Annotated in this window: 48 protein-coding genes and 2 pseudogenes (2 of these 50 running past the window's edge); 25 read left to right on the forward strand and 25 right to left on the reverse strand. The window is 70.8% G+C overall.

The genetic code is table 11. The features are described 5' to 3' along the window. Positions 1–740, forward strand: partial view of a TPM domain-containing protein gene (locus tag ACFVTC_RS14660; protein WP_390126932.1) — the final stretch only. The gene continues 1,222 nt to the left of window position 1, outside the view; the window shows 740 of its 1,962 coding nt (coding positions 1,223–1,962); its start codon lies beyond the left edge, outside the window; it ends in the stop codon at positions 738–740. Here the strand turns inward: ACFVTC_RS14660 and ACFVTC_RS14665 are convergent. The 6 genes from ACFVTC_RS14665 to ACFVTC_RS14690 form a co-directional block, all read right to left on the reverse strand. Beyond that, the gene (locus tag ACFVTC_RS14665; protein WP_390126933.1) at positions 703–3,483 is read right to left on the reverse strand and encodes a SpoIIE family protein phosphatase; all 2,781 of its coding nucleotides are present in this window, start codon (positions 3,481–3,483) and stop codon (positions 703–705) included. The genes ACFVTC_RS14660 and ACFVTC_RS14665 overlap by 38 nt on opposite strands. 490 nt (positions 3,484–3,973) lie before the next feature. Beyond that, complete coding sequence (locus tag ACFVTC_RS14670; RefSeq protein ID WP_390126934.1) at positions 3,974–4,405, reverse strand: ATP-binding protein; 432 nt, start codon at positions 4,403–4,405, stop codon at positions 3,974–3,976. A gap of 186 nt (positions 4,406–4,591) precedes the next feature. Beyond that, a complete protein-coding gene (locus tag ACFVTC_RS14675) occupies positions 4,592–5,116 on the reverse strand; it encodes a (deoxy)nucleoside triphosphate pyrophosphohydrolase (protein ID WP_390126935.1) in 525 nt (174 codons plus the stop codon). Positions 5,117–5,180: 64 nt separating this feature from the next. Beyond that, entirely contained in the window at positions 5,181–5,363 is a 183-nt protein-coding gene (locus tag ACFVTC_RS14680) for an SPOR domain-containing protein (RefSeq protein ID WP_028804678.1), read from the reverse strand. Between the two features lie 371 nt (positions 5,364–5,734). Further along, positions 5,735–6,487: a GntR family transcriptional regulator gene (locus ACFVTC_RS14685; protein WP_168530035.1), complete on the reverse strand. Its 753-nt coding sequence runs from the start codon at positions 6,485–6,487 to the stop codon at positions 5,735–5,737. Between the two features lie 147 nt (positions 6,488–6,634). After that, on the reverse strand, positions 6,635–7,822 hold the full coding sequence (locus ACFVTC_RS14690; RefSeq protein WP_390126936.1) for a DUF4190 domain-containing protein: 1,188 nt from the start codon (positions 7,820–7,822) through the stop codon (positions 6,635–6,637). 412 nt (positions 7,823–8,234) lie between these two features. On the opposite strand from ACFVTC_RS14690, the gene ACFVTC_RS14695 reads away from it, so the two are divergent. Beyond that, the gene (locus ACFVTC_RS14695; protein ID WP_390126937.1) at positions 8,235–9,347 is read left to right on the forward strand and encodes a pyridoxal-phosphate dependent enzyme; all 1,113 of its coding nucleotides are present in this window, start codon (positions 8,235–8,237) and stop codon (positions 9,345–9,347) included. 157 nt (positions 9,348–9,504) lie between these two features. On the opposite strand, the gene ACFVTC_RS14700 is transcribed toward ACFVTC_RS14695, so the two are convergent. Then, positions 9,505–12,981 carry an NACHT domain-containing protein gene (locus ACFVTC_RS14700; RefSeq protein WP_390126938.1) on the reverse strand — a complete coding sequence of 1,159 codons (3,477 nt, stop codon included), beginning with the start codon at positions 12,979–12,981 and terminating at the stop codon, positions 9,505–9,507. Between the two features lie 142 nt (positions 12,982–13,123). Here ACFVTC_RS14700 and ACFVTC_RS14705 point away from each other — a divergent pair, with 142 nt between their 5' ends. Then, the gene (locus tag ACFVTC_RS14705; protein WP_390126939.1) at positions 13,124–13,348 is read left to right on the forward strand and encodes a hypothetical protein; all 225 of its coding nucleotides are present in this window, start codon (positions 13,124–13,126) and stop codon (positions 13,346–13,348) included. Positions 13,349–13,489: 141 nt separating this feature from the next. Here ACFVTC_RS14705 and ychF read toward each other — a convergent pair whose 3' ends face one another. Then, a complete protein-coding gene (ychF, locus tag ACFVTC_RS14710; protein ID WP_168530030.1) occupies positions 13,490–14,578 on the reverse strand; it encodes a redox-regulated ATPase YchF in 1,089 nt (362 codons plus the stop codon). A 382-nt stretch (positions 14,579–14,960) separates the two neighbouring features. Here ychF and ACFVTC_RS14715 point away from each other — a divergent pair, with 382 nt between their 5' ends. After that, positions 14,961–15,365 carry a DUF6542 domain-containing protein gene (locus ACFVTC_RS14715; protein ID WP_390126940.1) on the forward strand — a complete coding sequence of 135 codons (405 nt, stop codon included), beginning with the start codon at positions 14,961–14,963 and terminating at the stop codon, positions 15,363–15,365. Between the two features lie 201 nt (positions 15,366–15,566). Here the strand turns inward: ACFVTC_RS14715 and ppgK are convergent, their stop codons facing one another. Both ppgK and ACFVTC_RS14725 read right to left on the reverse strand, forming a co-directional pair. Next, positions 15,567–16,316, reverse strand: a complete 750-nt coding sequence (ppgK, locus tag ACFVTC_RS14720) for a polyphosphate--glucose phosphotransferase (protein ID WP_168530029.1) — start codon at positions 16,314–16,316, stop codon at positions 15,567–15,569. A gap of 29 nt (positions 16,317–16,345) precedes the next feature. Continuing rightward, entirely contained in the window at positions 16,346–17,395 is a 1,050-nt protein-coding gene (locus ACFVTC_RS14725; RefSeq protein WP_390126941.1) for a 4-hydroxy-3-methylbut-2-enyl diphosphate reductase, read from the reverse strand. Between the two features lie 141 nt (positions 17,396–17,536). Here ACFVTC_RS14725 and xseA point away from each other — a divergent pair, with 141 nt between their 5' ends. The 3 genes from xseA (at position 17,537) to ACFVTC_RS14740 (ending at position 20,197) form a co-directional block, all read left to right on the forward strand. After that, on the forward strand, positions 17,537–18,745 hold the full coding sequence (xseA, locus tag ACFVTC_RS14730) for an exodeoxyribonuclease VII large subunit (protein WP_390126943.1): 1,209 nt from the start codon (positions 17,537–17,539) through the stop codon (positions 18,743–18,745). A gap of 9 nt (positions 18,746–18,754) precedes the next feature. Then, a complete protein-coding gene (locus tag ACFVTC_RS14735) occupies positions 18,755–18,988 on the forward strand; it encodes an exodeoxyribonuclease VII small subunit (protein ID WP_168530026.1) in 234 nt (77 codons plus the stop codon). Positions 18,989–19,606: 618 nt separating this feature from the next. Further along, positions 19,607–20,197: a malonic semialdehyde reductase gene (locus ACFVTC_RS14740; protein WP_153288830.1), complete on the forward strand. Its 591-nt coding sequence runs from the start codon at positions 19,607–19,609 to the stop codon at positions 20,195–20,197. A gap of 133 nt (positions 20,198–20,330) precedes the next feature. Here ACFVTC_RS14740 and ACFVTC_RS14745 read toward each other — a convergent pair whose 3' ends face one another. Beyond that, a complete protein-coding gene (locus ACFVTC_RS14745; protein ID WP_390126944.1) occupies positions 20,331–20,849 on the reverse strand; it encodes a DUF4245 domain-containing protein in 519 nt (172 codons plus the stop codon). Positions 20,850–20,974: 125 nt separating this feature from the next. Between ACFVTC_RS14745 and glpX the strand changes: the two genes are divergently transcribed. After that, on the forward strand, positions 20,975–22,006 hold the full coding sequence (gene glpX / locus ACFVTC_RS14750; protein WP_153288832.1) for a class II fructose-bisphosphatase: 1,032 nt from the start codon (positions 20,975–20,977) through the stop codon (positions 22,004–22,006). 222 nt (positions 22,007–22,228) lie between these two features. Here glpX and ACFVTC_RS14755 read toward each other — a convergent pair whose 3' ends face one another. Together ACFVTC_RS14755 and ACFVTC_RS14760 are read right to left on the reverse strand one after the other, a co-directional pair. Then, a complete protein-coding gene (locus ACFVTC_RS14755) occupies positions 22,229–22,600 on the reverse strand; it encodes a WhiB family transcriptional regulator (protein ID WP_148010269.1) in 372 nt (123 codons plus the stop codon). Between the two features lie 200 nt (positions 22,601–22,800). Beyond that, positions 22,801–23,493: a DUF1707 domain-containing protein gene (locus ACFVTC_RS14760; RefSeq protein WP_390126945.1), complete on the reverse strand. Its 693-nt coding sequence runs from the start codon at positions 23,491–23,493 to the stop codon at positions 22,801–22,803. A gap of 232 nt (positions 23,494–23,725) precedes the next feature. On the opposite strand from ACFVTC_RS14760, the gene ACFVTC_RS14765 reads away from it, so the two are divergent. The 7 genes from ACFVTC_RS14765 (at position 23,726) to ACFVTC_RS14795 (ending at position 33,485) form a co-directional block, all read left to right on the forward strand. Next, positions 23,726–25,393, forward strand: coding sequence for a fumarate hydratase (locus tag ACFVTC_RS14765; RefSeq protein ID WP_390126946.1), 1,668 nt, complete (start codon positions 23,726–23,728; stop codon positions 25,391–25,393). Positions 25,394–25,635: 242 nt separating this feature from the next. Continuing rightward, positions 25,636–25,992, forward strand: coding sequence for an SH3 domain-containing protein (locus tag ACFVTC_RS14770; protein ID WP_390126947.1), 357 nt, complete (start codon positions 25,636–25,638; stop codon positions 25,990–25,992). 245 nt (positions 25,993–26,237) lie between these two features. Next, the gene (locus ACFVTC_RS14775; RefSeq protein WP_390126948.1) at positions 26,238–27,077 is read left to right on the forward strand and encodes a DUF2690 domain-containing protein; all 840 of its coding nucleotides are present in this window, start codon (positions 26,238–26,240) and stop codon (positions 27,075–27,077) included. Between the two features lie 97 nt (positions 27,078–27,174). Next, positions 27,175–28,578: a class II fumarate hydratase gene (locus ACFVTC_RS14780; protein ID WP_390126949.1), complete on the forward strand. Its 1,404-nt coding sequence runs from the start codon at positions 27,175–27,177 to the stop codon at positions 28,576–28,578. A 115-nt stretch (positions 28,579–28,693) separates the two neighbouring features. Then, positions 28,694–29,386: a DUF402 domain-containing protein gene (locus ACFVTC_RS14785; protein WP_390126950.1), complete on the forward strand. Its 693-nt coding sequence runs from the start codon at positions 28,694–28,696 to the stop codon at positions 29,384–29,386. 316 nt (positions 29,387–29,702) lie between these two features. Beyond that, positions 29,703–31,853, forward strand: coding sequence for a SpoIIE family protein phosphatase (locus tag ACFVTC_RS14790; RefSeq protein WP_390126951.1), 2,151 nt, complete (start codon positions 29,703–29,705; stop codon positions 31,851–31,853). Positions 31,854–32,021: 168 nt separating this feature from the next. Continuing rightward, entirely contained in the window at positions 32,022–33,485 is a 1,464-nt protein-coding gene (locus tag ACFVTC_RS14795) for a catalase (RefSeq protein ID WP_390126952.1), read from the forward strand. 112 nt (positions 33,486–33,597) lie between these two features. Here ACFVTC_RS14795 and ACFVTC_RS14800 read toward each other — a convergent pair whose 3' ends face one another. Then, the gene (locus ACFVTC_RS14800) at positions 33,598–35,898 is read right to left on the reverse strand and encodes a transglycosylase domain-containing protein (RefSeq protein WP_390126953.1); all 2,301 of its coding nucleotides are present in this window, start codon (positions 35,896–35,898) and stop codon (positions 33,598–33,600) included. A gap of 315 nt (positions 35,899–36,213) precedes the next feature. Between ACFVTC_RS14800 and ACFVTC_RS14805 the strand changes: the two genes are divergently transcribed. The 5 genes from ACFVTC_RS14805 to ACFVTC_RS14825 all read left to right on the forward strand — a co-directional run bounded on the left by ACFVTC_RS14805 (position 36,214) and on the right by ACFVTC_RS14825 (position 41,364). Beyond that, positions 36,214–37,173, forward strand: a complete 960-nt coding sequence (locus tag ACFVTC_RS14805; protein WP_390126954.1) for an SPFH domain-containing protein — start codon at positions 36,214–36,216, stop codon at positions 37,171–37,173. Continuing rightward, on the forward strand, positions 37,170–37,421 hold the full coding sequence (locus ACFVTC_RS14810) for a hypothetical protein (protein WP_390126955.1): 252 nt from the start codon (positions 37,170–37,172) through the stop codon (positions 37,419–37,421). The genes ACFVTC_RS14805 and ACFVTC_RS14810 overlap by 4 nt, the downstream gene beginning before the upstream one ends. Before the next feature lie 396 nt (positions 37,422–37,817). Further along, a complete protein-coding gene (locus tag ACFVTC_RS14815; RefSeq protein WP_168530013.1) occupies positions 37,818–38,345 on the forward strand; it encodes a PadR family transcriptional regulator in 528 nt (175 codons plus the stop codon). After that, positions 38,342–39,031 carry an ABC transporter ATP-binding protein gene (locus ACFVTC_RS14820; RefSeq protein WP_390126956.1) on the forward strand — a complete coding sequence of 230 codons (690 nt, stop codon included), beginning with the start codon at positions 38,342–38,344 and terminating at the stop codon, positions 39,029–39,031. Before ACFVTC_RS14815 ends, ACFVTC_RS14820 begins: the two co-directional genes overlap by 4 nt. Then, entirely contained in the window at positions 39,028–41,364 is a 2,337-nt protein-coding gene (locus tag ACFVTC_RS14825) for an ABC transporter permease (protein ID WP_390126957.1), read from the forward strand. The genes ACFVTC_RS14820 and ACFVTC_RS14825 overlap by 4 nt, the downstream gene beginning before the upstream one ends. Positions 41,365–41,439: 75 nt before the next feature. Here the strand turns inward: ACFVTC_RS14825 and ACFVTC_RS14830 are convergent, their stop codons facing one another. After that, on the reverse strand, positions 41,440–42,435 hold the full coding sequence (locus tag ACFVTC_RS14830; protein ID WP_390126958.1) for a LysR substrate-binding domain-containing protein: 996 nt from the start codon (positions 42,433–42,435) through the stop codon (positions 41,440–41,442). Between the two features lie 159 nt (positions 42,436–42,594). Here ACFVTC_RS14830 and ACFVTC_RS14835 point away from each other — a divergent pair, with 159 nt between their 5' ends. Together ACFVTC_RS14835 and ACFVTC_RS14840 are read left to right on the forward strand one after the other, a co-directional pair. Continuing rightward, positions 42,595–43,149, forward strand: a complete 555-nt coding sequence (locus tag ACFVTC_RS14835) for a peroxiredoxin (RefSeq protein ID WP_266701126.1) — start codon at positions 42,595–42,597, stop codon at positions 43,147–43,149. 6 nt (positions 43,150–43,155) lie between these two features. Beyond that, positions 43,156–43,689 (forward strand): alkyl hydroperoxide reductase, encoded by a 534-nt coding sequence (locus ACFVTC_RS14840; RefSeq protein WP_168530009.1) that lies wholly within the window; start codon positions 43,156–43,158, stop codon positions 43,687–43,689. Positions 43,690–44,042: 353 nt separating this feature from the next. Here the strand turns inward: ACFVTC_RS14840 and ACFVTC_RS14845 are convergent, their stop codons facing one another. The 4 genes from ACFVTC_RS14845 to ACFVTC_RS14860 all read right to left on the reverse strand — a co-directional run bounded on the left by ACFVTC_RS14845 (position 44,043) and on the right by ACFVTC_RS14860 (position 49,211). Then, entirely contained in the window at positions 44,043–45,518 is a 1,476-nt protein-coding gene (locus ACFVTC_RS14845) for an AI-2E family transporter (protein ID WP_390126959.1), read from the reverse strand. Between the two features lie 136 nt (positions 45,519–45,654). Further along, entirely contained in the window at positions 45,655–46,371 is a 717-nt protein-coding gene (locus ACFVTC_RS14850) for a transglycosylase SLT domain-containing protein (protein WP_390126960.1), read from the reverse strand. A gap of 428 nt (positions 46,372–46,799) precedes the next feature. Continuing rightward, the gene (locus ACFVTC_RS14855) at positions 46,800–48,125 is read right to left on the reverse strand and encodes a PhoH family protein (RefSeq protein WP_168530006.1); all 1,326 of its coding nucleotides are present in this window, start codon (positions 48,123–48,125) and stop codon (positions 46,800–46,802) included. Positions 48,126–48,437: 312 nt separating this feature from the next. Next, entirely contained in the window at positions 48,438–49,211 is a 774-nt protein-coding gene (locus ACFVTC_RS14860; protein WP_168530005.1) for an isoprenyl transferase, read from the reverse strand. 198 nt (positions 49,212–49,409) lie between these two features. Here ACFVTC_RS14860 and mgrA point away from each other — a divergent pair, with 198 nt between their 5' ends. Together mgrA and ACFVTC_RS14870 are read left to right on the forward strand one after the other, a co-directional pair. Continuing rightward, positions 49,410–50,447 (forward strand): L-glyceraldehyde 3-phosphate reductase, encoded by a 1,038-nt coding sequence (gene mgrA, locus ACFVTC_RS14865; protein ID WP_390126961.1) that lies wholly within the window; start codon positions 49,410–49,412, stop codon positions 50,445–50,447. A gap of 426 nt (positions 50,448–50,873) precedes the next feature. Then, complete coding sequence (locus tag ACFVTC_RS14870) at positions 50,874–51,209, forward strand: DUF192 domain-containing protein (RefSeq protein WP_390126962.1); 336 nt, start codon at positions 50,874–50,876, stop codon at positions 51,207–51,209. Between the two features lie 324 nt (positions 51,210–51,533). Here the strand turns inward: ACFVTC_RS14870 and ACFVTC_RS14875 are convergent. Next, a pseudogene (locus ACFVTC_RS14875) lies at positions 51,534–52,305 on the reverse strand (class I SAM-dependent methyltransferase). Here ACFVTC_RS14875 and ACFVTC_RS14880 point away from each other — a divergent pair. Next, positions 52,204–52,581 (forward strand): annotated as a pseudogene (locus tag ACFVTC_RS14880) (DUF664 domain-containing protein); the annotation flags it as partial. The pseudogenes ACFVTC_RS14875 and ACFVTC_RS14880 overlap by 102 nt on opposite strands. A 76-nt stretch (positions 52,582–52,657) precedes the next feature. On the opposite strand, the gene ACFVTC_RS14885 reads toward ACFVTC_RS14880, so the two are convergent. The 5 genes from ACFVTC_RS14885 to ACFVTC_RS14905 all read right to left on the reverse strand — a co-directional run. After that, positions 52,658–53,155, reverse strand: coding sequence for a GNAT family N-acetyltransferase (locus ACFVTC_RS14885; protein ID WP_390126963.1), 498 nt, complete (start codon positions 53,153–53,155; stop codon positions 52,658–52,660). A 93-nt stretch (positions 53,156–53,248) separates the two neighbouring features. Then, the gene (locus ACFVTC_RS14890) at positions 53,249–54,121 is read right to left on the reverse strand and encodes an LLM class flavin-dependent oxidoreductase (RefSeq protein ID WP_390126964.1); all 873 of its coding nucleotides are present in this window, start codon (positions 54,119–54,121) and stop codon (positions 53,249–53,251) included. 42 nt (positions 54,122–54,163) lie between these two features. After that, complete coding sequence (locus ACFVTC_RS14895; RefSeq protein WP_390126966.1) at positions 54,164–54,685, reverse strand: hypothetical protein; 522 nt, start codon at positions 54,683–54,685, stop codon at positions 54,164–54,166. Then, positions 54,682–56,976, reverse strand: a complete 2,295-nt coding sequence (locus ACFVTC_RS14900; RefSeq protein ID WP_390126967.1) for a hypothetical protein — start codon at positions 56,974–56,976, stop codon at positions 54,682–54,684. Before ACFVTC_RS14900 ends, ACFVTC_RS14895 begins: the two co-directional genes overlap by 4 nt. A 10-nt stretch (positions 56,977–56,986) precedes the next feature. After that, positions 56,987–57,293 carry the 3' portion of a hypothetical protein gene (locus ACFVTC_RS14905; RefSeq protein ID WP_390126968.1) on the reverse strand. It continues 167 nt past the right edge of the window, so only the last 307 of its 474 coding nucleotides appear in the window; the start codon falls outside the window, past its right edge — the gene reads right to left on this strand; it ends in the stop codon at positions 56,987–56,989.

Genomic DNA, 57,293 nt, shown 5'->3' on the forward strand with positions numbered 1-57,293 from the left:
GCCTGGCACTGCTCGACGAGGCGTGTCCGGTGGCCCGCGGCGCCGTCATGGCGGCGGACGACTTCGTCACGACGCACCGGGCGGTGGTGGGCTCCGAGGCCCGGACCCGGCTGGCGGAGGCGGAACGCCGTCTCACGCTCTCGTCCCTCACCCTCGCCGACGTCCAGCGGGCCGACGCGCTCGCCGGGGAGGCGCGGCTGCTCGCGGAGCGGGACGTACGGACGTACGGCAATCCGTACGGCGGGCCCTGGGGCGGCGGAGTCCGCGGCGCCGTGCTCGGCGGGATCCTGCGCGGGGACGCGGACCCCGACGGGAACACGGACCCGAATGGCGGCTCGGAACTGGACGGGGGCTTGGACCTGGGCGGGGGCTTGGACCTGGGCGGGGTCTCGAACCCGGACGGGAGGTCGAACCCGGTGGGGAGCTCGGACCCGGACAGCGGCTCGTATCCGGACGGGAGCTCGGACCCGGACAGCGACTCGTATCCGGACGGGAGCTCGGACCCGGACAGCGGCTCGTATCCGGACGTGAGGTCGAACCCGGACGGGAGCTCGGACCCGGGCGGCGACATCCCCGGTGACTTCGATTCCGGTGACTTCGCCGTCGCCGGCGACGCTGCCGCCGGCGACGCCGCCCTCGGTGTCGCGAGCTTCGGTGGCCCGCGTACGCGCTACCGCCGGGCGGTGTCCGCCCCCGCCCCGGTCAGAACAGGCTCAGCAACGCCTCCGCCGGGTCCGTGAGCGTCGTTCCGGCGTCCGGGAGGGGCAGTTCGAACCAGACCGTCTTGCCCCGTGGCGTGCGCCGTGAGCCCCACGCGGCTGAGAGCAGGCCGACGAGCTGCAGACCCCGGCCGCCCTCGTCCGTGTCCCGGGCGCGGCGGCGGCGCGGCTGTACGAGGCCCGCGTCCCAGACCTCGCACACGAGTGTCCGGTCGAGCAGCAGCCGCAGCCGGATCTCGCCCTCGCCGTACCGCAGGGCGTTCGTCACCAGCTCGCTGACCAGCAACTCGGCGGTGTCGACAAGCGGTTCCAGGTCCCAGGCGGTGAGCTGGGTACGGGCGTACTCGCGGGCCCGGCCCACGCTGCGCGGCTCACGCGGCAGGGTCCAGTCGCCGACGGAATCGGCGGGCAGTCCCTGGACGCGCGCCATCAGCAGCGCGATGTCGTCCTCACCGTGGTGGGTGTCGAGGGTGTTGAGGACATGGTCGCAGACGTCCTCCAGGGGGCGGGAGGGGTCCGTCAGCGCCCCGACGAAAGCCTGCAGGCCCTCGTCGAGGGGATGGTCGCGCGATTCGACCAGTCCATCCGTGTAGAGCGCGAGAAGGGCACCTTCGGGTAGTTCGACCTCGACCTCCTCGAAGGGCTCGCCACCCACGCCCAGCGGCATGCCCGGCGGCACGTCGAGCATCAGCGCGCTCTCGCCCGGCTCCACCAGGACGGGCGGCAGATGGCCCGCGTTGGCGAAGGTGATCCTGCGGGTCACGGAGTCGTAGACCGCGTACACGCAGGTCGCGAGATACACCTCGGAGAGGTCCGCGTCGCGGGGCTGCCGGGCCGCGCGGGTCGCCTGCTGGACACCACCGGGGGTGCCCAGGCCGCGGGCGATCTCGTCCAACGCCGACAGCACTTCCGCGGGTTCGAGGTCGAGGAGGGCCAAGGTCCTGACCGCCGTGCGGAGTTCACCCATCGCGACCGCGGCGCGCAGTCCGCGGCCCATGACGTCGCCGACCACCAGCGCCGTGCGGTGACCGGGGAGTTCGATGACGTCGAACCAGTCGCCGCCGACCTCGGTGGCCGCGTTGCCGGGCAGATAGCGGCAGGCGATGTCGAGTCCGGATGCCTCCGGGTCGCCCGGCGGCAGCAGGGAGCGCTGCAGGATCAGAGCGCGTTCGTGCTCGCGGCGGTACAGGCGGGCGTTGTCGATACAGACCGCGGCGCGCGCCGCGAGCTCCACCGCGAGGGAGCGGTCGCGGTCGCCGAACGGCTCGCTGCCCTTCGTGCGGGAGAACTGCGCGAGTCCCACGACGGTGTCGTGCGCGACCATCGGCACGGCGAGCGTGGACTGGATGAGCCCGCCCTCCTCGGCGGGGACGTGCTGGGGGCGGGCGGCACGCAGAGCGTCCGCGCAGGGCGAGTTGAACGGGAAGTGGTGGACGGCGCCGACGGCGACCGGGGCGGGTCCGCCGACGAACGGCGCGTCGGAGACGGCGCTGGCGAAGGCGACCCGGCGCAGCTCCGCACTGCCGTCGGCGAACCCGGGCGGGGTCTCGTCGCCGGCCAGCAGCCCCTGGTACAGGTCTACGGTCGCGAGGTCGCAGAATCCGGGCACCACGACGTCCAGCAGCTCGCGGGCGGTGGTCTCCAGGTCGAGGGAGTTGCCGATGCGGGCGCCCGCCTCGTTCAGCAGGGCGAGGTTGCGGCGCGCGGCGGCCGCTTCACGCGCCGCGGCACGGCGGCTGGTGATGTCGGTTCCGAGCCAGGCGATGCCGATGGGGCGGCCGCTGCCGCTGTGGACGCGGTAGAGGTTGACCGACCAGTGACGACGTTCCTCGGAGCCGGGCACGAATCCGGCGACGTGCATGTCCGTGATGGAGTCGCCGGTCTCCAGGACCCGCCGCAGGGTCGCGGCGACGCGCTCGGCCTCGGAGCGCGGCAGGTAGTCGTGGACCGTACGGCCACGGTGGGCGTCGACGTCGCCGCCGAACACCGAGGCGAAACGCTGGTTGGCACGGCGGACCCGCAGATCCGTGTCGATCAGGAGGAAGCCGAACGGAGATTGACCGAAAATCGCCTGCGAGGCGGCAAGGTCCGTCTCGATCCGGCGCAGGGTCCGGACGTCCACGACGATGCAGACGGCGGCCCGCTCGCCGTCCTCCGTCGTGGTGGGCATCACATAGACCTCGGCGAGGCCCTCAGTGCCCTCGTCACCGCTCTCGGAGGGCGGCATCCGGAAGGGGACGACGCCGGTCCACTCGCGGCCGTCCAGGATCTCCGCCATCTTGCGCTGCCCGAACTCGCGCCGGTCGGCTGCGACGAACGCCTCGATGGGGTCCATGCCCACGGCGCGCTCCGCGGATATGCCGAGGAGCTGCTCGGCGCGCAGACTCCACTGGTCGACGAGTCCGTCGGCGCCGATGGAGAACGAGGCGACCTTGATGTAGTCGTACATGGAACCGGGTGGACTGCTCTGCCACACCACGTCGCCGGCCGCCCCGGCCGGGGGCTCGACGGGTGCCTCGACGGGCACCTCGACGGATGTCCCGGGCGTCACCCGGACCGGTGTCCCGGCCGGGGCGTCGCCCATGGGTCCGCCGGCGGTGCCGTCCGTCGCACCGTTCGTCGCGTCGTCCGCCACGCCGTCGCTCGGGCCGCCGTCGCCCGCGTCGCCCGGCGCCGCGGCCATGGCGGAATCGCCCGTGGCCTCAACCCTCGCGCCGTCCGACGGGTCCTCGGACTCCGTGGCCTTCGCTGGTATCTCGCTCACGCGAACCGTCCCCTCCAGCTCACCGCGCCCGGTACCGGTCACCGGGGGCGGCTGCCCGCAGTATCCAGCACTACGGCGCCGCACAACACGGTGTTCACGATCACAGCACGGTCCCGATGGTTTTTGGACCGGCCGCGACATACTCCCAGTCTTCTAACCAGGTGGCGCCCCATCGAATCAAAGACCCCGGACAACACGTGTGGCCCGAAACGATCGACCACCGCGTCCCCCGTCCGACGGACCCTCAGACGGACGACCGACAGGCCCTCGGACGGACGGCGCACGAGCTCTCGGACGGATGCCCGACAGACTCTCCGACGGCCCCTCGGTCGGGCACGTTCGGTCCGGCACGTTCAGGCGGGCACGTTCGGTCCGGCACGTTCAGGCGGGCACGTTCGGTCCGGCACGTTCAGGCGGGCACGTTCGGTCCGGTACGTTCGGGCAGGTTCAACTCGGCACGTTCGGCCGGGCGCGGATCAGCGGGGCACGTTCACCCGGGGACCGCGAGCTCGAACCAGACCGTCTTACCGGTGTCCCCCGGGCGGGTGCCCCAGCGACGGGAGGAACCGGCCACCAGTTGCAGACCCCGCCCGCTCTCGTCGTCGGCGCCCGCGGCCCGCTCACGGGGCGGGTCGGGCAGCGGGTCGGACACCTCCACCAGAAGGGCGTCCGGCACACCCGCGGGTCTGACGAGGCGAACACCGATGGGGCCGGTGGCATACCGCAGGGAGTTGGTCACCAGCTCGCTGACCAGGAGCGCGGTCACGTCGCCGAGGACGTCCAGCTCCCATGTGCGCAGCTGGCCGCGGACGACCGCGCGGGCCGTGCGGACGGCACCCGGCTCCGCGGGAAAGGTCCACTCGGCGCAGTCGCCTACGGTGTCGATCACGCCGATCACTTCCCAGACAGGAAACCCACGCATGTCCGGTTTCGTGGGGTTAATGGGCACATACCCGATATCCACGGTGGCTTACCGTGCGGGCAGGAGCACTGTGGCACAAACGGCGTACGGAACCCCAACTGATCAAGGTGGCTCGCACACCCCGCCTCCCCACGCCCCCTCACTCACGCCGTGCGGCGGCGGACGCGGGGTACCGGGGGCGAGGGGCTACGGCCGGCGCCCGGCGCGGTGACCGTCGCCGGTGGCGGTGGCGGTCCCGCCGGCGGTCTCGGCTTCGGCCTCGACCTCGGCTTCGGCTTCGGTTTCGGCTTCGGCTTCGGCTTCGTTGGGGGCGGTGGTCCAGTGGGGCAGCGTGGCCCGCACCGCGGGGACGTCCTGGTCCAGCCAGTCCACGTCCCAGATCTCGTCCGGGGTCAGCCAGCGCAGTTCGTCGTGGTCCTCCAGGGGCTCGGGGTCGTCCGAGCCGGGAAGCAGCCGCGCGGTCCACACGCGAAGCACGTACGGCGCCCGAAGTGGCCACTCCCCCGGGACGCGTTCCACGGCCTCCGTCACGACACCGAGTTCCTCGCGCAGTTCACGCACGAGCGCTGCCTCGGGAGCCTCTCCCGCTTCGACTTTGCCGCCGGGCAGTTCCCAGCGTCCCGCCAGCTCGGGCGGCGCGCTGCGGCGCGCCGCGAGGAGGCGTCCGTCGCACAGCAAGGCACCGCCCACGACCACGATCGTCTCGTCCATGCGCCGGAGCCTACGACAGGGCACACCGGTCCCGGTCAGTACGGATCACCGCCGGAACGGGCCGTCACCTGCTCCCGTTCTGCCCGATCCGCTCGACCCAGTAGAGCTGCTTGTGCCCGCGGTCGTCGAGGCTGTCCGCGATCTTCTGGGCCTCGGCCCGGGTCGCGTACCTGCCGACGCGATAGCGGTTGCCGTTGTCGTCCTGCCGTATGACGAGCCAGGGAAGAGTGATCGTGCCGTCGTTCATCGAACCCCTCCACTCCCCGCCCCCGGCCGGCGCCGTAACCCGCACTCCAACGAAACCGCACTCCGCATATGCCCGAGCCTACGCCTAACCTTCACGCAGCGAATACGGCTTTTCACAAAGAGGTACGCAACCGGCCAGTACAGAGGGGGCGCGTGCCTGCGCGTGCGCCGTCGACCGCCGTCCGTGCGCCTGTCAGGCAGCGCGAACGCCGCCCTCGGCACGGCATTTGAGAAAGGCCAGATTCCAACCGGCGGCGCAGGAGGGCCACTTGGCGACGGACGTGACCACGCAGTGGGCGGTGGCGGTGGCGGCGCAGGCCGCAGCCGCGGCTACGGCTACGGCTACGGCTACGGCTACGGCTACGGCTACGGCTACTTCACAGGCAGGTGGTACGCGACGCGATAACGGTCCGCGGGCACGACGATGTCGGCCGTCTCGACCGGACGCCCGGAGGCGAAGTACGTCCGCTGGATGACCACGACCACGTGCCCGGGCACTCCGCCCAGCGCGAGGAGCTCCTCGGCGAGACCAGGGCGGGCGCCCACTTCCTCCGTGACGTTGTCCACGATCACGTCGATGGCGGCCATCCGCTCCACGACGCCCATGCCACCGAGCGGGCCCTCCTCGGGAAGCATCACCGGCGTACGGCCCGTGACGGCGAGGGGCTCCCAGGACGTGGAGAGCATCATGACCTCGCCCGCGTCCCGGAACACGTACTTCGTGCACATCACGCGGTCGCCGGGCCGAACCGAGAGCCGCTCGGCGATCGCCCCGCTCGCCTCGGCCTGCTCGCTGCGCGACTCCCAGGTGCCGCGCACGGTCAGGTCGGCCTGCTCCTGCCGGAACGGGGTGGCGCCGCTGTCCGGCCGGTACCCGGACCGGGAGACCCGCCGCGGCACCGGCCGCTCCCGCACGTACGTCCCCGAACCCGAGCGCCCCTCGACCAGGCCCTCCGCCATCAGCACCTTGCGCGCCTCCAGCGCGACCGTGTCCGAGACCCCGTACTCCTCGCGGATCCTGGCCTGTGACGGGAGGCGGGTGTGTGGTGGCAGTGAACCGTCGACGATCTTCTTGCGGAGATCACCCGCGACGCGCAGGTACGCCGGCTGCTCACCGAAAGTCACTGGCCGCTCCCATCAGATTGTACAGACAGCAACAGCCTGGCAACCGTGGGTTGTGCCATGCAAGCGAAGGCCAGAGAATCACTCGATGTGATTACTTATGACTGCCGAGGGCTTTGCCCAGGCACTTTCTCCCCGCTGTAGCCCGTGTCACACCTCGGCGCCGCTGTCGCCCGGCTCGTCGCCCTGTCCGCCCCCGTCCGTGCCGTCCGGGGGCGGAGTGGTGGCCAGACCCAGAACCTTGCGTGCCGTGACCGTCCTGCTCGGGTCGATGAGCTTCAGGCCCTTCTCGTAGTGGGCGTAGAAGGTGTCCGCGTCGGAGGCGGCGGCCGCCTTCGTCCACTCCTTGCGCGACGCCTCGATGTCCTCGACGAGGGCCGCGACCGGCTTCCCGGCTGCGGGCGGCCAGCCATGGCCGCGCAGCAGGCGCGCCTGCTCGTCGAGCGCGCCGGAGATCCTGACCGCCCATGCCTTGTGACCCGGCAGGTCGTCCTCGACGTACGCCTTGTCCGGTGCCGTGTCCATCGCCTGGTTGAGCACGTCCGCGGCCCGCAGATACGCCGTCTGATCGGCGTTCAGTGTCAGGGAGTCCCTGCGCAGCGATCCCGTCAGCCCGCTCTTGCCGTCCGTGTTCCCGAACATGCAGGTGACCGCGCGGTCGCCACCGCTCCAGCTCTCCCGGGTGGGCGTGAAGTAGTACACGTCGACGTCGTCCGGCACGGCCCAGGCGTCCATCGCGTACGAAGCCCGAAGCGCGTAGCACCTGGTGTCGGCGGCGTCGACGACACCGCTGTCGCCGGGGTAGTCGCCGCCGCTCATCCTGAAGTCCGCGAACACCTCGGCGTCGTGCCGTCCGGCGCACGGCACCTTGTCGACGTCGTACGCCGTTCCTTCCAGGGAGCCGCCCGGCGCGTCGAAGCAGTCGCCCTTCCTGAGCGAGAAGGCGCTGCCCGTCGAGTTGCCCGCGCCTTCCTTGAAGCCGTCCCAGAACTCGCGCGGGCCGCCGGTGGCGAGGGCGAGCACGAACACCGCGATGCCGAGCGTGGACATCACCATCCCGGTCACCGCCATCGCCGTGCCCCGCTCGCCCCGCTTCCTGATCTGCACGAGCGCGACGATCCCGAGCACGAGACCGACGGCCGGAAGGAAGCAGAGGAAGCCGAGCACGAGGGCGGAGATCGCGAGCCCGTTGAAGGGCGCGGGGCGGTTGTACGGGGAGTAGCCCTGGCCCCAGGTCTGGTACGGGCCCTGGGGGTAGGGAGGCGGGTACGGCCCCTGGCCCGGCGGTGGATACGGGCCCTCGGGCTGATGGGGGCCGGGCGGCGGGGGTATGGCCACGGGTTGCGTTGCTCCTTGTCCGGAAGAGGTCGTGCGCTGCCGACGCGGGAAGTCGTGCCGAGCCGACGCGGGAAACGGCGTGAAATACCGCCGACCGCGAAAAACCGAGCCGCTGTAGCACTGGTGTCCGAGGAACAGGTGACTGACGTACGGCTGGGCGCATCGTAAGCGGGGCGGGGGCGATGGCGGAATGCCGGTCACTGACACGACGATCCGGGCGGTCGACGGGCTGACGGCCCGCGGGGCTGGGACGGTGTCCGGCGGAACGGGTTCTCGGGGGCCGGGTCCAGGGGACCGCGACGAGACTTCCGGCATTCCCGTCTCTGACCGTTCCCGCCCGTCCCCGCCTCTTCCCGGGAACGGTGCGAGAGCCCTGCCACGACCGGCCGTCGTGCGCGCATAACCTGCGCTCATGACAGCTTTGCGGGATTGCTTCTGCCCGGCGGACGGTACGCGCGTCCCCGGCGGCTCGCTCGACTGGTGCTGCCCCGTCTGCCGCGGACCGCTCGACCTGGACTTCGCGCCGACCCCCGCGTCGCTCAAGTCCCTGACCGGGCGCGTGAACTCGCTGTGGCGGTACGCGGAGTGCCTGCCGCTGTCCACGCCCACGGTCAGTCTGGGCGAGGGCCGCACCCCCCTGGTGACGCTGCGCGAGGGCGCCGTCTCGGCCAAGCTGGACTTCCTGATGCCGACGCTGTCGTTCAAGGACCGCGGCGCCGTCCTGCTCGCCGAACTGGCACTGCGCCTGGGGCCCCGGCGGGTGCTCGCGGACAGCAGCGGCAACGCGGGGACGGCGATCGCGGCCTACTGCGCGCGGGCCGCGCTGCCCTGCACGGTGTACGTCCCCGAAGGAACGTCGCCGAAGAAGCTGGAGCAGATCGGGGCACACGGCGCACAGGTGCGTCTCGTGGACGGGGACCGGGAGACGGCGGCCCGAGCGGCGCGCGAGGCGGCGGACGAGCCCGGCACCTTCTACGCCTCCCACGTCTTCAACCCGTACTTCCTGCACGGCACGAAGACATACGTGCACGAGCTCTGGGAGGACCTCGGCGGACGCCTCCCCGACGTCCTCGTCGTCCCGGTCGGCAACGGGACGCTGCTCCTCGGCGCCGCCCTCGCCGTCGCCGAGCTGCACGGGGCGGGTCTCATCGACCGGCGGCCCGCGCTGTACGCGGTCCAGGCCGCCGCCGTGGCTCCGCTGGCGCGCGCCTGGCAGGAGGGCGCGGACGACCTCGTGGACGACACCCCCACGGCCCCCACCATCGCCGAGGGCATCGCCGTACCCCGGCCGCCGCGGGCCCGCCAGATCCTGCGTGCGGTCCGTGACTCCGGCGGCGCCTTCCTGACGGTGACGGAGGACCAGATCCGGCACGCCCAGCGCGACCTGGCGTCGCAGGGCCTCTACGTCGAGTCGACGGGCGTGGCGTGCTGGGCGGCCGTACGGGAGGGCGTCCTCGGGACACGGACGGCGGTGGTACCGCTGTGCGGGGCGGGGGCGAAGACGGGACTGGCCGCCGGGGAATAGGGCCGCCTCCGGCGTCGGCGTTCTCGGCCTCCCTCGACCTCCCTTGGCCTCCCTCAGCCTCCCTCGACCTCCCTTGGCCTCCCTCGGGCTCCGCCGGCCGGCCCCTACGCGGGCCGTTCAGCCACACCACGGTCCTCGCGCACCCCGCGGTGCCGGCTCAGGCCCGGTCGACCGGCGGGCGCACCCAGGCCAGCAGGCGACGAAGCAGCAGCGCCTCGTCCGCGTCGCGCGGGGCCACCAGCGCGGTGCGCAGGGCTCGTTCGGCCTGCGCGGCGGCGCCGGAGGCGAGCAGTTCCTGAACGGCCCGCCAGCGGGTCTCGGCACCGGCCTCGGGAGCCGTGGCCACCTGGCACCAGAGAGCGGCCGTCGCGTCCGGCCGCCCCTCGGCGGTCAACAGCGTGGCCAGGGAGACACTCTGGCCGGCCGTCAGGCGCACGGCCGCCCGCACCCGGCCGACGACATCGGCCGCCGCCTCACGGCCTTCCACGGCCAGCCACGCCGTGACCACGGCCTCCAGTTCGCGGCCGACCAGACCGGGGTCCGCCAGAAGCTCCTGGCCCAGCGCCCGTACGGCCCCCGCCTCACCGTATTCGGCCATCAGCGGCAGCAGCGCGGCCCGCAGGGCGGGCCCCCCGTACGGACGCTCGCGCAGGGCGCCGAGCACCTCGGTGCAGGCGCCCTCGGGGGCGAACCGGAACAGGACACGGGCGGCCGAGGTGAACTCGCCGTGCCCACTGCCCGGATGACGGAGCAGGCGTCGCGCCAGCGGCAGCAGGCCCCCCGCTCCGGCGCCGGCATCCGCCAGGTCCCGCAGCGCGGAGGCGTAGGAGTCCGGTGTCGCCCTGTGCCGGTCCAGCCAGCTGAGAACCTCCTCCGCGCTCTCCGGGCCGCCGGCCCGGATAAGCGCCATGGTCTCCAGCCCGAGGCTGTGCCGAGTGTCGGGGTCGAGATCGTGGAGGCTGAGCCGGACCACTTCCGCCGCCTGTCGCCGGAATCCGGCCCCGGAGAGGTCCATGGCGATGCTCGGACGCTCGTCCGAGTTCCACACTCGGTATCCGCGCAACAGCTCGACCAAACCGTCGGCCGCCCTCTCCCCCTCCTGGTCGAGCCAGCCGTGCACCGCCTCGTCGATCGAGTCGCTGTCCGTGCTGTTCTCGATGGTGTGCGCCAGCAGCGGGAGTGCCTCGTCGACCAGACCGAAGAGGAACAGCACCTGCGCCAGGGTGGCCTTGGCCCAGTCCCGGGTACTGGCGCGTCCGGCCACGGCCGCCTTGACGCGTGGCGCGGCCGATGGCCCCTCCAGTTCGTACCAGAGCTGCCCGGCCCGCTTGAGGGTTCCGCCGTTCTCCTCGTCGCCGGCCAGGACGGAGCACGTGAACTCGGCCAGACCTTCGGTATGCCCCAGCGCGGCGAGCTCCTCCGCGGCCGCCAGGCGGCTCCAGGAGGACGCCGTCGGCGAGGCGAGCGCGTCCGACAGCAGCCGCACCCGGAAGTCCGTGTCGGCCGGGGCGAGCGCGGCCAGTTCCCGGCAGCACCCCAGGGCGCTTTCCGCCGGGAGCAGCCGGCCGAGTTCCTGAAGCAGCGTGACCCCGTCGGAAAGCGACGCGACCTCCGCGTACGCCGCGGCCCCACCGATGCGCAAGGAGGGGTCGAGGCCGTCGGTCTCCGCGATCCTCCGCAGCGTGGCCGCGAGGCGACGGTTTCCCCGGAGCTGGGACAACTCCCGCAGCACCTGGCGGCCACGTCCGCGGTACCGGTGGACGTGGTCCGAGTCATGACCGAGGTCCACCACCCGCTCGATCACCGCCTGCTCCAGCGCCTCCCCCAGCCGCACTCCGGAGGTGATCAGCCGCAGTGCCATGATCCGGTGATCGAGGTCGCCGGCCAGTAGGTGCCGTACGACCAGGGTCACGTCGTGACCCGGGCGCCGGGCCCACAGGGCGAAGGTGAACAACACCCGGTTCCGGGAGGACGGGCTGCGGATGTCAGCGGCCCAGTCGTCGAGGCCCGGGAAGTCCGCGGGGATGCGGGCGGCCTCGTCCCTCGCGGCCAGGAACTCCGCGAACGACAGATGCAGGAAGGACAGCTCACCGTGGTCGTGGACGAGGGCGCCGCTCTGCGTGAGGAACTGGCCCAGTTCGTCGCGGGCCCCGTCCGGCCAGGCCAGGTCAGCGGGCAGGGTCGTGGCCAGCCACCGCACGGCGGCCTCCAGCAGCGGGGCGGAGGCGCTCGTGGTGCGGATCCGCGCCAGATGGGTGACCAGGCGATCCCGGTGGTCGAGGAGCCACTCGGCGAGCCGCTCCTGCCCGCGCCGCTGCCAGCGGGCCCGGAACCCCTTGTCCACCTCCTCCGCGCTTTCGCGGGCGGTGGCGATGTCGGCGAGGAACTGCTCGTACAGCGCGACCCGCCCCCGCGGGAGCGGCGCGTCGGGGTTCCGGCTGCGGTGGGCGGCGGCGATGGTCGTGAGCAGGGGCACCTGGAGCACCTCGCCGAGACCGGCGTGCCCGACCTCCTCCAGGAACGCGCGGGCCTCAGCGGCCGGGTCACCGGCTTCCTGGGCGGCGAACCAGCCCTCGGCGAAGGCCAGTTGCTGCGCGGAGTCGAAACCCGCGAGTGTGTAGAAACCCATGGTCGACAGGTCACGGAAGGGCGTCAGTTCGTCCTGGGGAAGTGGCCTGGAGGTGATCAGGAGCCGGAACGCGCCGTGCGGCCGGACCTCCCGGGCCAGGTTCTGGAGGATCAGCTGCCGGTCGTCCGGCGAAGCGACCTCGTCGAGACCGTCGACCACCACCAACCAGCGCACTCCGTGCGGCCGCACGGCGAACCGGTCGGCGAGCACGGCACTGCGCAGGGTGCCGGTGCGGCCGGCGGCGTCGCTGAGCTGTTGGTGGAAGGGACGGCGGGTCTGCAGGTCCGTCGCCGCGACCCGTAACGGGACGACCGCCTCCCGGCACCAGGGGTCCTCCGCCCCCTCCTCGCGCAGCCAGTACCGGGCGATCTGCCGGACCAGATGGCGGCCGAGCGTGGTCTTGCCCGCGCCGGGACCACCGGTGACGAACAGATGGTCGTGGGAGGACAGCGCGACGGCCAGGGTCGGTACCGGCCCCGTGGTGCGTGGCGTGTGCCCTGCCGCGTTGTCGGAGAGCGGCTGGAGATCCTGGTCGATGTGGATGTGGGAGAGCGGGGGCTTGCGCACACCCAGCAGGTCGTACGGGAACTGCTCAGCGGCCTCCGCCTGGCTGGCCAGCAAATCCTCGAGCCAGGTATCGGGCCACGGAATGCCGGGCCAGGCCGCGGAAGCGGTGCCGGGCTCCGCCCGCCGGGCGGCCCGTTCACGGCGCTCCAGCGCGAACCGCGCCCGACCCCAGACTTCGGCGACCGCCTCCCGGGGCAGCCCCAGTGCCTCGGCGAACTGCTCGGTGGTGGACAGCTCGTGAAGCCGGCGGGCACCGAGGATGTCGTAGACCGGGTTCTTGTGCGGCGGCGGCACCCGGCGAGCTGGACGGCGGGCGGAGAGAAAGGCGTTGGGGGTCCCGTGCCCCGCGGCCCGCAGCGCCGCACGGAACCACTCCGCCAGTTCCCGGAGTTCGGGATCCGGCTGGCCGCCGGTCGTGACGGGCCTTCCGCCGCCCATGTACTCCCCCTCGCCCGGTGATCGGTTTCCCCAGAGTTTCCCCACGCTAGAGGGAAACCCCGGCCGACGCGAAGAGTTGGCGGCACCGGCTCACCTGCCGGGAACGACTCGACGACTCGACGGCAGAAGGAGAACGGACGCGATGATCAGTGCGGTGAATGCGGCTGCGGGCTCGGCGGGCGAGTACGCGTGGCTGGTCGTGGTACTGCCCGGGGTGGTGCGGTGGTGGGTGCGCCATCGGACGGAAGAACGCCGCGACTGGGAGCGTGAGCGCGAGTACACCCGGCGGGTCGAAGCGGCCGTGGCCGGTACGGAGTCCCGCCACCGTGCGGAGGTCGTGGCCGCCTGTGCCCGCCTGACGCGCTAGCTGTACTGATCAGGATCGATCACGAGCGTTGTCACGACTCCTCCAAGCTGAAGTCCTGCAGACTGCGGACTGCGGACTGCTGCGGACAGCACGACGGCCTGACCCGCATCACCACAGGTCAGGCCGCCTCTTGGTACCCGGTCACACGTTGAAGCGGAACTCCACCACGTCGCCGTCCTGCATCACATAGTCCTTGCCCTCCATGCGGGCCTTGCCCTTCGCGCGGGCCTCGGCGACCGAGCCGGTCTCGACGAGGTCGGCGAAGGAGATCACCTCGGCCTTGATGAAGCCCTTCTGGAAGTCGGTGTGGATGACTCCGGCGGCCTCGGGGGCGGTGGCGCCCTTCTTGATGGTCCAGGCGCGGGATTCCTTGGGGCCTGCCGTCAGGTAGGTCTGCAGGCCGAGGGTGTCGAAGCCGACGCGGGCCAGGGTGGCGAGGCCGGGCTCCTCGGCGCCGACCGACTCCAGGAGCTCCATCGCGTCCTCCTCGTCGAGCTCGGCGAGGTCCTGCTCCAGCTTGGCGTTGAGGAAGATCGCCTCGGCGGGGGCGACCAGGGCGCGCTGCTCGGTCTTGAAGTCCTCGTCGACGAGCTCGTCCTCGTCGACGTTGAAGACGTAGAGGAACGGCTTGGTGGTGAGCAGGTGCAGGTCGTGCAGCAGTTCCTCGTTGCCGGAGCCCTGGACGATGCCCTGGGAGAAGAGGGTGTCGCCCTTCTCCAGGATCTCCTTCGCCGACTCGACCGCCGCGACCTTGGGAGCGATGTCCTTCTTGATGCGCGACTCCTTCTGGAGGCGCGGCAGGACCTTCTCGATCGTCTGGAGGTCAGCGAGGATCAGCTCGGTGTTGATCGTCTCGATGTCGTCCTTGGGCGAGACCTTGCCGTCGACGTGCACGACGTTCTCGTCCTTGAAGGCACGGATGACCTGGCAGATGGCGTCCGACTCGCGGATGTTCGCGAGGAACTTGTTGCCCAGGCCCTCACCCTCGGAGGCGCCCTTAACGATGCCCGCGATGTCGACGAAGTCCACCGTGGCGGGGAGGACGCGCTGCGAGGCGAAGATCTCCGCCAGTTTGCTCAGCCGGGCGTCGGGGACGCCGACCACGCCGACGTTGGGCTCGATCGTGGCGAACGGGTAGTTGGCCGCGAGCACGTCGTTCTTGGTCAGGGCGTTGAACAGGGTCGACTTGCCGACATTGGGCAGACCGACGATTCCGATCGTGAGCGACACGTTGCGACTTCCCGTACGTGAGGATGGGCGAAGGGCCCTTGGACTGCTCGGGCCGATCCACCAGTCTACGGCGTGCGCGCTCCCGTACCGGCGACCTGTCGAACGCATGGCCAAGGTCCGCTCATCGGCGTGTCTGAGGAGCTGTTCCGCACATAAACCGACCTAAGTTGGTCCAGTGGAGCAACACAGGACGCGCCCCCCTCAGTACCGGCAGCGACGCGACGCGCCTCTTCCCGCCCAGGCCGGGCGGAGCGCGTCCGTCGGCCCGCAGAAGGGCGCGCCCCCCGCACGGCGGCCCGCGCCGCTGCCCGCACGGAGCGGACCGCGGCTGCCGAACCCTCGACTGACCGGGCTAGGCAGTGGGCTGTTCTGCGGTGCGGCGATGTTCGTCCTCGGCTGTCTCGACGAGTTGCTGTTCGGGGCGTCGCCCGTTCTGTACGGCGTGCTGTTCCTGCCCGTGTGCGCGCTGACCGCGCTCTGGGTGCGTCGCGGGGACCTGGTCAGCGCGCCCGTGGTCGTGCCGATCGCCTTCGCGTTCGGGCTGCTGCCCCTGGCCGGCGGGGGCGGCGGCCTCAGCGGCCGTCTGATGGGGCTCGTCACCGCGCTGGCCACGCAGGCGGGCTGGCTGTACGGGGGGACGCTGGTGGCCGGGGTCATCTCGACCGTGCGGAAGGCACGGCAGATGACCCGCCGGGCCGCGTGGCGACGAGGCCGGGCCGCCGCCTCCCGCAGGGGCGCCGCACCCGCCACCACCCCCGCGTCGCGGTCGGCCGGACAGCTCGGCTAGGGCGTGTGGCGAAAGTCCCGTCGTCCGCCCGGAGGGCGTGCCAGGCGTCGCGAGGCGGACGGGACTTCCAGAACACGCCCTGGACCGTTCGTCGGATCATCCGGCGGGACGCGGGGGGCGGGCGGTCGGTCCGAAGACCCGCGCCCCCACATCCCGCAGGCCGGGCCTAAGACCCGCGCCCCCGCGTCCCGCAGGCCGGGCCTAAGACGCCGTCTTCGCGGCTCTCATCGCCGCGCCCACGATCCCCGCGTTGTTCTGCAGCTGGGCCGGGACGATCTCCGCCTTGATGCCCTCGATCAGCGGCAGGAACCTGTCCGCCTTGCGGCTGACTCCACCGCCGATGATGAACAGCTCGGGGGAGAAGAGCATCTCCACGTGGGCGAGGTACTTCGTGACCCGGCGCGCCCAGTGCTCCCAGGTCAGCTCGTTGTCCTCCTTGGCCTTCGTGGAGGCACGCTTCTCCGCGTCGTGGCCGCCGAGCTCCAGGTGGCCCAGCTCCGTGTTCGGGACCAGCTCACCGTCGACGAAGAGCGCGCTGCCGATGCCCGTGCCGAAGGTGAGCAGAAGGACCGTGCCCCGGCGGTCGCGGCCGGCACCGAACTGCATCTCGGCGACGCCCGCCGCGTCCGCGTCGTTCAGCACCGTCACCGGGAGGCCGCCGAGCCGGTCGCCCAGCAGGGCGCGCGCGTCCGTGTCGATCCAGGCCTTGTCGACATTCGCGGCCGTACGAATGGTCGCGCCGTCGGCGACCACTCCGGGGAAGGTGATGCCGACGGGCCCTGTCCAGCCGAAGTGACCGACGACCTCCTTCACGCCGTCCGCCACCGCGTCAGGCGTCGCCGGATGAGGAGTGAGCACTTTGTGGCGCTCCTCCGTCAAATCGCCGCGGTCCAGGTCCACAGGGGCGCCCTTGATCCCGGATCCGCCGATGTCCACACCGAAGATCTGCATGGCCCTACGTTACGTCGTACGACTGACAGTCACTTCTCGGAGATACCGGGAATAGCGGACGCCGCGGAGGAACCGGACACCGCGTCCGTCCGCTGCTCCACCAGCGCCGCCGCCTCCGCGCGCAGGTCGCGGCGCAGCTCCTTGGGCAGCGAGAAGGTGATCGACTCCTCGGCCGCCTTGACGATCTCCACGTCCTCGAAGCCGCGGGCCGAGAGCCACTCCAGGACCTGCTCGACCAGGACCTCGGGGACGGAGGCTCCGGAGGTGACGCCGACGGTCGTCACTCCGTCCAGCCAGCTCTCGTCGATCTCGTCGGCGAAGTCCACGAGGTGCGCGTCGCGGGCGCCCGCGAGTTTGGCCACCTCGACGAGGCGTACGGAGTTGGAGGAGTTCTTCGAGCCGACCACGATGACGAGGTCCGCCTCCTCGCCCATCTGCTTCACGGCGAGCTGACGGTTCTGCGTGGCGTAGCAGATGTCGTCGCTGGGAGGGGAGATGAGCTGCGGGAACTTCTCCTTGAGGGCGTCGACCGTCTCCATCGTCTCGTCGACGGACAGCGTGGTCTGGGAGAGCCACACGACCCTGGACGGGTCGCGGACCTCGACCTTGGCGACGTCACCGGGGCCGTCCACGAGCGTGATGTGGTCGGGCGCCTCGCCGGAGGTGCCGATGACCTCCTCGTGGCCCTCGTGCCCGATCAGCAGGATGTCGAAGTCCTCGTTCGCGAAGCGGACCGCTTCCTTGTGGACCTTGGTGACCAGCGGGCAGGTCGCGTCGATGGTGGCGAGCTTGCCGGCCGCGGCCTCGTCGTGGACGGCCGGGGCGACGCCGTGCGCCGAGAACATGACGATGGCCCCCTCGGGGACCTCCGCCGTCCGCTCGACGAAAATCGCGCCCTTCTTCTCCAGGGTCCGCACGACGTACTTGTTGTGGACGATCTCGTGGCGGACATAGATCGGGGCCCCGTACTGCTCGAGGGCCTTCTCGACGGCGATCACGGCGCGGTCCACACCCGCGCAGTAGCCACGGGGGGCGGCGAGCAGGACACGGCGGCCAGGCGAAGCAGTCATGCACCCCATCGTAAGGCCGCGCCCGGCAGGTCGAAGATCGCCTCCTCGGACGGACCGGTGGAGGAACGGGGAGGAGGACGCGCCGCCCGGCGGGCCCGCCTCCCGGTGCGCGCGGCCGGGTTGTCCGACCCTGCCACTACGCTCGGGCGCATGGCTCTGAACACGTCCGCGGACGCTCCCCTGCCGGTCGGTGAGGTGTCGCGGCTCATCGGGGGATGGATCGACCGGCTCGGCGCGGTGTGGGTCGAGGGTCAGATCACCCAGTTGTCGCGGCGCCCCGGCGCGGGTGTCGTCTTCCTGACACTGCGCGACCCGTCGTACGACATCTCGGTGAGCGTCACCTGTTACCGACAGGTGTTCGACGCGGTGTCGGACGTGGTGAGCGAGGGTGCCCGCGTCGTCGTACTCGCGAAGCCGGAGTGGTACGCGCCGCGCGGGCAGCTGTCGTTGCGCGCCACCGAGATCAAGCCGGTGGGGGTCGGTGAACTGCTGGCCCGTCTGGAGCAGTTGAAGAAGTCCCTGGCGGCCGAGGGGCTGTTCGCGGCCGAGCGCAAGAAGGCGCTGCCGTTCCTGCCGCAGCTGATCGGCCTGGTGTGCGGTCGGGCCTCGGCGGCCGAGCGGGACGTGCTGGAGAACGCGCGGCACCGCTGGCCCGCCGTCCGCTTCGAGGTGCGCAACGTCCCCGTGCAGGGGGTGCACGCGGTGCCGCAGGTCGTGCAGGCCGTGAAGGAGCTCGACGCGCTCGACGGCGTGGACGTGATCGTCGTGGCGCGGGGCGGCGGCAGCGTGGAGGATCTGCTGCCCTTCTCGGACGAGCAGCTGGTCCGGGCGGTCGCGGCCTGCCGTACGCCGGTCGTCTCGGCGATCGGGCACGAGCCGGACACCCCGCTGCTGGACCTCGTCGCCGACCTGCGCGCGTCCACGCCGACGGACGCGGCCAAGAAGGTCGTACCGGACGTCGGCGAGGAGTACGAGCGGGTGCGGCTCCTGCGCGACCGCGCGCGGCGCAGCGTCCGGTCCCTCGTCGAGCGCGAGGAGCGCGGACTGGCGCACACACTGGCCCGGCCCTCGATAGAGGATCCGCACCGAATGGTCGACGAGCGGACGGAGCAGGTCACGTCGCTCCTGGACCGCGGCCGGCGCACGCTCGGGCACCTTCTGGACCGCGCGGACTCGGAGCTGACGCACACCCACGCGCGCGTGGTGGCCCTCTCCCCCGCCGCGACCCTCCGCCGGGGGTACGCGGTGCTGCAGCAGGCCGACGGACAGGTGGTCCGGGACCCGGACGAGGTGACGGCGGGCGAGGCGCTTCGGGCGCGGGTCGCCGAGGGTGAATTCTCCGTACGAGTGGATGCATAGGGTGGGCGTATGACCGGCAAGGTGGACGAGGCGCTCGGGTACGAGCAGGCGCGGGACGAGCTGATCGAGGTCGTGCGCCGCCTGGAGGCGGGCGGTACGACCCTGGAGGAGTCCCTCGCCCTCTGGGAGCGCGGCGAGGAACTGGCGAAGGTGTGCCGCCGCTGGCTCGAGGGCGCACGGGCGCGGTTGGACGCGGCCCTGGCGGAGGAGGAGTCGCAGGACGGGGACGCGGGCGCCGAGTGACGTCGGACCACCACGCGGGACGCCCGCGAGGAACGCCCGCGAGGTGCGGACGGCCCCGGCGCCGGACGCCGCGGGTGACGCGGGGCCCTGGCGCATGACGCGGGGCCCGCACGCAGGACATCGCCCGCACGACGTCACACGCGTGACCTCGCACGCATGACATCGCGCACCTGGGAGTGACGCCGGGGCCGCGGCGTCCGGGCCGGCCGCCGGTCGGCACCTCGCTAGGTGCCGCCCCCCGCAGTCGCCCCTGCGGGTGCCGCCCCGCTGGGTGCCGCCCCGCTGGGTGCCACCCCACCAGTGGCCCCCAGTGGCCCCCGGTGAGCCCCCTCCGGGCCGGTGGCCCCCGCCGCGGTCGGAGCCCCCCCCCGGCCCCCGCGTCGCCACCACGTCGCGGCGTCCGACGCCGCACTCCGCACTGGTCTGGCCAAACTCCCTGGTGGGGAGCGCCGCGGCACCCTTTTTCCCGCTCACCGCCGTGGCGTTCCGCGGGGGCTCCCGACCTTGTGAAGCGGATCACCCGGCCCCTTTTTTGGTTGAAGCTTAAATATTCTCGGGTACTGTCGTACTTGCCAGCCGATCCCCACGGATCCACCGCACGTCCCGAGAAGGTTCCCCATGTCTCTTGTTCTTGACCCCGCCGCCCAGGACCTGCTGTTCCGCGAGGCCCGCACCGCGAACACGTTCACCGACGAGCCGGTGACCGACGAGCAGGTCCAGGCGATCTACGACCTGGTCAAGTTCGGCCCGACCTCGATGAACCAGTCGCCCCTGCGCATCACCCTGGTCCGCTCCCCCGAGGCCCGCGAGCGCCTCGTGCAGCACATGGCCGAGGGCAACCAGCCCAAGACCGCCACGGCCCCGCTGGTCGCGATCCTCTCCGCGGACAACGAGTTCCACGAGGAGCTGCCGACCCTGTTCCCGCACTTCCCGCAGGCCAAGGACGCCTTCTTCGCCGACCGCGGGGTCCGCGAGGGCAACGCCGCGCTGAACGCCGCCCTCCAGGCCGCCTACTTCATCATCGGCGTCCGCGCCGCCGGCCTCGCCGCCGGCCCGATGACCGGTCTCGACTTCGCGGGCGTCCAGAAGGAGTTCCTGGACGACGACCACACCCCGCTGATGGTCGTCAACATCGGCAAGCCGGGCGAGGACGCCTGGTTCCCGCGCTCCCCGCGCCTGGGCTTCGACGAGGTCGTCACGACCGTCTGATCCCCCCGGACACACGAGAAGGGCCCCCGGCAATGGCGCCGGGGGCCCTTTGTCGTCTGCCGCCGTCCGTCCTCACCCGCTGTCGCCCGCGGTCGTCCACCGCCGTCGACGGCCAGGAGGCGGCCGACACTGACTACGACATCTTCAGCGACCCGGCCATCTTCGCGAGCTGCGCGAACGACGCCGTCCCGGTCACCACCGTCGTCGACCCCTTGCCCCGCAGCACGAGTGCGTCGTACTTGTCGCCCTCGTACCGCTGCCACGTCCGGTCGCCGATCCGCTCGGTGCCCTTCGTGGCCGCGGCGCCCTGACTGGCCGAGTCGATGAAGACGGGCGCCCGCTGAGTGGACTGCTCGATCGCCACGTACTGACCTTCGGGGTCGTGGAAGCCCAGGTGCCAGGCGTCGAACTCGGCGCCGTCGTAGCGCACCGACGTCGCCTTCCACGTCCCGGGCAGCCCCTCGGGGGCCGCCACCGGATACGACGCCGCGCGACGCGCCGTGAGCAGCTCGACACGGTAGTCGACGCGCTTGAGGGGAGGCTCGGAGTCGTCGTGCGGGATGAAGATGTAGATGACGCCCGCCATGATCCCGATCAGGCCCAGGGAGAGAAGCATGTCCCGGACCGTCTGCTTGCCTTTCGTACCTGCCACCCCCCTATCGTCGCAGGTGCCCTGGCCTGCTCATCCGTGGGGCCCCCTGCTCATTTTGTCGGCCTGGCGATAGAGTCGGGGCACACCCTCATCCGGCCGTCGTCGTATCAGAAAGGTGCGCACCGATGACCGAGCATCACCTGCCGTCCGAACTCGAAGTGCCCTCCGAGGCCCCCGACCGAAATCTCGCCCTGGAACTCGTCCGGGTCACCGAGGCCGCCGCGATGGCCGCGGGCCGCTGGGTCGGCCGCGGCGACAAGATCGGCGCCGACGGCGCCGCCGTACGTGCCATGCGCACCCTCGTCTCCACCGTCTCGATGAACGGCGTCGTCGTCATCGGTGAAGGCGAGAAGGACGAGGCCCCGATGCTCTTCAACGGGGAGCGTGTCGGCGACGGCACCGGCCCCGAGTGCGACATCGCCGTCGACCCCATCGACGGAACCACGCTGACCGCCAAGGGCATGACCAACGCGATCGCCGTACTGGCCGCCGCCGACCGCGGCACCATGTTCGACCCGTCCGCGGTCTTCTACATGGACAAGCTGGTCACCGGCCCGGAGGCCGCCGACTTCGTCGACATCAACGCGCCCGTGTCGGTGAACATCCGCCGGGTCGCCAAGGCCAAGAAGTCCACCCCCGAGGACGTCACGGTCGTCATCCTCGACCGGCCGCGCCACGAGGGGATCATCAAGGAGATCCGCGAGACCGGCGCCCGGATCAAGCTGATCTCCGACGGTGACGTCGCGGGCTCGATCCTCGCGCTGCGCGAGGGAACGGGCATCGACCTGCTGCTCGGCATCGGCGGTACGCCCGAGGGCATCATCTCGGCCTGCGCCGTGAAGTGCCTGGGCGGCACCATCCAGGGCAAGCTGTGGCCCAAGGACGACGAGGAGCGGCAGCGCGCGCTCGACGCGGGCCACGACCTCGACCGTGTGCTGTTCACCGACGACCTGGTCTCCGGCGAGAACGTGTTCTTCGTCGCGACCGGCATCACCGACGGCGAACTGCTGCGCGGGGTGCGCTACCGCGCCGAGGTGGCGACGACCGAGTCGATCGTCATGCGCTCCAAGTCCGGCACCGTCCGGCAGATCACGTCCGAGCACCGGCTGAGCAAGCTGCGGGCGTACAGCGCGATCGACTTCGACCGCGCGAAGTAGCTCCGCGGACCGCGGGACCACCCCGTCGACCGTGCCCGGGAGCCACCGAGCACGACCACATCGGGCGAGGTACGCGCGGAGAACGTCCGGAGCGGTGCGTACGGGCTCCGGAGCGGTGCGTACGGGCACCGGAGCCGTACATACGTTCGGAGACCGGAGTCGTACATACGGAGAAGGGGCGCCCCCTGTGCGGAGGGGGCGCCCCTTTCCCGTGCGTCGCGGCTAACCGGCCGCTGCTATCGGGCCGCGCGCGGCCTTCTTGAGCTCCAGGTCACGGCGGCGGCGCCGGGCCAGCACCACCCGGCGCTCGGCGGCGGTGAGGCCGCCCCACACTCCGTACGGCTCGGGTTGCAGCAGCGCGTGCTCACGGCACTCGACCATCACGGGACAGCGGGCGCAGACGCGCTTGGCGGCCTCCTCGCGGGACAGCCGGGACGCCGTGGGCTCCTTGGACGGCGCGAAGAACAGGCCGGCCTCGTCCCGCCGGCACACCGCCTCCGTGTGCCATGGGGCTTCCTGATCCCTGTCCCGCACTGGCGCCCGCTGGGCCGGAACGGCAGCTACCTGCAGGGACTGATGCGGCGGTTGCAGCACGGTCTACTCCTGACGACGGCTTCGCGAGCGTGCCGGGCACCGCGGGAAATCCCGCCGCGCCCTCCAAGAGACGATGCAGCAAGGCCTACCCGCTGTGCGCGCGCCTATGCACTGAGTTCCAAGAGCGGAGCCGGTCGTTCACGACGGAGCGCACACGACACCGGCCCGGTGCGCCCCGGACGCCGTCGGGTCCACAGGCGTCAACGATCCAGGTGCTTGCGCAAACTCCGGTCCACCCGGTCCATCGCACGGTCGAGGATGTCCGCGACCAGCTTGCCGCGCTTGGGCCGCGCCTCGACGTTGCCCAGGATCGCCAGGCCCTCGACGTAGATCACGGGTGCGTCGGGGTCGCCCGAATCCAGCGTGTCCGCCTCGAAGTTGCCGAGGACCCCGCCTCCGCTGCTGCGCAGCGACACGTTCTCCGGGACGCGGATCTCCACGTTGCCGAAGACCGATATCGCCTTGATCGCGACCTGCTGGTACTCGAAGATCGCCTCGCTGAGGTCTATCTCGACGCTGCCGAAGACGGCGTACGCGTGAATGCGGCGGCCCGCGTGCCAGCGGCCCTTGCGCATCGCGGTGCTGAACACCGCCACCACGTTCTCGTCGGCCTCCGCCGGGATCGCGCCCAGCCGGGGGCGGTTGGGCGCGGTCGTGTACGCGGGCGTCGCGCCGCCCGCGTGGGCGGCCGGCAGGTCCCGGACGAACTGGTCGAGCTCACCGACCGTCTTGGTGGCCAGCACCCCTTCAACCCGCTCGGCGTGCTCGTCGGCCGTGAGGCGCCCCTCGGCGAGGGCCTCGCGCAGGATGTCGGCGATCCGGTCGCGGTCGGCGTCCGACGCACGCAGTTCGGCGTCGGCGGCACGGGTTTCGGTGCGCTTCTGAAGGTCCACGGCAGCAGCGTACCCAAACGCGATAGATCGCGACTAGGGGTGTGGATGAAGATGTGGACGGCGAACTGAGCCCTACCTCACAAGCCCACTGTCCGCGCCAGGTTCTAGGCTGGTGGACGCCCGCCGACGGAGGCCGGCCTCCGCCGAGTGAGCGTGGTCGGGCTCCCGGCAAGGGTCTCGGCGCCCCGGAGGCGAACCGAGCCCCAAGAAATCAAGTGAGGAATGGGCGAAGATGCCTGAGTTCGCGTACACCGATCTGCTCCCCCAGGGAGAGGACACCACCCCGTACCGGCTGGTGACCTCCGAGGGTGTCTCCACCTTCGAGGCCGACGGGCGGACGTTCCTCAAGGTCGAGCCGGAGGCGCTGCGCAAGCTCGCCACGGAGGCCATCCACGACATCCAGCACTACCTGCGGCCCGCCCACCTGTCCCAGCTGCGCCGGATCATCGACGACCCCGAGGCGTCGGCCAACGACAGGTTCGTCGCCCTGGACCTCCTGAAGAACGCGAACATCGCGGCCGCGGGTGTCCTGCCCATGTGCCAGGACACCGGTACGGCGATCGTCATGGGTAAGCGCGGGCAGAACGTCCTCACCGAGGGCGGTGACGAGTCGGCCCTGAGCCGCGGCATCTACGACGCCTACAAGAACCTGAACCTGCGCTACTCGCAGATGGCTCCGCTCACCATGTGGGAGGAGAAGAACACGGGCTCGAACCTGCCGGCGCAGATCGAGCTGTACGCGACCGACGGCGGCGCCTACAAGTTCCTCTTCATGGCCAAGGGCGGCGGCTCCGCGAACAAGAGTTTCCTGTACCAGGAGACGAAGGCCGTTCTCAACGAGTCCTCCATGATGAAGTTCCTGGAGGAGAAGATCCGTTCGCTCGGCACGGCCGCGTGCCCGCCTTACCACCTGGCGATCGTCGTCGGCGGGACGAGCGCCGAGTACGCCCTGAAGACCGCGAAGTACGCCTCCGCGCACTACCTGGACGAGATCCCGGCCGAGGGCTCCGAGCTGGGCCACGGCTTCCGGGACAAGGACCTGGAGCAGAAGGTCTTCGAGCTGACGCAGCGGATCGGTATCGGAGCGCAGTTCGGCGGCAAGTACTTCTGCCACGACGTGCGTGTGGTCCGCCTCCCCCGGCACGGCGCGTCCTGCCCCGTGGCGATCGCGGTGTCGTGCTCCGCCGACCGCCAGGCCGTCGCGAAGATCACCGCCGAGGGCGTCTTCCTCGAACAGCTGGAGACGGACCCGGCGCGCTTCCTGCCCGAGACGACCGACGAGCACCTCGACGAGTCGGGCGACGTCGTCCGGATCGACCTCAACCAGCCGATGGACGACATCCTCGCCGAGCTGACCAAGTACCCGGTGAAGACCCGCCTCTCGCTCTCCGGCCCGCTGGTCGTGGCCCGGGACATCGCGCACGCCAAGATCAAGGAGCGGCTCGACGCGGGCGAGGAGATGCCGCAGTACCTGAAGGACCACCCGGTGTACTACGCCGGTCCCGCCAAGACGCCCGAGGGCTACGCGTCCGGCTCCTTCGGCCCGACGACGGCCGGCCGCATGGACTCCTACGTGGAGCAGTTCCAGGCGGCGGGCGGCTCCAAGGTCATGCTCGCGAAGGGCAACCGCTCCGCGCAGGTCACCCAGGCGTGCGACGCGCACGGCGGCTTCTACCTCGGCTCGATCGGCGGCCCCGCCGCCCGTCTCGCCCAGGACTGCATCAAGAAGGTCGAGGTCGTCGAGTACGAGGAACTCGGCATGGAGGCCGTCTGGAGGATCGAGGTCGAGGACTTCCCGGCGTTCGTCGTGGTCGACGACAAGGGCAACGACTTCTTCCAGGATCCGGCTCCCGAGCCGACGTTCACCCACATCCCGGTGCGGGGTCCCGGGATGGCGTAGCTCCCCAGGGGCGGCGGGGACGGACATCGCCCCCGCCGCCTCCCTCGGTAGCCTCCCGGCGTCCCGGGCGGCCGTCCCGGGACGCCCCCGCCGCGCCGTTCACGCCTTCACCTGGTGTCCCATTTCGTCCCAGGAACAGCGGGACGGCATCTTTGCGAGCTTTGCCGTGAACACTCCGCAATGACCGGATCACAGCCTGTGATCCGCGGGTCATCTCGGAGGGAAATAGCATGATGAGTCGCATGTTGCGCAACGGTCTCGTGGCCGCGGTCGCGGCCGTCGCCGTCTTCCCGGTGACGGCCGTCGCCTCCACCGCCCCGGCCGCGCACACTCCCGGCAGCCACCACGCCGCCCACCACGTCGTCCATCACGTACGGGGCCGTGTGACGACCCACCACACGCGGCTGCTCGTCCGCTCCGGGCCGGGCACGGCCTACCGGATCGTCGGCTCGCGTCCGGACGGACGACCGGTGGTCATCTCCTGCAAGAAGCGCGGGTCCGCCGTCCGGGGCAACCACCGCTGGTACCGCCTGGCCCACCACCGGGGGTACGTGTCCGCGCACTACGTCCGCACCGGCGGCGCCGTCCGCTGGTGCTGACGGGCGCGCCGACGCCCGGCTCCTGAGTTCCGACGCCTCCTGACGGGGTGGGGGTCCGCCCCGTCAGGAGGTCCTACGAGTCGATCAGCCGACCACCCGACCACCCCACCGGTGCGGGACCCGCAGGTCAACTTCCCCTCATCATCCGGTTCGCATTCGGGCGACCCTGGTGTGCGCGGGCGCACGGAGAGGGAACGGATCAGGCTGCCACCCCGGCACGGCGAGGGAGCGAGATGGAGAGCCACGTGACGGTCAAGAGACAGCCGCTGCCCGACGCGCTGGACGACGTAGAACGACTCGCCGACGAACATCTCCTGCTGGAGCGGCTGCGCGGCCTCAGGCGGCGGACGGGGCTGAGCCTGGCCGCGCTGGCCGCCGTCACCCCGTTCAGCAAGTCGACCTGGCACCGCTATCTGAACGGTGACCAGTTCCCGCCGCGCTCGGCGGTCGAGTCCCTCGGCCGGCTCGCGCAGACCGATCCCGGTCCCCTTCTCTCCCTGTGGGACACCGTGTCCAGGAGCCGGTGCGGGGCGGTCGGCCTGCCCGCGCAGGCCCTGCCCCCACGGGTTCCGTCCCCACAGGGCCCGGCCCCGGACGCGCCGGTTCGGGGCCGGCGCGTCCGGCCGCCGAACCGGGCCGTCATCGCCCTCGCCGCGGTGGCGGCCGCCACGATGGCGGTCACCGCGGGCGCCGCCGAGGTCCTCGACACCGACCTCGCCCCGGCGCCCGCCGCGGCCGCCTCCTGCCGCGGTCACGGCTGCCAGGGACAGTTCCCGACCTCCGAGACCTGCGGCCGCGACGCGCGTACGGAGAGCACGGTCGCGCGCGCGGGAGAGGTCGTGCTGCTGCGTTTCTCCGCGTCGTGCGCGACGGTCTGGGCCGAGGTGCGCACCCGGACCGGCGGTGCGCGGGAGATCTCGGTCCGGGCGGGGCGGGACGAACTGTCCGCCGCCTACCCGGGCGACCCGGCGGACGGCTACAGCAGTCCGATGCTGGCCGCGGCGAGCCCGCGCGGCGCGGCGGCCTGTGCCGAAGTGGCCGGGCAGTCCGCGTGCACCGCTCCCTTCGGCACCGCACGGCACTGACCCCCGCGAGAACGGGGGGGCCGCGGGAAACACGGCACCGGACGTCCGGGAACACGCGACACGTCCGCGATGCTGTCCCCACTGGAGGTGACCGGCAATGGCCGATGAACAGGCAGCAGCCCCGTACCGGATCGAGCACGACTCGATGGGTGAGGTCAGGGTGCCCGCGGACGCGAAGTGGCGGGCCCAGACCCAGCGGGCCGTGGAGAACTTCCCCATCTCGGGGCAGCGGCTCGAACGCGCTCACATCGAGGCGCTCGCACGGATCAAGGGGGCGGCCGCCAGGGTCAACGCCCGGCTCGGGGTGCTCGACAAGGACGTGGCCGAGGCCGTCCAGGAGGCCGCGGCCGAGGTGGCGCAGGGGCGCTGGGACGCGCACTTCCCGGTGGACGTCTTCCAGACGGGCTCCGGCACGTCCTCGAACATGAACACCAACGAGGTCATCGCCACGCTCGCCACCGAGCGGCTCGGCCGCGACGTCCACCCCAACGACCATGTGAACGCCTCGCAGTCGTCGAACGACGTCTTCCCGTCCTCGATCCACATCGCCGCCACCGCCGCGGTGACCCGGGACCTCGTCCCCGCGCTCGGCCACCTCGCCGCCGCCCTGGAGCGCAAGGCGGCGGAGTTCGCCGACGTCGTGAAGTCGGGGCGCACCCACCTCATGGACGCCACCCCCGTCACGCTCGGACAGGAGTTCGGTGGATACGCGGCCCAGGTGCGCTACGGGATCGAACGGCTGAACGCCTCACTGCCCCGGCTGGCCGAACTGCCGCTGGGCGGGACGGCCGTGGGCACGGGGATCAACACACCTCCCGGGTTCTCCGCCGCCGTGATCGCGGAGGTGGCACGGGACACCGGTCTGCCGCTCACCGAGGCCCGTGACCACTTCGAGGCACAGGGCGCGCGGGACGGGATCGTCGAGACGAGCGGACAGCTGCGGACCATCGCGGTCGGGCTGACGAAGATCGCCAACGACCTGCGCTGGATGGCCTCCGGACCGCGGACCGGCCTGGCCGAGATCAGCCTCCCCGACCTGCAGCCCGGTTCCTCGATCATGCCGGGCAAGGTCAATCCCGTCATTCCCGAGGCCGTGCTGATGGTCGCGGCCCAGGTGATGGGCAACGACGCGACGGTCGCGGTCGCCGGGGCCGCCGGCAACTTCGAGCTCAACGTGATGCTCCCGGTCATCGCGAAGAACGTCCTGGAGTCCGTCCGGCTGCTCACGAGTGTCTCCCGGCTGCTCGCCGACCGCACCGTCGACGGGATCGTCGCGCACCGCGAACGGGCCCGCGAGTACGCCGAGTCGTCGCCGTCCGTCGTGACACCGCTCAACAAGTACATCGGGTACGAGGAGGCCGCCAAGGTGGCCAAGAAGGCACTGGCGGAGCGCAGGACCATCCGCCAGGTCGTCCTCGACTCCGGGTACGTGGAGCGGGGCGACCTCACCCTGGAACAGCTGGACGAGGCCCTGGATGTCCTGCGGATGACGCATCCGTGACGCCGCCTCCGTACCGGCGAACGCCGGATGACAGCTCCGTTACGTCGTGCGTGCCACGGCGCGAACCGTGACGCGCACCGCAGCGTCGTATGCCTGGGGCACCTAATATCTGTTCATGGCAGAGGGTGGAGCGGTGAGACGAGTGGCAACGGGTGGTTCGACGGCGTACTGGGCCCCCGGCAGTCACATCCTGTGGCGGTACCGGGAGAACGCCGGCGAGCGCGTCCACATCTGCCGCCCCGTGACCGTCGTGCGGGACGACGCGGAACTGCTCGCGGTGTGGATGGCGCCCGGCACGGAGTGCGTCAAGCCGGTGCTCGCCGACGGCACCCCGGTGCACGGAGAACCGCTGGAGTCGCGCTACACCAAGGCTCGTTCGGTGCGCCGGGACCGCTGGTTCGGCACCGGGGTGCTGAAACTGGCGCGGCCCGGCGAGCCCTGGTCGGTGTGGCTGTTCTGGGAACCGGGCTGGCGTTTCAAGAACTGGTACGTGAACCTGGAGACCCCGCTGGCCCGTTGGGAGGGCGGCGTCGATTCCGAGGACCACTTCCTGGACATCTCCGTGCACCCGGACCACAGTTGGTGCTGGCTCGACGAGGACGAGTTCGCACAGGCGCAGCGGGCCGGGCTGATGGACACCCGGCAGGCAGCACAGGTGCGGGAGGCGGGGCTGCGCGCGGTGGAGGTGATCCGCGCCTGGGGCGCGCCGTTCGCGGACGGCTGGCAGCGCTGGCGCCCGGATCCGTCGTGGCCGGTTCCCGTCCTGCCCGATGACTGGGACCGTACGCCCGCGCACGTGTCCTCATGAGACCCTTGATGCGCCCCCGTGGTACAACCGTAGGATCGTCCTCCGCAAGGGCGCACAGCAGCAACTACCGCAGCATGCGCTGGGCTTGACCATACGTCACCGAGGGGCGGCAGGAAGTGAGCGAGGGGTACGAAGGCCACGGCGGTACGGTCGGCGGACGGCCCGGAGGGTCGCACGGACCCACTGGGGCGACGGCGTTCCCGTCGGCACATGCCGGGCCCGGCTCGCACGACGCGCAGATTCCGTTCCTGGGGCACACATTCCGGGTATCGGGGCTGCGGGACGAACTGCACGCACGGCGCGCAGCCCCGGACGGATGGATTCGACACGCGTGACGGAGCACCCCACCTCGCACGAGCGCCGCCAGAGCGGCGCCGGCCGGCCCTCCACCCCCGCGGACCCCCGCGGGGCGCTCCTGCACACCCCGGAGGCGCTGCGCGCTCCGGGCGCCTTACCGGCGCAGCCCGCCCGCACGGGTGACGCCTCGGCCGGTCCCGGTGCGCCGTACGCCCAGCACGGGACGCCGGGCAACCAGACCTCCGCGAGCACCGACGCACCGTCGCCCTCCGGCACCGGCGCGCCGACACCGCCCGCGTCCCCGGGCCCCGAGCACTCCCAGCCGTCGGCCGCGGAGCCCGATCCGCACCGCCCGCGCCCCGCGCCCGAGGGCATCCCGGCCCAGCCGGTCGACAAGGACCGGGCGCCCGGGAGCGGCGGCAAGGACCGGCGTACCGGGCAGGGGCTGCCGCACGCGGGCCCGATGCCGATGCGGCGCGACGGGGACCGGCTGCGTTTCGTGGGCGCGGCGACCCGGCGCATCGCGCGCGGCATCGACCTCGACGAGATCGTGATGGGTCTGTGCCGCGCCACCGTGCCGACCTTCTCGGACGCGATCCTCGTCTATCTGCGCGATCCGCTTCCGGTCGGTGACGAGCGGCCCACCGGGCCCCTCGTGCTGCGGCTGCGGCGCACCGACCGGATCCCGGAGGAGCGCGACACCGAGAACGGTTTCCTGCCCGCGCTGCGGCCCGAGCCCAGCGACCTGTCTGCGATGACGGCCGAGCTGTGCGAGGTGCGTCCCGGTGGGGCCCTCGCGGAGGTGCTGCGCGGGGTACGGCCCGTCTTCGCGGACGCGCCCGCCGCCCGTGCCGCACTGCCCGAGCTGCTGGGCGACGAGCTGGCGGTGCCCAGCGGCCAGCGCGCGATCCTGGCTCCGCTGCGGGGGCGGCGCCGGGTGATCGGGGCCGCGCTCTTCGTGCGCCGTCCCGAGCGGATGGCCTTCGAGCCCGACGACCTGCTCGTCGCGGCCCAGCTCGCCACGCACAGCGCGCTCGGCATCGACAAGGCGGTGCTGTACGGCCGTGAGGCCTACATCGCCGACGAGCTGCAGCGCACCATGCTGCCCGAGACGCTGCCGCGGCCCACGGGCGTACGGCTCGCGTCCCGCTATCTGCCGGCCGCGGAGACCGCGCGCGTCGGCGGCGACTGGTATGACGCGATCCCGCTGCCGGGCAGCCGTGTCGCCCTGGTCGTCGGGGACGTCATGGGCCACTCGATGACCTCGGCCGCGATCATGGGCCAGCTGCGGACGACCGCCCAGACGCTCGCCGGGCTCGACCTGCCGCCGCAGGAGGTGCTGCACCACCTGGACGAACAGGCGCAGCGGCTGGGCACCGACCGCATGGCGACCTGTCTGTACGCCGTCTACGACCCGGTCGCGCACCGGATCACCATCGCCAACGCGGGCCATCCGCCGCCGGTCCTGCTGCACCTGGGCGGCCGGGCCGAGGTGCTGCGGGTGCCGCCGGGTGCCCCCATCGGGGTAGGAGGGGTGGACTTCGAGGCGGTCGAGCTGGACGCGCCCGCCGGAGCCACGCTGCTGCTCTACACGGACGGCCTGGTCGAGTCCCGGCTCAGGGACGTCTGGACCGGCATAGAACAGTTGCGCGAGAAGCTCGCCGCCACCGCGCAGCTGACCGGACCCGATCATCCGCCGCCCCTCGAAGCCCTGTGCGACGAGGTGCTCGACATGCTCGGTCCGGGCGACCGGGACGACGACATCGCGCTGCTCGCCGCCCGCTTCGACGGGATCGCGCCGAGCGACGTGGCGTACTGGTACCTGGAGCCGGAGGACGCCGCTCCCGGGCGGGCCCGGCGGCTCGCCCGCCGCGCGCTGTCCCGCTGGGGCATGGAGGACATGAGCGACTCCGTCGAGCTGCTGGTCAGCGAGGTCGTGACCAACGCCGTGCGCTACGCCTCGCGCCCCGTGACGCTGCGGCTGCTGCGGACGGACGTGCTGCGCTGCGAGGTCGGTGACGACGTGCCCCAGCTGCCGCGGCTGCGGCAGGCGCGCGCCACGGACGAGGGCGGACGCGGCCTCTATCTGGTCAACAAACTGGCCAAACGGTGGGGTGCGACCCGGCTGAGCACCGGCAAGGTGGTCTGGTTCGAGTTGAACCGCGGCTGACGGGGTACCCGCCCGGTCTCACCCCGGGGCGGCCCCGTCTCCGTACGGGTTCCGGAACCGGACCAGGGCTGGACCGTGTCCAGATGTTGCCGACATCCCGTCGGCGGAGTTGACTGCTGGGGTGGACGAAGCGACCTAAACACCCTCTTCTTCGACGGGAGGACGCTCGTGACGCAGGCACCCCAGAAGGTTCCGTACACCACGGACAACGTCGGAATTCCGGTGGAGAGCGACGAACACTCGCTGACCGTCGGCCCCGACGGCCCGATCCTGCTCCAGGACCACTACCTCATCGAGAAGATGGCACAGTTCAACCGGGAGCGGGTCCCCGAGCGTGTGGTGCACGCCAAGGGCAGTGGCGCCTACGGATTCTTCGAAGTCACCAATGACGTCAGCCAGTTCACCAAGGCTGACCTGTTCCAGCCGGGCAAACGTACCGAGATGCTGGCCCGGTTCTCCACTGTCGCCGGCGAACAGGGTTCGCCCGACACCTGGCGCGACCCCCGCGGTTTCGCGCTGAAGTTCTACACCGAGCACGGCAACTACGACATGGTGGGCAACAACACGCCGGTCTTCTTCGTCCGTGACACGATCAAGTTCCAGGACTTCATCCGCTCGCAGAAGCGCAGCCCCGTGACCGGACTGCGCGACAACGACATGCAGTGGGACTTCTGGACCCTCTCCCCCGAGTCCGCGCACCAGGTGACATGGCTGATGGGCGACCGGGGTGTCCCGAAGACCTACCGCCACATGAACGGGTACAGCTCGCACACCTACATGTGGATCAACGGAGCCGGTGAGCGGTTCTGGGTCAAGTACCACTTCAAGACCGACCAGGGCATCGAGTTCCTCACCCAGGCGGAGGCCGACGAGCTGGCCGGTACGGACGCGGACAAGCACCGCCGGGACCTGTTCGAGTCGATCAGATCCGGGAACGCGCCGACCTGGAGCCTGAAGGTCCAGATCATGCCGTTCGAGGACGCGGCGGACTACCGCTTCAACCCCTTCGACCTGACAAAGGTCTGGCCGCACGCGGACTACCCGTTGATCGACGTCGGCCGGATGACGCTGGACAGGAATCCGGAGGACTACTTCATCCACATCGAGCAGGCGGCCTTCGAGCCGTCCAACCTGGTGCCGGGCATCGGTCCCTCGCCGGACAAGATGCTGCTGGGCCGGCTGTTCTCGTACCCGGACACCCACCGGTACCGGATCGGCCCGAACTACACGCAGCTGCCGCCGAACCGGCCGCACTCCCCGGTGAACTCGTACGCCAAGGACGGGCCGATGCGCTACGAGCCGTCGAACGCGGCCCGGCCGTACGCCCCCAACTCCTACGGCGGGCCCGCGGCCGACTTCTCCCGCTTCGGTGACCCGGCGAGCTGGCAGACCGCCGGTGAGCTGGTGCGCGAGGCGTACAAGCTGCACCGCGAGGACGACGACTGGGGTCAGGCGGGCACGCTGGTCCGCCAGGTCCTCGACGCCGCGGCCCGCGACCGTCTCGTGTCGAACGTCAGCGGCCACCTGAAGGCCGGCGTGTCCCGCCCGGTCCTGGACCGCGCGGTGCAGTACTGGCGCAACGTCGACAAGGAGATCGGCGACCGGATCGCCAAGGAGGTCAACGGCGGCTGAGCGAGCCGCCTCCCGCGACGGACGGCGGATCGCGGTCCGTACGAGAGGGAGGGCGCCCGGTGGGTCACCGGGCGCCCTTCTCGTGAGCCGTGAGCCGTGAGCCTGTCTGCCGTTACTGCTGCTGGCCGTTCGGGTCGAACGGGCCCGTCGGGTTCTCGTCGGTCGGGGTTCCGCTCGGACTGACCGGGGCCGTCGTCGTCGGGGGGACCGGGGGCTCGGGCGTCTTGGTCGGCGGGCTGCTGCTCGTCGGCGGCCGGGTCGTCGGCGGCTCGGTGGTCGGAGTCTGCGACGGCGTCTCGCTGGGCGTCTGGCTCGGCGTGTCGCTCGGCGTCGGCTCCATCGCGGCGCCCTGGGTGGTGTTCAGGTCGAAGGCGGTGACCCTGCCCATCGCGTTGAAGGTGTACGCGGCCCAGATCTGGGCGGGGAAGCCACCGCCGTTGACGCGGCCGCCGCCCGCGGCGCCCCTCAGCGACACCTGGGTGCCCTGCCTGACCGCCTTGCCGTTCGAGTCCTTGCGGTCCTTGGGCACCTCTCCGAAGAGACCGACCGAGGTGACCAGGTTGGGCGTGTAGCCGGTGAACCAGGCCGACTTGTTGTTGTCGGACGTACCCGTCTTGCCCGCGACCTGCTGACCGTCGCGGTCGGAAGCCTGCGCCACCGACCCCTGGGCCGTACCGTCGTTGACCACGCCGGTGAGCACCGAGGTGACCGTGTCGGCCGCCTCGGCGCTGATGACCTGGTCGCCGATCGGCTTCGGGAACGGGACCGTACGGTCCTTGTGCTCGGCGGAGGCCACGACGGCCGGGGTGACCTTGCGTCCGTGGTTGTCGAGGGTCGCGTAGGCACCCGCCATCTCCAGCGGACTCGCGCCCATGGAACCGAGCGTCTGCGCGGGCACCGGCTGCAGCTTCTCCGTGTGCATCCCGAGATCGCCCGCGACCTTGAGGACCTTGTCCATGCCGACGTCGACGCCCATCTGCGCGAAGACGGAGTTGATGGACTTGTTCATCGCGGTCTGGACGGTGACGGGCCCGTAGCTCTGGTCGTCCTCGTTGGGCGGCGCGAACCCGATGGTGCTGCCCTTGACGGCGCGACCGCTCGTGCCGTCGTACATCGTGTTCGCCGTGATGTCCTGGCCGTCCTGCGTCTTGGCCTGCTGCTCCAGGGCCGCGGCGAAGATGAGCGGCTTGAAGGTGGACGCGGGCTGGTAGTCCTGGCGGGTCGCGTTGTTGACGTAGTGCTTGAAGTAGTCCTCGCCGCCGTACATCGCGACGACCTTGCCCGTCTTGGGGTCGACGGACGCGGCGCCGGCCTCGACGTCACCGTCGACCCGCCGCTTCTTCCCGTCCAGCTTGCGGCTCAGCTTCGTCTTGACGGCGACTTCCAGCTGCGTCTGCTTCTTCTTGTCGATGTTGAGCGTGATCGTCCAGCCACCCGCGTCGACGATCGCCTTGGCGTCCTCGTAGTTCGCGGCGGAGCCCTGCGCGACGAGCCGGTTGGCCAGCGCGCTGTTCGCCGCGTCCACCAGGTAGCCGGTCTGGCCCTGCATGCCGGGGACGCCCTTGGGGTCCTGCGGCACCGGGAACTTCATGGCCTGGCGCTTGGCCGCGTCCAGCCACCCCTCCTCGACCATGTTGTCGAGGGTGTAGTTCCAGCGGGCCGTGACCAGCCGCTTGCCCGTGTCGGTGGCGACGCCCCAGTCGTACTGGCTCGGGGCCTGGAGCAGCGACGCGAGGTAGGCGCCCTGCTCGACCGTGAGGTCGCTCGCGTCCTTGCCGTAGTACGCCTGCGCCGCGGCCTGGATGCCGTACGAGTTACGGCCGTAGTAACTGGTGTTGATGTAACCGGCGAGGACGTCGTCCTTGGTCTGCTGCCGGTCCACCTTCAGCGAGATGACCAGTTCCTTCAGCTTGCGCGTGACGGTCTGGTCCTGGGTCAGGTAGTAGTTCTTGACGTACTGCTGGGTGATCGTCGAGCCACCCTGCTTGCCCTTGCCCGACAGGGTGTTCAGCAGACCGCGGGCCGTGCCCCGCAGATCGACGCCGGAGTCCTTGTAGAAGGACTTGTTCTCGGCGGCGACGAAGGTCAGCTGGACGGGCTTGGGCACCTTGTCCAGGCCCACGATCTCGCGGTTGACCTTGCCGGTACGGGCCAGGGTCGAACCGTCGCCGTACTTGTAGATGTTGCTCTGCTGCTGCGCGGCCGCGTTGCCCTGGGGTATGGACACGACCATGTAGAGCACGAGGAAGGCGCCCATGCCTAGCAGGCAGAAGCCCAGGAACGTGCCGAGGATCGTCTTCCAGTTCAGGATCCTGCGTATGCCGCTGCGGCGGGGCTTGGTCCCGGAGGAGCCCCCGGCCGCGGCGCGACGGCCACCGCGCTGCCGCGCTCGTCTCTCGTCCGCTCGTCCCATGGCTCCGTCCGCTCCGCTTCGGTCTCGGGTCGCGTTCTCTTGTACGCGTGTCCTGCCGGGTTCACTCACACGTCCGGTGCCGCGTTCGTTCTGGTGCCGCACACAGGTTCGTCGCTGAGGTCAGCTCAGCAAACTAACACCACGTGCTGGGACAAAGTCCCGCCGATCGGCACTTCCACGGACGTGACAATCAGCACGCAATGCGCACCAGCCCCACCAGAACCGACGTACGAGAGGAGTGGAAGGTTGCCATGCGGGGTAAAGTGATATCAGTTAGCTAGGTAAGTGCTAGGCCATACGAGACGGGGGCCCACCATGTCCGCACACGACTCCACGAACGATTCCGGCCACGGATCCACGCCTGTCCCCGACGTGCCGGCGATACCCGCCCCACGGGTGCGGGAGTTCACCGCGCACAGCATCGGCGGCGGGCTCGCGCTGCTGCTCGGACTGCTCGGACTGCTGCTCGGGGCCGCGCTGATCGTGGGCGCCACGACGGTCTCCGCGGCCGGGGGCAAGGCCGCGCTGATCGTCACGGGCATCCTCGTCGGCCTCGCCGCGTTCATCGCGATGTGCGGGCTGAACACGGTGGCGCCGGGCGAGGCCCGGGTCGTCCAGCTCTTCGGGCGGTACCGGGGGACGATCCGTCAGGACGGCCTGCGCTGGGTGAACCCCTTCACCTCCCGCGTGAAGATCTCGACCCGGGTGCGCAACCACGAGACCGCGGTCCTCAAGGTCAATGACGCCTACGGCAACCCGATCGAGCTCGCCGCGGTCGTGGTCTGGCGGGTCGAGGACACCGCGCGGGCCAGCTTCGAGGTCGACGACTTCCTGGAGTTCGTCGCCACCCAGACCGAGGCGGCCGTCCGGCACATCGCGATCGAGTACCCCTACGACGCCCACGACGAGGAGGGGCTCTCGCTGCGCGGCAACGCCGAGGAGATCACCGAGAAGCTCGCCGTCGAACTGCGCGCGCGGGTGGACGCCGCCGGCGTCTCCATCATCGAGTCGCGCTTCACGCATCTCGCGTACGCTCCCGAGATCGCCTCCGCGATGCTCCAGCGCCAGCAGGCGGGGGCGGTCGTGGCGGCACGGCGGCAGATCGTCGAAGGGGCGGTCGGGATGGTCGAGGCGGCGATCGCCCGGATCACCGAGCGGGACATCGTCGAACTGGACTCGGAGCGGAAGGCGGCGATGGTGTCGAACCTGATGGTGGTGCTGTGCGGTGACCGGGCGCCGCAGCCGGTCCTGAACACGGGGTCCCTGTACCAGTGACGGAGCCATCCGGTGGGGCCGGGCCCCGGCGGCGGCCGCAGCCGCAGCGCAAGCAGGTGCTCCTGCGGCTGGATCCGCTCGTGTACGAAGCGCTGGCCCGCTGGGCGGGTGACGAACTGCGTTCCGCCAACGCGCAGATCGAGTTCCTGCTGCGCAGGGCGCTGTCCGAGGCGGGGCGTCTGCCCGGTGGGGCCGGGCCGATCCCGCGCCGCGGGCGGCCGCCGGCCCCCGACCAGCCGGACCCGTAGCCGCCACCCCGGCCCTCCCCCCAGCTCTCGGCCTCGCTCGAGCAGGGGGGACCCCCATCACCCCGCACCCGGGGCTCCGCCCCGGACCCCGCCAGGGGGCCTCGCCCCCGGACCCCCGCGTCGCCCGAAGGGCTCGTCCTCGAACGCCGGACGGGCTGAAATGCCCGCCCTGGGCGTCAGCCCTTCAGAGCGGGCCCGCACCACCAGCCCGTCCGGCGTTCGAGGGCAAGGCCCTCGAGGCCGATACGGGGGTCTGGGGGCGGAGCCCCCAGGGGCGCGGGAACCCGGTGACAGAACCGTGACAATGCGCCCTGACCTGGACACCATCGCTCCCTGCCATGGCCTATGCGCAGCATGTATACGCACCGTGTATACCCCGTGTGTAGAGTGCTCCGCATGTCCATCGGTCACACCCTCCTGGGACTCCTGGAGTCCGGACCCCGCCACGGTTACGACCTCAAGCGGGCCTTCGACGAGAAGTTCGGTCACGACCGGCCGCTGCACTACGGCCAGGTCTACTCGACGATGTCGCGACTGCTGAAGAACGGCCTCGTGGAGGTCGACGGGATAGAGGCGGGCGGCGGACCCGAGCGCAAGCGGTACGCGATCACCGACGCCGGTGTCACCGACGTACAGCAGTGGCTCGCGACGCCCGAGAAGCCCGAGCCGTACCTCCAGTCGACCCTCTACACCAAGATCGTCCTCGCCCTCCTCACCCACCGCGACGCGGCCGACATCCTCGACACCCAGCGCTCGGAACACCTGCGCATGATGCGCATCCTCACCGACCGCAAGCGCCGGGGCGACCTCGCCGACCAGCTGATCTGCGACCACGCACTCTTCCACCTCGAGGCCGACCTGCGGTGGCTGGAACTCACCGCCGCCCGCCTCGACAAACTCCGCGAGGCGGTGACGACCCGATGACCCCTCCCCCCGGCTCCCTGCTGACCGCGTCGGAGCTCCGTAAGAGCTACGGCCCCACCACCGCCCTGGACGGCGCCGAGTTCTCCATCCACCCGGGCGAGGTGGTCGCCGTGATGGGCCCCTCCGGCTCCGGCAAGTCCACCCTGCTGCACTGCCTCGCCGGCATCGTGCCGCCCGACTCCGGCTCGATCATGTACGCCGGACGCGAGATGGCCACCATGAACGACTCGCAGCGCAGCGCCTTGCGCCGCAGCGAGTTCGGCTTCGTCTTCCAGTTCGGCCAGCTCGTACCCGAACTGACCTGCGTCGAGAACGTCGCCCTGCCGCTGCGCCTGAACGGCACCGGCCGCAAGGAGGCCGAACGCACCGCCCTGACCTGGATGGAACGCCTGGAGGTCGACGACCTCAAGTCCAAGCGGCCCGGCGAGGTCTCCGGCGGCCAGGGCCAGCGCGTGGCCGTGGCCCGCTCCCTGGTCACCGGCCCGCGCGTGCTGTTCGCGGACGAACCGACCGGCGCGCTCGACTCGCTCAACGGCGAGCGCGTGATGGAGCTGCTCACCGAGGCCGCCCGCTCCACCAACGCCGCCGTCGTCCTGGTCACGCACGAAGCGCGGGTGGCCGCCTACTCGGACCGCGAGATCGTCGTACGCGACGGCAAGTCCCGTGACATGGAGCGCGTCATATGAACGTGCGCCAGTGGTCCAGAGACCTCGCCATGGGGGCCAGGTTCGCCTTCACCGGCGGGCGCGAGGGCTGGATGCGCGCGGTCCTCACAGCCGTCGGGGTCGGTCTCGGCGTGGCACTGCTGTTGCTCACCACGGCGATACCGAGTGCGCTCCAGGCACGCAGCGACCGCGAGAAGGCCCGTACCGACATCACGTTCAACGATGTGGGCATCCCCAAGGCGTCCGACCGGTCCCTGCTCGTAGCGGCCGTCGACGACACCTATCGCGACCTGGACATCCGCGGCCGCGAGGTACAACCCGAGGGGTCCCGGGCGCCCCTGCCGCCGGGAGTGGAGAAGAACCCTGCACCGGGTGAGATGGTGGTGTCCCCCGCACTGGCGGACCTGCTGAAGTCCGGTGACGGGAAACTGCTGCGCGAGCGGCTGCCGTACCGCACCATCGGAACCATCGGGGAGTCCGGTCTCGTCGGCGCGAACGAACTCGCCTTCTACGCGGGCGCCGACGACCTCGCCCCGAGGATCGACGGCGCCCGGGTGACCCGTATCGAGCACTTCGGGCAGCCCCTCGGACCGCCCGACCGCCTCGACCCGATCCTCGTCCTGCTGATCATCGTCGTCTTCGTGGTGCTGCTGCTCCCGGTGGGTGTCTTCATCGCCGCGGCCGTGCGCTTCGGCGGCGAGCGGCGCGACCGGCGGCTCGCCGCCCTGCGTCTGGTCGGCTCCGACAGCCGGATGACCCGGCGGATCGCCGCGGGCGAGGCCCTCGCGGGCGCCCTCCTCGGGCTCGCCTTCGGCACGGTCTTCTTCCTGCTGGCCCGCCAACTTGCGGGATCCGTGCAGATCTTCGGCAAGAGCGTGTTCCCGAGCTATCTGAACCCCACGCCCGCGCTGGCCGCCCTGGTCGCCGTCGCGGTGCCCGCGGCCGCGGTCCTCGTCACCCTGCTCGCGCTGCGCGGGGTCGTCATCGAGCCGCTCGGCGTGGTGCGTGCCGCCAAACCGGCACGGCGCCGGCTGTGGTGGCGGCTGCTGCTGCCGATCGGCGGACTCGCGATGCTCTACCCGATGATGGGCAAGGGCAACACCAACGGGAACTTCAACCAGTACCTGGTGATCGGCGGCGTCCTGCTGCTCCTGATCGGCGTCACGGCGTTGCTGCCCTGGATCGTCGAGACGGTGGTCACCCGACTCGGCTCCGGCTCGGTGTCCTGGCAGCTCGCGATCCGCAGGCTCCAGTTGAGCACCGGAACGGCGGCCCGCATGGTCAACGGCATCGCGGTCGCGGTCGCCGGCGCCATCGCCCTGCAAATGCTGTTCGCCGGGGTCGAGGGCGACTACACCAAGAGTTCGTCGAACGACGTCCAACGGGCTCAGATGCAGGTCCGCCTGCCGTACGACGTCCCGCTCGACCGGGCCCGCGAGCAGTACGCCCGGACCGACGGCGTACGACAGGTCGCCGCGATCGGCACCGCTTCGCTGGGTGACAAGAAGCGGGATCCGGACTCGTCCACCTCCATGACCGTCGGCAACTGCGCGTCGCTGCGCGAGGTGGCCACGCTGCCGGCCTGCCGCGACGGCGACGTCTTCCTGATCAAGGGCGGCGACGCCGATCCGGACGCGCTGAAGCTCGGCAGACCCGGCCGGACCCTCTACATCGACCCCTCCTACGACCAGGGTCTGGTGGGCAGGCAGGTCGCCTGGACCGTGCCGCAGGGCATCAAGCAGGCCGAGGTCCGCGCGGACGCGACGAACGGTCTGACCGGTGGCATCCTGTTCACTCCGAGCGCTCTGCCCGCGCGGGGCACGGAGGCGGTCGAGGGCAACGTCTACCTGCAGATCGACCAGTCGGCGCCGGACGTCTACGACCTCGTCCGCAACACCACGGCGAAGCTCAGCCCGCTGGCCCACGCCTGGACCTGGGCGTCGACCGAGCAGGACAACCGCTACACGTCCATCCGCACCGGCCTGTCCGTCGGCGCCACCTGCGTCCTGTTCCTGATCGGCGCGAGCCTGCTGATCTCCCAGCTGGAACAGCTGCGCGAGCGCAAGAAACTGCTCTCCGTCCTGGTCGCCTTCGGCACCCGGCGCCGCACGCTGAGCCTGTCGGTGCTGTGGCAGACCGCGATCCCGATCGCGCTGGGTCTCGTGCTCGCGTCGGTGGTCGGCCTGACCCTGGGCGTGGTCCTGCAGAAGATGACGAGTGTCTCGGTACGCGTGGACTGGTCGAGCCTGCTGTCGATGACCGGCATCGGCGCGGGAGTCGTCCTGCTGGTGACCGCGCTCAGCCTGCCACCGCTGCTGCGCCTCATGAGACCGGACGGCCTCCGGACGGAATAGCCGTACGAGCGGTCCCCGCCCGTACCGAACGGTCCACGGTCCCCGCCCTGTCCGGGCGGGGACCGTCACGCCGGTTCAGGCGTCCTGGCCCAACACCCTCACCGGCAGCGGCCGCAGAGCCTCGCGCAGGGCCGCCGCCAGCTCCTCGTACTCCGCCCGCCGCGCCGCCCCCGCCCGCATCACCAGCGCGATCCGCCGGGTCGGCGCCGGGTCCGCGAAGTACCCGGTCAGGAGCTGGTCGCTGCGGGTGGTCTCGACCCTGACGGCCGTTCGCGGCAGCAGGGTCACCCCGAGCCCGCCGGCGACGAGCTGGACCAGGGTGGACAGCCCCGCGGCGGTGGTGGTGACGGGGGCGTCCGCGCGCCCGGCCTCCCGGCAGATGTCGAGGGCCTGGTCCCGCAGGCAGTGCCCCTCGTCGAGCAGCAGCAGGTTGAGCTCACGCAGGGCGTCGCGCGCGATCCCCTGCCGTCCGCCGAGCGCGTGGCCCAGTGGCGTCACGAGCACGAAGTCCTCGTCGAAGAGCGGGAGTTCGACGACTCCTGGCATCCCGAGCGGCACGGCCAGGAGCAGCAGATCGAGCCGCCCGACCGCCAGTCCGTCCAGCAGGCTGGCCGTCTGTTCCTCGTGGACCTGGAGGTCGAGGTCCGGGTAGCGGTCGTGGACCAGCCCGAGGACCGTGGGCAGGAGGTAGGGCGCGACGGTCGGGATGACGCCCAGTCGCAGGGCCCCCGTGAAGGGCGCCCGGACGGCCTCGGCCTCTTCCATGAGCGCGCCGACCTCGTCCAGAACGGCTTTGGCGCGTACGGCGAGACGCTCGCCCGCGGGAGAGAGCAGCACCTTGCGCGTCGTACGCTCCAGCAGGGTCACACCGAGCGTCTCCTCCAGGGCGGAGACCGAGCCCGACAGCGCGGGCTGGCTCATGCCGATCGCGGCGGCGGCGTCCCGGAAGTGCAGGTGGTCGGCCACCGCGGCGAAGGCGCGCAGTTGGGCGAAGGTGGGCTGACGGCGCCCGTTCCCCTTGGGAACTCCGGCGCCTTTGGCGCCCGCTCTGCCGCCGACAGGGCTCACCATGGCGGCCGCCTCTCACTCATCGTCACTGATAGTTGCATTCGATCAACGGGACCGAGTGTACCAATTTCACTAATCAATGCAGCTTGTGCCACGATCGGCATCGTCCAACCCAAGGGAAGAGTCCTCAAAAGGGGCGTTCCCTCGCTGCAAGGAGAGCGCGTGCTCACTGTTGGTGACAAGTTCCCCCAGTTCGATCTGACCGCCTGCGTCTCGCTGGAGAAGGGTGAGGAGTTCCGGCAGATCGACCACAAGACCTACGAGGGTCAGTGGAAGGTCATCTTCGCGTGGCCCAAGGACTTCACCTTCGTGTGCCCGACCGAGATCGCCGCCTTCGGCAAGCTGAACGACGAGTTCGCCGACCGTGACGCCCAGGTGCTCGGCTTCTCCGGCGACTCCGAGTTCGTGCACCACGCCTGGCGCAAGGACCACGACGACCTGCGGGACCTGCCCTTCCCGATGATGGCCGACTCGAAGCACGAGCTCATGCGGGACCTCGGCATCGAGGGTGAGGACGGCTTCGCCAAGCGTGCCGTGTTCATCGTCGACCAGAACAACGAGATCCAGTTCTCCATGGTGACCGCCGGCTCCGTCGGCCGTAACCCCAAGGAGGTCCTGCGGGTCCTGGACGCCCTCCAGACGGACGAGCTGTGCCCGTGCAACTGGACCAAGGGCGAGAACACCCTCGACCCGGTGGCGCTCCTGGCGGGTGAGTGACCCTCCATGTCCCTCGATGAGCTGAAGTCCGCCGTACCGGACTACGCGAAGGACCTGCGCCTCAACCTGGGTTCGGTCATCGGCAACTCCGAGCTTCCGCAGCAGCAGCTGTGGGGGACGGTGCTGGCGTGCGCGATCGCGTCCCGTTCACCGCGGGTGCTGCGTGAGCTGGAGCCGGAGGCGAAGGCGAATCTGTCGCCGGAGGCGTACACGGCCGCCAAGTCGGCCGCCGCGGTCATGGCGATGAACAACGTCTTCTACCGCACGCGGCATCTGCTGTCGGACCCCGAGTACGGGACCCTGCGGGCCGGGCTGCGGATGAACGTCATCGGCAATCCCGGTGTCGAGAAGGTCGACTTCGAACTGTGGTCGCTGGCCGTCTCCGCGGTCAACGGGTGCGGGCAGTGTCTCGACTCGCACGAGCAGGTGCTCCGCAAGGCGGGCGTCGGCCGGGAGACGATTCAGGAGGCGTTCAAGATCGCTGCGGTGATTCAGGCGGTCGGGACGACGCTGGACGCCGAGGCGGTTCTCGCGCAGTAGTACCTCCGGGAGGCCCCGTTCACCACATCGGCGAACGGGGCCTCCCGCATACGTTGTTCGCCCCCGCCGCCCCTGCCCGACCCGGCCTGTCCTGTCCCTGGGGGCTCCGCCCGCAGACCCCCGTATCGGCCTGGACGGCCTCGTCCTCGAACGCCGGACGGGCTGGGTATGCGGGTCCGCGCCGCGAAGCTGACGCCCGGGCCAGGCATTTCAGCCCGTCCGGCGTTCGAGGACGAGCCCTTCGGGCGAAGCGGGGGTCCAGGGGGCGGCAGCCCCTTAGCGGGGGTCTGGGGGCCGAGCCCACAGGGATGGGACGGGTCGGGCAGGGCCGGGCGGGTCGAGAGAACCCTGGGTCAGACAGGTGGGCGGGACGGTGGGAGTTCCGACGCCGTGGCCCCGCGCGGCTCCGGCGCATGCCTCTGGCCCGGCTCCCGCGCATACGACCGCAGATACCCGACCACCGTGTTGGTGACCGCCACCAGCGGCACCGCCACCACGGCCCCCCCGATCCCCGCGACCAGCCCACCCGCGGCGACGGACAGCACCACCGCCAGCGGATGCACCCGCACCGCCCGCCCGAGAATGAACGGCTGCAGGATGTGGCCCTCGATCTGCTGCACGGCGAGCACCACCAGCAGCGTCATCAGCGCGGTGAACACCCCCTGCGTCACGACCGCGACCACGACCGCCAGCGCCCCGGACACCACCGCGCCGACCAGCGGAATGAACGCGAAGAGGAAGATGAAGACGGCCAGCGGAACGGCCATCGGCACATCGAGGAAGTAGATGCCGAGGCCGATGAAGATGGCGTCGATCAGAGCCACTATCACCGTGCCGCGCACATAGGCCGTCAGCGTCCGCCACGCACGCGGCCCCGCTCCCGCCACCCCGGGCCGCGCCGCCGCCGGCACCAGCTTCAGCGTCCACTCCCAGATCCGCTTGCCGTCGTACAGCAGGAACAGCGTCGAGAACATCGTGAGGAGGATGCCGGTCAGCGCCTCCACGATGACCGTGACCCCTTCGAGCCCCGCCGAAGTGATCTGGTCGGTGTTCGCGCCGATCGCGTCCCGCAGGTTCTTGGCGATCTCGTTGATCTGTTTGTCCGTCACATGGAACGGGCTGTTGAGGAGCCACTTGCGCAACTCGTCGATGCCGTCCTGGATCTGGTCCGAGAGGTTGTCGATGTTCTCCTGGACCTGCCAGACCACGAACCAGCCGACCAGTCCCATGATGACGAAGCCGAGGATCGCGGTCAGCGCGGTGGCGAGCCCCCTCGGGAACCCGACCCGCTTCAGGCGCGCCACCGTCGGCTGGAGCAGCGCGGTGATGAGCAGCGCGGCGACGAAGGCGAGGACGACCAGTTGTACGGCGCTGATGACGCGCATCAGCACCCACAGGGTGCCCGCGAGGACGAGCAGCCGCCAGCCGGCCTCGGCCGCGACCCGTACACCCCACGGCACGGCCATCGAAGGATCGGGGCGCACCGCTCCTTCGTACACCTGGGCGACGGGAGCCGAGGTGGGTACGGGCGCCGTGTGCCGGGACGCGGGAGCGGGCGTGGGCGCGGCGGCGGAGTCCGGTGCGGGCGTCCGCGCCCGGCCCGGGTCGTCCCCGTGGGCGTCGTCCTCCCCGTAGGCGTCGTCGTCCTGCCACCCGGTCGCACCGGCGGAGTCCTCCGCGTCCCGTGCGGCCCGGGTGCCGAAGGGGTCGTCGGTGTCGAGCGCGCCCGAGGACTCCTTCTCCACCTCGGCGCGGCGTTCGTCCAACCGTTCCCCGAGCTCGGTCAGTCCGGCGCCGAGCCGGCCGAGCCACCCTGGCACTCGCGACATGATCGGTTCTCTTCCCCCGCTCCGCCCCACCACTCCCCCCTGGAGTCGTCGGCTCCGACCGTACATGGCCGAAGCCCCTCACCCTAGGACGGGGAGGGGCTTCGGAAGGTTGAGCGGCCGGGGTGCGGCGTGGGGCTCAGTACCAGTGGTTGGCCTGCCAGAACGACCAGGCCTCGCACGGGCTGCCGTAGCGGCTGTCCATGTAGTTGAGGCCCCACTTGATCTGGGTGGCCGGGTTCGTCTGCCAGTCGGAACCGACGGTCGACATCTTGGAGCCGGGCAGGGCCTGGAAGAGACCGTAGGCACCGGAAGAGGCGTTGACCGCCCGGTAGTTCCAGCTGGACTCGTGGTCCACGATGTTGCTGAAGCACTGGAACTGCCCGCTCGGGACCATCGAGGACGCCATCGCCTGGATCTGCGCGGTGGTGTACGAGGCCTGAACGGAGAAGGTGGAGGCGTCACGCAGCGCGGACCGGCTGGCCGCCTTCTTCGCCGCTTCGCGCTCCTTGGCTTCCTTCTCGGCCTTTTCGGCAGCCTTCTGCTTGGCGACCGCGTCCTTGGCCGCCTGCAGACGGGCGGATTCTTCCGCGTCCTTCTTGGCGCTCGCGTCCGCGGCGATGGCCTGTGCGTCGGCCTGCTGCGTCAGGGACGCGGTCTGCACCTGGGCCTGCTGGCCCGCAGGTATGTCCGCGAGGAGGGTCGAGTCGCTCGCCGTTGCCTCGGCGTCGTTCGACGGCTGTCCAGTGCTGCCCGAGGCAACACCGGTAACGGCACCGACGGCGGTGACCGCGGTGGCCGAAGCCACTGCGAATCCCCGGACCGAAATCCGGCTCACACGGTTTCCTTCCAGCATCGCCCGCTTAGGTGACCCTCGCGGACGCAATCTTGCCCCTGACACTGGCCTCCGCACTGCATGGTCACGGGAGGCACGGGCCCGGTGGGCAACTCCCCCTCGGGGAGCGCCGCATGGTGCGCGGGCGGCATACGACGGCTCTATGGAGTTCTGAGGTTCCTGTGATTCCGTACCGCTGGGGGTACAGGTGTGTCGTATGCGGGGCCTGACAGGACTGAGACTCTGCCGTAACCCGACGCGTCGAGGCAATTCCCAGTTGCGTGTGAAAGCTCACACCCCGTTTGCCCCAGCGGTTTTCCGGAAACAACCGCGCACGAAGGCGCCGCCCGGCTAGGCTTTTCGCCTTCTGCCGGACGGCGCCAACTACCGTGTACCCGCCATCCTTTGACCAAGTACGGTCAGAAGTGAACAGGCGGTGCCAGGTGCGGTCAGATCTGTCCGTCCTCCAGCATTTCGGTCACGAGCGCCGCGATCTGCGACCGCTCGGAGCGGTTCAGTGTCACGTGCGCGAAGAGCGGGTGGCCCTTCAACTTCTCGACGACGGCGACCACTCCGTCGTACCGGCCGACACGCAGGTTGTCCCGTTGCGCCACGTCATGGGTGAGAACCACCCGCGAATTGGCGCCGATCCGGGACAGAACGGTCAGCAGCACGTTCCGTTCCAGCGACTGTGCCTCGTCCACGATCACGAAGGCGTCGTGCAGCGAGCGGCCGCGGATGTGCGTGAGCGGCAGGACCTCCAGCATGCCGCGCGCGGTGACCTCCTCGATGACCTCCCGCGAGGTGACCGCCGACAGCGTGTCGAACACCGCCTGCGCCCAGGGGCTCATCTTCTCGGACTCGGAACCGGGCAGATAGCCCAGCTCCTGCCCGCCCACCGCGTACAGCGGCCGGAAGACCATCACCTTCTGGTGCTGGCGCCGCTCCAGGACGGCCTCCAGGCCCGCGCAGAGCGCGAGCGCGGACTTGCCGGTGCCGGCCCGGCCTCCCATCGACAGGATCCCGATGTCCGGATCGAGCAGCAGATCGAGCGCGATGCGCTGCTCGGCGCTGCGGCCCTTGATGCCGAAGGCCTCCCGATCGCCGCGCACCAGGCGGACGTTGCCCTCGGACGTGACGCGGCCGAGGGCCTTGCCACGCTCCGACTGGATCGTCAGGCCGGTGTGCACCGGAAGGTCGGACGCCTCGGGGACGTAGACGTGTCCCTCCTCGAAGAGGAGGTCCACCTGTTCGCCCGACAGGGTCAGTTCGGACATTCCGGTCCAGCCGGAGGAGCCCGTGATGGCGAGTTCCGCGCGGTACTCCTCGGCGAGGAGACCGACGGACGAGGCCTTGATCCTGAGCGGCAGATCCTTCGATACGACAGTGACGTCGTACCCCTCGGCCTGCAGGTTGCGGGCGACCGCGAGGATGCGGGAGTCGTTGTCCCCCAGGCGGTACCCGCTGGGCAGGACGCTGGGGTCCGAGTGGTTGAGCTCGACACGTACGGTCCCGCCCAGTTCCCCGATCGGAATGGGGGCGTCGAGGCGGCCGAACCGCACCCGGAACTCGTCGAGCAGGCGGAGTGCCTGCCGGGCGAAGTAGCCGAGCTCGGGATGGTGCCTCTTGGCCTCCAGCTCCGTGACCACGACGATCGGCAGCACTACCTCGTGCTCGTCGAAGCGGCTCAGGGCATTGGGATCGGCCAGCAGGACGCTGGTGTCGAGAACATAGGTGCGCCGGTCTGGCATACGGCGCTTTGTGCTGGTCACCACGGAAGGACGTACCCCCTCGGATGAGGTCGGGGAGCGACGAAGGAGATCTGGACCGGTCGACGGCCACGCTGCGCGGGCCGGGGACCGGCCCTCCGCTTCGTCCGTGCTGTGACCGCACGGTCGGGCTGGTGCAAAGGGCCTCCCGGGCGGACGGCCCCGTGCCGTCCGCTGAGATACGACACCCGTGGTTCGGGCGTCGACCTGCATGGCTTATGCCCTCGAACGCGCATGGCCATGCAAGAGCATGTGACCACGCGTTCGTTAACTCCGGATGACGTATGTCCCTCGCGGCGTCCCGGGTCACCCCGTGGGTCAGCCGCCGTAGCGGCGGTGTCGCGCCGCGTAGTCACGCAGGGCGCGCAGGAAATCGACCTTGCGGAAGGCGGGCCAGAAGACTTCGCAGAAGTAGTACTCCGAATGGGCGGTCTGCCAGAGCATGAACCCGGACAGGCGCTGTTCGCCGCTGGTGCGGATCACCAGGTCCGGATCGGGCTGGGCACTCGTGTACAGGTGCTTGCCGATGAGGTCGATGTCGACGGAGTCGGCGACGTCGGCGAGCGAGGCGCCCTTGTCCGCGGCGTCCAGGAGCATCGAGCGGACCGCGTCGGCGATCTCCTGGCGGCCGCCGTAGCCGATGGCGACGTTGACCAGTATCCCGTCGACGTGCGCGGTGGCCTCCTCGGCCTCCTTGAGGGCCGTCTGCATCGGGGAGGGCAGCAGGTCGGGCGTGCCGACGTGGTGCACGCGCCAGCGGCCGTCGGTGGCCAGGGTGCGCACGACGCCCTCGATGATGCCCAGCAGCGGGACGAGCTCGTCCTCGGGGCGGTCGAAGTTGTCGGTCGACAGCAGCCAGAGCGTGACGACCTCGACGTCCGTCTCGGAGCACCAGCCGAGGAACTCCTCGATCTTGTCGGCTCCGGCCCGGTGGCCCTGGGCGGCGGTGTTGCCGGCCGCCTTCGCCCAGCGCCGGTTGCCGTCCATGATGACCCCGATGTGCTTGGGCACCTGGTCGTGGTCGAGGTGGCCCTCCACCCTGCGTGTATAGAACCTGAGCAGCAGACGGCGCAGGTTGTCCCGCAGGTTCACGTGTTGTCAGCCCCTCCGTGCGGATCGGTCCGGCGCGCCCGAGCGGCCTCGCTCGGCGCAACCCCTGTCCCGATGGCGGTCCCCGGGGGCGAAGCCTACCCCCGGCCATGTCCCGCCGAAGCCCACCCCCGGGCCCTCCGCGGGCCTCCCGCGGACCTCCCCCGACGGGTTCCGGCGCCCTGGCATAGGTTCGTACCCATGAACGACCTGCCTCTTTACCGCGCCTCGACGGAGCGGTACGACTCGATGGAATACCGGCGCACCGGACGCAGCGGCCTCAAGCTGCCGGCCGTCTCGCTCGGCCTCTGGCACAACTTCGGCGACGACCGCTCGCTCGACTCGCAGCGCGCGATCCTGCGCCGCGCCTTCGACCTCGGCGTGACGCACTTCGACCTGGCGAACAACTACGGGCCGCCGCCCGGCTCGGCGGAGCTCAACTTCGGCAAGCTCCTGAAGCAGGACTTCGCGCCGTACCGGGACGAGCTGGTCATCTCCACCAAGGCGGGGTACCTGATGCACCCCGGCCCGTACGGCGAGTGGGGCTCCCGCAAGTACCTGCTGTCCTCCCTGGACGCCTCGCTGCAGCGGATGGGCGTCGACCACGTCGACATCTTCTACTCGCACCGCTTCGATCCGGACACCCCGCTGGAGGAGACGATGGGCGCGCTCGCGTCCGCCGTCCAGCAGGGCAAGGCGCTGTACGTCGGCGTCTCCTCGTACAGCAGCGAGCAGACCGCGGAGGCGGCCCGGATCCTCACCTCAATGGGTGTACGGCCGCTCATCCACCAGCCCTCGTACTCGATGATCAACCGCTGGACCGAGGACGACGGCCTGCTCGACACGCTGGAGGCGGCCGGCATGGGCTGCATCTCCTTCGTGCCGCTCGCGCAGGGCCTGCTGACGGGCAAATACCTCCAGGGCATCCCGGAGGGCTCGCGGGCCACCCAGGGCAAGTCGCTGGACCCGCAGCTGCTGAGCGACGAGGTGCTGCGCCGGCTGAAGGGGCTGAACGCCATCGCGGCGCGCCGCGGCCAGTCCCTCGCCCAGCTCGCGCTCACCTGGGTGCTGCGCGACGAGCGGATGACCTCCGCCCTCATCGGCGCGTCCAGCGTCGCGCAGCTCGAGGAGAACGTGGCGGCGCTGGCCGGTCCGAGGCTCACGGACGAGGAGCTGAAGGAGATCGACACCTTCGCGGTGTCGACGCCGGGAACGAACATCTGGGCCGGACGGCAGTGAGTCACCGCCCTCGTGCCCCCGAGGTCAGGGGGCGCACGGGGGCGCAGACACCGGCCCGGCGGGCCGCCGTGTCGGGGCACAAAAAAACGGGCCGGTCCGTGGGGGGGAGACGGACCGGCCCGAGGGGGGGTTTCCACCATAACCCTTCGTAAGTGATGCTGCGTGCATCGGCGTGCCACAACTACTCTCCGAAACCGCCCGACGACGCCACGGTGAGTGCGGAACCCCTCATTCAGGCCGTGATCTTGGCCGAATCACAACGGATTCAAAGGGAATCGCGCGGTATTCGGAGGAATCCACAGGGAATCAGGGGGATCCATGGGGTCCGCGCCCCCTGGCGGCCTCGCACCCTCTCGCCCGTGCGTACTCCGGGAGGGTGACGCGCGTCCGCGTCGGCCGCTTGACGGCGGCGCTAACTTCACAGCCATGGTCATGTTCACCACGGAACGGACGTCCGAACCCGTGCCGCTGGAACTCGCCGAATCGGCGCGGGCCCGGCGTCGCGGTCTGCTCGGACGGGACGGGGTCGAGGGGGCGTTGCTGCTCGGTCCGGCGAGTGCGGTGCACACCCTGGGCATGCGGTTCACGATCGATGTCGCGTACCTGGACCGGAGACTCAGGGTCCTGGCGGTGCGGACGATGCGGCCGGGCCGGCTGGGGCTCCCCCGTCCGCGTTCCCGGTACGTCCTGGAGGCGGAGGCCGGGGCGATGGAGCGGTGGGGTCTGCGGCGCGGAGCCCAGGTCACCCTGCACGGCCGCTGACCACGCGTCGGACACGGCACCGCGCAGCCCCCTCCGCCGCGCGGTGCCACACACGCGCAGCTTTGCTCACGCGAATCGCCTTGGTCTGAACCTACGCGAGGCGATCAACCAGGGCGAGGCGCCCTCGATAACGATGTGGAAACCCCGTGGGCCGGTCCGCCATCCGGAGGAACATCTCGCACATGACGGCCCGCATCGGGGCGTTTTCGGTCAATCGGTTCCGGCAGGTGCCGATCATCCCGGTCGCCCTCGGATCGGGCGGTGCGGAGGGTCTCACCGGGCCGCCCCTCCGGACGGCCGCGTCGACGGCGGCCGCCCTGATTCTCACGGCCGCGGCTTCCGCGCCTCGATCAGGAAGCGGGTGCTGTGGGCGACGAACGGTCCCTCCGTCCCGATCCGTTCGTGCAGGGAGCGGAGTTGGGGCCGGTACCGGTCGACGGTGAAGCCGGGGACCATCCAGATCACCTTGCGCAGGAAGTGGACGACGGCTCCGATGTCGAGGAACTCGACGCGCAGCCGTTCCGCGCGCAGACCGACGACGTCGAGCCCGGCGGACTCCGCGGCGGCGCGGGCCCGGTCGGGGTGCCGGGCGTTCCTGGCCTCCTCAGGCTGCGGCCCGAGGAAGTACTCGACCAGTTCGAGAACACTCGCGGGACCGACCTGCTGGGAGAAGTACGTGCCGCCGGGGCGCAGGACACGGGCGGTCTCGGCCCAGTGGGTTCTGACGGGGTGCCGGCTGGTGACCAGGTCGAAGGCTCCGTCCGCGAAGGGCAGCGGCGCGTCCTCGGAGGCGGCGACGACCACGGCGCCACGCGGCTGGAGCAGGGTGGTGGCCTTGGCCACGTTCGGGGGCCAGCCCTCGGTGGCGACCATGACCGGGGGCAATTTCGGCGCGGAGGCGAGGACTTCGCCGCCGCCGGTCTGGACGTCCAGCGCGGCGGCGGCCCGCGCCAGCCGCTCCCCCCATCGCCCGCGCGTACCCCCAGGAGGGCCGCTGTTCGGTGGCGCGGCCCTCGAACCAGGAGAAGTCCCAGCCCTCGACGGACGCCGCCGCGGCCTCGGCGACGAGGGCTTCGAAGGTACGAGGAACGCTCATGCCGGGGATCCTGCCAACGGCAGGCCGCGGAAGCGAGGCGATTTCCGCCGCACGGCCGCCGAGGAGGACATGCGCGCGGGGCAGGGGGAGACGACGGCGCGGGTCGTGGGGTTCTACGGCCGTGCCTACGCGGCTGCCGACCGCACGATCGCCGAACTGTCCCTCGACTACGTGGGCACGTCGTGGCACGGCACGACGGTCTCGCTGCGCCGGGTCCTCATCCACATGGTCGAGGAGACGGCCCGGCACGTGGGGCACATGGACATCGTGCGGGAGCTGATCGACGGGAGGGCGGGGGACAACCGGCCGGACCGAGGCGGACGTCGGCGCTCCCGACCCGGCGGACGAGGGGTCATCGGCGCTCGGGCGGCTCCTCCCCCGCGGTCCCGCCGGTCTTCTCCAGGACCAGCAGGGCGTGTTCGTCCTCGCCGTGCCGCACCGTCCCGGTGTGCCGGAAGCCGTGCTTCTCCAGCAGGCGGACCGAGGCGGTGTTCCCGGTGAAGGGATCGGCGTACAGGGGCCGGTTCTCCTCGACGCCGAGGAAGAGGCCGAGGGCTCTGCCGCCGATGCCACGGGCCCAGTACGGGCGGCCCAGCCAGTAGCCGATGAAGCGCCGGTCGCCCTCCCACCAGGCGACGACGCTGCCCGCCACCTCGTCGTCCACGACGACCGCCTGCACCAGGCAGGTCGCGTCCCCGAGGATCCGCTCCTTCCAGTGGCGCATGAAGGCGTCCCGCGGCCGTGGTGTGAACCTCGAACGCCGCAGGGCCTCGGGCTCGTGCTCGTACGCGAGGAATGCCTCCAGGTCGGACGCCACGACGTCCCGCAACCGCACGCTGTCCTCTGTCATGCCCGCGAGTCTGGCACCCGGCACTGACATCGCCCCCGCCGCCGGCCGGGCCCGCCGCCCGGCCGTCGCGCGCCCGGCGGTCGCACGCCCGGTCTACGGGACGAGCGCCCGCACTTCCTCGGCCGCGAACCGCACGAACCCCTCGGGATCGGGTTCGTCGCCCGTGGGCTGGAGGATCACCGCGTCGGCCCCGGCGTCCGCGAGCCGCCGTACGGCCGCGGCGACGGCGCCCGCGTCTCCCGCGACTCCGAGGTCCGGGACCGAGCCGAGGCCCTCCGACTCGAACTCGGCCCTGAGCCGGGCGTCGGCGTCGGGTCCGGTGGCGGTGAGGAGGTACACGACGACCCGGTGCGGGTCGGTGCGGCCGGCGGCCACCCGCCCCTCGTCGATGAGCCCGCGTGCGCGCCGTACGCCGGCCGGCGTGGTCGACGAGGTGAGGACGGTGCCGTCGGCGGCCTCCCCGGCGAGCCGGAGCGTACGCGGTCCGGTGGCGCCGGCGAGTACCGGCACGGGGGTGGCCGGGGGCCAGTCGAGGGCGACGTCGTCCAGGGTGACGTACCGTCCGCGCGTGCTGAGGCGCTCGCCCCGGAGCAGCGCGCGCAGGGCGTCGAGGTGCTCGCGCAGCAGGGTCAGCGGCGACTCGGGCCGTACTCCGACCTGCCCCATCCACTCCTGTACGCCGTGCCCGACGCCGAGCACGGCACGGCCCGGGAACATCCGGTGCAAGGTGGCGGCCTCCATGGCGACGACCGCCACGTTGCGCAGGGGCACGGGCAGCAGGCCGACCCCGACGCGCAGGCGTTCCGTCCAGGCGAGCGCGGCGGCGGCCGCCGAGATCCCGCCCTCACGGAAACAGTCCTCCCACAGCCACAACTCCTCCAGCCCCACGTCGTCCGCGAGCCGGGCGACGTCTCGGAGACGTTCCGGGGGCAACTGGGGGCGGAGGACGGCGCCGATAGTGGTCATGGGTTCCTCGTATCGGAAGGCAGGGGTGCCGGGCTACTGGTTTCAGGCCCCGCAGGGGAGAGTCTTGCGGTAGGACTCGGAGAACGGGCCGAGGAAGCGTTGGAGCTCTTTGCTCATGTCTCCGTCGGCGTGGACCAGTTCGGCACGGATGGAGAACCGCTCCGACTTGTACTTGGTGTTCTTGCAGTCGAGCACCGTGAACGCCTTGTCGTCCCAGAGTGCGAAGCGTCCCCCGTCGGCCGGGCGCAGGTTGAAGGAGTGGTTTTCCTGCGCGGCCTGTTCGGCGGTGGTTCCGGCGGGTTGCCAGCGGCCCTCGATCGTAAGCTCGATGTCACCATCGACGACCACCGCGCAGTAGGGGCGCGGCACCGCGCCGGGCGCCTGCGACTTGACTACCTTCAATTTGTCCCCTCCTGGCAGCAACTCCGCGGTGAGTTCCGGCTTCGCCGGTACACCGCAGAGCTGGTCGGGAACCGTGTAGGCCTTGTCGTCGCCACTGGAGCACCCGACAAGTGTCAGCAGGGCGAGTGCGCCGACCACGCCGACGGCCTTGTTCCTGATCACGATGCGTCTCCCGCGCTTTCCATCGTGGCGCCGGCGGTGTGGCCGTCGTCCGCGCCGTTCGCCGCCGAGTTCTTGAGGTCGTTGATGGTGTCGGCGTTGAAGCCGCTGTTGCGCGTGGCCGCGCCGACAGCGGTCCTCGCCGAGTCCATCACCGCCGAGCGGCCTTCGTGATAGGTACGCGTCGCATCCCCTTCGGCCTGGTCCGAGGAGTCCTTCTCGATGCTCTTCATGATGGATTCCTGAATGTCCTCGGAAGCCCACTCAAGTGGAGCGCCAAGAATCGGCACGCGTTCGGCGACCTTGTCGACTCCCATACCGAGGAGACGGTCCGCCCACTTCTGCTTGTCGGCCACGGCTTCGTTGAACTCCTTGTCCGACGCCGTGTGGTAGTCGAGTACGGCGTCGGCCCGCGATTCGCTCATGACGCCCGCGACGATTCCACCCGCGCGCGTGGCGTTGCGCAGCCGCTCCGCGTCCGAGACCGAGGAGTCGCTGTCCCCGTTGATCACGTCGTTCACGACATCCGCCGTGTAGGCCTGCTGTGCACTGGTGATGGACGCGTAGGCGTCCGGGTCCTGGCCGACTTCCGCGAGGAACCGATGCGCGGTGAGCGAAGTCAGCTGGGCCGGTTCGCCGAAGGTCGTGAACTGGTCCCCGCCTCCGGCCAGCGCGCTCTGGAAGTCCCCCATGTACTCGGCGGTGATGTCACCGAGGCTTCCCCGCATGGCGTACAGCGGGCCGCTCTCCTCGTCGATGTCACCGTTCTCGTTGTGCCGGATCAGTCCGGGGTCCTCGCCGAACTTGTTCACGATGTCGTTGACGAGTCCGGCCCGCTCGGGAGTGTGGCGGATCGCGTCCGCGGTGTCGTCGCTGTCGTACGGGCGGCCCGTCGTCGCCGATTCAAGGGCGTGGCCGAGGGCCTCGGGGCCGTAGCCCAGCGCCTTCTTCGTCTTGTCCTCGTCCGCGAGGATATTGGTGTCGTTCGTGTCGACGGTCCACTCGAAGTCCTTGTCGGTGAACACGTCCAGGTACGACGTGAAGTCGACCTTGCCGCCCGTCTTGACCGTGCCGTCCTCGTTGTACGCGGTGGGCGTGTCGGTGAAGAACTTCTCCGAGGCCTCCGGGCTGTGGCCGAGCGCCTCCAGGACGCTGTTGAGCGGGTCGTTGCCGGTGCCGAGCCTGCCGGAGGGGTTGAAGCCGTAGATGTCCTCGCTGCCCATCTGCTTGTTGTTCAGGAAGCGGTACGGGTCTTCCTTGTGGAGCTGGGTGATGTGCTCCGCGATCGGGTTGATGAAGCGGGCGTCGTAGTTCCCGTAGCGAAGGAGTCCGCCCAGGACCTGGTATCCGTACGGCTTGTTCCACTGGCCCTTTTCCCAGCCGATCTCCTGGGTGCCGAGGCGGCGGAAGTCGGCGCCCCAGCTGCCCGGCAGGTGGTGCGCGGTGTCCGGATCGGTCGCGTCGGCCAGCGCGAAGCCCATGTTCCGCTGGAGGTCGCGTACGGCGTCCAGCCGGACCTTGGTCGCGTCCCCGCCGGTCCCGTCGATGGACATCTCGGCGTAGAACTCCAGCGTCTTCTCCGGCCCGCCGAGTCCCTCGTAGAACCCGGTGGCGAACTCGCCGTCCTTCTCGCGCCCGTTGTAGCGGATCAGCCGGTTGAGTTCGGCCAGCTCCTCGTCGGTCATCTTGTCGCCCTTGTGGGCGAGTTCCAGCGCGCGCTCGACCTGGGCGTCGTTCAGGGACTCGTACGCGCTGTGCCCGGCGTTGTGCGGATCGCCGCCGTGGCTCTTGCGCAGGGCGCGGGCCACCGACGCGTCGATCTCCGAAGCGTGGGCGAGGAGTCCGTTGACACGGCCTTCCAACTCCTGCCTGGCGTCGAGCTGTTCCTGCGTCCGTTCGTCCGTGTCACCCCGGATGTGCGGGAAGAAACAGCGGACCTTGCCGTCGCCGATGTCCTCGACGCGGATGCCGAGCGCGGGGGCGTCCGTCTGGACCGCCGTCCTGATCTGCTTCTGGAGGGCGGCGAGTTCCGTGTGGGCGTCGTCGAGGACCTGGTAGATGCTGTTGGCCTCGGTGTGGAGGTCGGCTATCTCCTTGGTCGTCCTGACCACGAACTCCCGGGTCACCGTGGCGTTCACCCCGGCCCAGCGGGCGGCGTCGGACTTGGCCTGCATGCCCTTGCGGGCGTTCTCGGCCTGGGTCTTGAGACCGTCGACGGTGTTCTTCCAGTCGGTGACGGCGATGGCGAGCCTGCCCAGGTCGACCTCGACGAGGTCCGTGAACGTGAGTGCCATCCGGGCGCTCCTACTTGAAGTACTTGTCGAGTTCCGACACCGACTCGGCCGAGCCGTCCCGGCCCTGGAGCACGGCCGCGATCTCCGCGTCCTGCTCCGCGTGCAGCTTCTTGCTGAAGTCGAGGTGGTTGGAGATGTGCGCGCACGCCTGGAGCACCGACTTGGCCTGGGAGGTCCACACCGAGACCGTCAGCTCCAGGGCCCCGCCCATCTCGAAGCCGTGGGACTTCAGGACGCCGGCGGACTGCATCGTCGAGCCCGCGCCCCCCTTGTCGGCGCCGGCGCCCGCGATGTCCGTCTTCTTGTGGAGCTCTCCG

Source organism: Streptomyces sp. NPDC057950, assembly GCF_042887295.1.
Classification (GTDB): Bacteria; Actinomycetota; Actinomycetes; order Streptomycetales; family Streptomycetaceae; genus Streptomyces; species Streptomyces kaempferi.

Coding starts and splice junctions, on each gene's coding strand:
- ACFVTC_RS14740 (WP_153288830.1), top strand. CDS start 19,607: ATGTCTCTTGTTCTTGACCCCGCCGCCCAGGACCTGCTGTTCCGCGAG.
- ACFVTC_RS14840 (WP_168530009.1), top strand. CDS start 43,156: ATGTCCCTCGATGAGCTGAAGTCCGCCGTACCGGACTACGCGAAGGAC.
- ACFVTC_RS14900 (WP_390126967.1), bottom strand. CDS start 56,976: ATGGCACTCACGTTCACGGACCTCGTCGAGGTCGACCTGGGCAGGCTC.
- ACFVTC_RS14765 (WP_390126946.1), top strand. CDS start 23,726: ATGCCTGAGTTCGCGTACACCGATCTGCTCCCCCAGGGAGAGGACACC.
- ppgK (WP_168530029.1), bottom strand. CDS start 16,316: ATGCAGATCTTCGGTGTGGACATCGGCGGATCCGGGATCAAGGGCGCC.
- ACFVTC_RS14820 (WP_390126956.1), top strand. CDS start 38,342: ATGACCCCTCCCCCCGGCTCCCTGCTGACCGCGTCGGAGCTCCGTAAG.
- ACFVTC_RS14800 (WP_390126953.1), bottom strand. CDS start 35,898: ATGGGACGAGCGGACGAGAGACGAGCGCGGCAGCGCGGTGGCCGTCGC.
- ACFVTC_RS14770 (WP_390126947.1), top strand. CDS start 25,636: ATGTTGCGCAACGGTCTCGTGGCCGCGGTCGCGGCCGTCGCCGTCTTC.
- ACFVTC_RS14885 (WP_390126963.1), bottom strand. CDS start 53,155: ATGACAGAGGACAGCGTGCGGTTGCGGGACGTCGTGGCGTCCGACCTG.
- ACFVTC_RS14825 (WP_390126957.1), top strand. CDS start 39,028: ATGAACGTGCGCCAGTGGTCCAGAGACCTCGCCATGGGGGCCAGGTTC.
- ACFVTC_RS14845 (WP_390126959.1), bottom strand. CDS start 45,518: ATGTCGCGAGTGCCAGGGTGGCTCGGCCGGCTCGGCGCCGGACTGACC.
- ACFVTC_RS14735 (WP_168530026.1), top strand. CDS start 18,755: ATGACCGGCAAGGTGGACGAGGCGCTCGGGTACGAGCAGGCGCGGGAC.
- xseA (WP_390126943.1), top strand. CDS start 17,537: ATGGCTCTGAACACGTCCGCGGACGCTCCCCTGCCGGTCGGTGAGGTG.
- ACFVTC_RS14850 (WP_390126960.1), bottom strand. CDS start 46,371: ATGCTGGAAGGAAACCGTGTGAGCCGGATTTCGGTCCGGGGATTCGCA.
- mgrA (WP_390126961.1), top strand. CDS start 49,410: ATGAACGACCTGCCTCTTTACCGCGCCTCGACGGAGCGGTACGACTCG.
- ACFVTC_RS14790 (WP_390126951.1), top strand. CDS start 29,703: ATGGATTCGACACGCGTGACGGAGCACCCCACCTCGCACGAGCGCCGC.
- ACFVTC_RS14695 (WP_390126937.1), top strand. CDS start 8,235: ATGACAGCTTTGCGGGATTGCTTCTGCCCGGCGGACGGTACGCGCGTC.
- ACFVTC_RS14715 (WP_390126940.1), top strand. CDS start 14,961: ATGTTCGTCCTCGGCTGTCTCGACGAGTTGCTGTTCGGGGCGTCGCCC.
- ACFVTC_RS14670 (WP_390126934.1), bottom strand. CDS start 4,405: ATGCGTGGGTTTCCTGTCTGGGAAGTGATCGGCGTGATCGACACCGTA.
- ACFVTC_RS14785 (WP_390126950.1), top strand. CDS start 28,694: ATGGCAGAGGGTGGAGCGGTGAGACGAGTGGCAACGGGTGGTTCGACG.
- ACFVTC_RS14890 (WP_390126964.1), bottom strand. CDS start 54,121: ATGACCACTATCGGCGCCGTCCTCCGCCCCCAGTTGCCCCCGGAACGT.
- ACFVTC_RS14830 (WP_390126958.1), bottom strand. CDS start 42,435: ATGGTGAGCCCTGTCGGCGGCAGAGCGGGCGCCAAAGGCGCCGGAGTT.
- ACFVTC_RS14805 (WP_390126954.1), top strand. CDS start 36,214: ATGTCCGCACACGACTCCACGAACGATTCCGGCCACGGATCCACGCCT.
- ACFVTC_RS14675 (WP_390126935.1), bottom strand. CDS start 5,116: ATGGACGAGACGATCGTGGTCGTGGGCGGTGCCTTGCTGTGCGACGGA.
- ACFVTC_RS14780 (WP_390126949.1), top strand. CDS start 27,175: ATGGCCGATGAACAGGCAGCAGCCCCGTACCGGATCGAGCACGACTCG.
- ACFVTC_RS14705 (WP_390126939.1), top strand. CDS start 13,124: ATGATCAGTGCGGTGAATGCGGCTGCGGGCTCGGCGGGCGAGTACGCG.
- ACFVTC_RS14725 (WP_390126941.1), bottom strand. CDS start 17,395: ATGGGGTGCATGACTGCTTCGCCTGGCCGCCGTGTCCTGCTCGCCGCC.
- ACFVTC_RS14680 (WP_028804678.1), bottom strand. CDS start 5,363: ATGAACGACGGCACGATCACTCTTCCCTGGCTCGTCATACGGCAGGAC.
- ACFVTC_RS14870 (WP_390126962.1), top strand. CDS start 50,874: ATGGTCATGTTCACCACGGAACGGACGTCCGAACCCGTGCCGCTGGAA.
- ACFVTC_RS14700 (WP_390126938.1), bottom strand. CDS start 12,981: ATGGGCGGCGGAAGGCCCGTCACGACCGGCGGCCAGCCGGATCCCGAA.
- ACFVTC_RS14815 (WP_168530013.1), top strand. CDS start 37,818: ATGTCCATCGGTCACACCCTCCTGGGACTCCTGGAGTCCGGACCCCGC.
- glpX (WP_153288832.1), top strand. CDS start 20,975: ATGACCGAGCATCACCTGCCGTCCGAACTCGAAGTGCCCTCCGAGGCC.